Below are 55,970 nucleotides of genomic sequence, written 5' to 3'. Positions count from 1 at the left end.
TGAAGGAGGCCGACGGCGACCTGTCCGCGGCGGAGGTGGCGACCCAGCTGGGCACATCGCGCGTCAGCGCGCGCCGGTACCTGGAGTACCTCCACGACGAAGGCGTGCTGGAGGTCCGGCTCAAGTACGGAGTCGGCCGTCCCGAGCGGCGGTATGTGCTCAAGGCCTAGCCGCCCCGGCTGAACCGGTGGTTAGCGGAGCAGGGTGTTTACCAGCCGTGCGGCAACCTTGGCGGTCCGGCCATCGATGTCGAACCCGGGGTTCAGTTCAGCCACGTCCAGATGCAGGAGCTTTCCGCTTTCGGCCACCTGCCGGCACACTGCGTTGATCACGGGAAGGGGCACTCCATACGCCGCGGGCGCGCTCACACCGGGAGCCACCGACGCCGGCAGCACGTCCAGGTCAATGGTCAGGTACAGCACGTCCACGCTGTCAAGGAACTGCGTCACGAAGGCTTCTACACGACCGGAAGTGCAGTCCTCATCCAGCACATACTGCACGCCCAGCCGCTCTGCGGTCTCGAAGAGTGCCCGGGTATTGTTCGGTTCGGAGATCCCGACGACGGCGTACCGGAGTTCGCGCCCGGCGGCGGCTTCCGACCGGGCCATCTGGAGGAACGGCGTGCCGGAGCTGGGCCGGGGTTCGTCGCGGAGATCAAAGTGGGCGTCCAGGTTCAGGACGCCCAGCCGCTGGCCGCCACGCACGGCTTCGGAGCCGGCAACCCCCAGATAGCTTGCGTAGGCGGTCTCGTGCCCGCCGCCCAGCACCACGGTGAGCCGGCCGGCGTCGAGCATGGCGGCAATGGCCTGTCCGGCACGGGCCTGTCCGGCCTCCATGTCGCCGTCCGAAACCACAACGTCCCCGGCATCGGACACTGAACGGTCCAGGTGGAAGGCCAGCGGGCCCAGGGCGGCGCGGATCGCTGCCGGGGCCAGGGCTGCGCCCGTCCTGCCTTTGTTGCGGTGCACACCTTCGTCGCTGGCGAACCCGAGGATGACGGCGGGGCGCTGCGCCTGACCGGGCAGGGGACCCACGGGCCCGGCGGAGGACAAGGAAGTGGAGGATGGATCGCCCGGCGCGTAGCGCGAAACAACCTGCCACCAGCGCCGGTGTTCGCCGCCATCGCCGTCGAACCGACCTGTCCAGGGCTTCGGGGGGACATCGACGGTGAGTTCTGGGAGGGCCATGTTTCAAGCTCACCGCATGCCGGCCGGCAAAGCGAGCAGGACCGCCGTCGTCATGTCTGTAATTCCGGAATCCGAAACGCAAGGGAGCACAAATGGCCCCGAATCCTGTGCCGGGCGGTTGCTGGGACTATTGTGGAGCATCCTTACCGGTTGATTCCGGGAAGGGCGATCCCTCCCCAGGACTACGACAGAGGCCGGAGAGCCGCACCATGTTTGAAGCCCCCAGCATCCTCTTCGCAGCGGCAGGAGCTGCGGTTTTTGTTGCCGCCATCCTGCCCAAGCTCCTGCGCAACGCGCCCTTTTCGATGCCCATGGTTTTCCTGGGCGCAGGGATGGCTGTGTTCTCGCTCATTCCGACACTGCCGGATCCGGATCCACTCGTGCACGGCGACTTCACCACGCACCTGGCCGAGGTCTGCGTCATCATTTCCCTCATGGGCGCCGGGCTGGCCCTGGACCGGCCGTTGGGCCGCAGGAGCTGGGCCACCACCTGGCGGCTCCTGGGCATAGCCATGCCGTTGTGCATCATTGCCGTGACGCTGATGGGGCTGTGGTTCCTGGGGCTGGGACTGGGCGCGGCGCTGCTGGTGGCTGCCAGCCTGGCGCCCACGGATCCGGTGCTGGCCTCCGAAGTGCAGGTGGGCGAACCGGCCGATGAACCGGATGAAACGGACAAGGAGGACGAGGTCCGCTTCGGGCTCACGTCGGAAGCCGGGCTGAACGACGGGCTTGCCTTCCCGTTTGTGTACCTGGCCATAGCCATCAGCATTGTGGGCGCATCGCCGTCTGCGTGGTTCCCGGAATGGTTCGGTGTGGACGTGGTCTGGCGGCTGGGAATCGGTGCCCTCGTCGGCTTCGCCACGGGCAAGCTGCTGGCCCGGCTGTTTTTCTCCGCCGGGAAGGAAAGCCTGCGGCTCGCCAACCATTCCGAAGGGTTCGTGGCTTTGGCGGCGACGTTCCTGGCCTACGGCCTCACCGAGATGATCGAGGGCTACGGTTTTATCGCGGTGTTTGTTTGCGCGGTGACCATCCGCTCCGCGGAGCATACCCACGGCTACCACCGTGTGCTGCACTCCTACGTGGAGCAGTTGGAACGGCTGATGACCGTGGTGATCCTCGTCCTGCTGGGCGGCGCCATTGCACGCGGGCTCCTGGCGGAAATCGGCTGGATGGAGCTCCTGGTTGCGCTGGCATTCCTGCTCCTGGTACGGCCCGCAGCCGGCTGGCTTGGACTGCTGGGCGGAAAGACGGGCCCGTACGAACGCGTTGCCCTGTCCTTCTTCGGGATCCGCGGCATTGGCTCCCTGTACTACCTTTCGTATGCGCTGGGAAAGGGCCAGTTTTCGGACCAGGCTGAGTGGCTCTGGTCCTTCGTGGGCCTGGTGGTGGCGCTGTCCATCGTGATCCATGGGGCCACCACTTCGCCGCTGATGAACCGGCTGGACCGCCTCCGGAAGCGGAAGGCCCTCGCGGAATCCGGCGACGAGGGCAAAGCCCCCACAACTCCGGTGTAGGTTACATTCCCAAGGCGGCTTCGATCGGACCAACCGCGAAGAACAGCAGGAACGCACCGGCCACGGCCCACATCAGCGGGTGGATGTCCTTCACCCGTCCCTGGACTGCGCGGATCAGGACGTAGCTGATGAAGCCGGCACCCAGGCCATTGGCGATCGAGTACGTGAAGGGCATCAGGGCGAAGGTCAGGAAAGCCGGAATCGCGATGCCCCAGTCCTGCCAGTCGATCTTTCCCACCTGGGACACCATCATGAAGCCAACAACCACCAGGGCGGGAGCCACGGCTTCGAAAGGCACCAGGTTGATCAGCGGCGTGAAGAACATCGCCACCAGGAACAACAGGCCCGTCACGATGGAAGCAATGCCGGTCCGGGCGCCCTCGCCAATGCCGGCGCCGGCCTCGACGTAGATCTGGTTGGAGGACACGGATGCGCCGCCGCCCACAATGGCGCCCAGGGCGTCCACCTGGAGGACACGGTCGACGTCGGGAATGTTGCCGTGCTCGTCCACGGTGCCTGCCTCGTTGGCCAGGCCAACCATGGTGCCCATCGCGTCGAAGAAGATGCTGAGCAGGATAACAAACGCCAGCAGGGTGGCAGCCACGAAGCCCAGGTGCTCAAACGCACCGAACGGGTTGGCCTTGCCGATCAGGGAAAGGTCCGGAGCCGCCCACTCCGAGAAGGTGGGGGCCACCAGGGACCAGCCCTGCGCGTTGAACGGCTTGTCCGGTGCGACGCTGGGGCCAATGCGGAGTGTCATTTCCAGGATCACCGAGATGGCTGTGGAGGTGATGATGCCGATCAGGATGGCGCCCTTCACCTTCCGCACCACCAAGGCGATGGTGAGGACGAGGCCGAAGACAAACACTGCCGTTGGCCAGCCCAGGAGCTTGCCGTCGAACCCCAGCCCCACGGGGACGGTGGTTCCGGCGGCGTCGGGGATGCGGCGGACAAAGCCGGCATTCACCAGCCCAATCAGCGCGATGAACAGGCCGATCCCCACCACGATGGCTGTTTTGAGGCCGTCCGGAACGGCCCTGAACACGGCGGTCCGGAAGCCGGTAAGGACCAGGATCAGCATGGTGACGCCGGAAATCACCACCAGGCCCATCATGTCCGGCCAGGTCAGGCCCGGGTTGGTGGCCACGGTGACAGCCACGAACGCATTGACGCCCAGTCCGGTGGCCAGGGCGAAGGGGTGCTTGGCCCAGGCGCCCATGAGGATGGTGAGGATACCTGCCACAAAAGCGGTCACCGCGGCCACAGCGGCGAACCCCAGGGAGTTGCCGCTGGAGTCGGGCCCGGAGAGGATCAGCGGGTTAAGGACCACGATGTAGCTCATCGCGAAGAAGGTGGCGAACCCGCCGCGGATCTCGCGGGAGAGGTTGGACCCCCGCTCAGTGATCTTGAAGTACCGGTCCAGTGCAGCGCCTTGCTTAAGCATTAGTCCTCCGGGGGAGTCTGTGGGGATAGTTGAATCCTATGGGGCGTCCGGGCAGCGGCCCCACGAAATCGCCTAGTCTGTAAGGAAGCCAACACAAGGGAGCAGTCCACGCATGCGTTCCATCCGCCGCCAGTTGCTGAGCGCTGTGCTCGGTTCATTCGTTTTCGCCGCCGCGTTGCTGGTCCTGGCCGGTCCCGCCTCAGCGCACGACGCCGCCGAATCCAGCAGCCCGGCCCAGGGTGCCACCGTGGCCACGCCGCCGGAAACAGTCTCCGTCACCTTCAACAACAACCCGCTGGGCATCGGCTCGCAGTTCTCCGTGAAGGACGAAACAGGTGCCGAATGGGCCGACGGCGCCGTTGAGATCGTGGACAACGTGGCGTCCCAGAAACTCAAGGCGGGTGCTCCGGCAGGCGCTTACACAGTGAGTTGGCGCGTGGTCAGTTCGGATTCCCACCCCATCGAGGGGACATTCGGGTTCACCGCCACCGCGGCGGCTGCCGGTGCGGCACCGACTGCAGTTTCGACGTCGGCCACTGCTGTGCCCGGCATGGGCACAGCCGAGCCGGGAGCCACCGCAACCCCGTTGCCGGTCCCGGACGCTTCCCAGCCGTTCCCGTGGAGCCTGGTGATATTCGTGGCCGTGGCCGTGGGACTATTGGTGGCCATCGGCATCCTCGCCAAGCGGCGCCTTGGCGCTGCCGGCGACGAAGAAGAGAGCGCGTAGGCCGGCAGGACTGCCGTCCTAGGCGGGGAGGACGGCCAGGCTGCCCGCGAGGACGGTGGGCGCGTTCTCCGGATGCACTTTCGACGAGATGGCCTGGCCCACTGTCTTGGCCTGCCGCAGTACTTCCTTCGGCGACGGCGTGATCAGGTCGCCCACTCCCACCAGGTAGATTCCAATTGCCCGCATCGCCGCCACCACGTTGCGCCCGACGGCAATGCCGAAATCGCTGAGCATGCGGCGCAGTTGGCTGTGGGCGCAGCGCGTGAGGACGATGTGGTCGGCCAGCAGGATGCCAGTGGGTGTGTGCACCTCCCACTGGTGCGAAGCGTTCACGTCGGTGGTGGCCGCCTTCGCCGCGGAGCCGGACGCCGGGCGGACCATGCTCAACTGGACGGCGCGCGTGGTGCTGCGGACGTCCATCTGGTGGCTGGCCGCGTAGTTACGCAGATGGCGGAGGATTTCGTTCCGTTCCTTGAGGGAAACGGAGTCGGCTGCATCGCAGCGCTGCAGTGAAGCGGTGTTGGCCGGTTGGCCGGCGCCCAGGATGTCGAGTCCGTCCACCACGATCGATTGCACGCCCCGGCGACGCAGTTCGGCGGCCACAGCCAGGCCGGAGAGGCCCGTGCCGATAATCACCGTGGTGGTCTGTTCGGTCCCGCCATTTACAGGCATGCTTGACACTACAGTTTTCCTCCTTCGAAGGTGTGGGCAAACGCAGGCATCTTCGCCATGCTCTCGCTCCGTTACCCCCAAAGTCCGGTCGCAATAGCCGGGCCGGGACGTTCTAACGCAGAGCATCACGGACCAGCAGTGCCTCGTAGACTACAGAACAAACGGGTCCGTGGATAGCCCAATCACAAACATTCTTCCCGGCCTGAATGCGCGGCCTGAATGCGCTTTCCGCCGGCAGCGAAACTGGGTGTGGATAACTTCGCGATACAGCGCTGCGCATGCTTGCTAAGAGCCTGGGGACCGAGAATAGTGAGAAGTGGAGGCGGGCTTTCCGGATCGGGTGCGTGGCTGTCCGGCAGGTGCACGGAGAATGGCCTGCTTCTGGCAGAATAGCCGCAATATCAGGCAGTATCGCGAGGAGGCGGCCCCATGGGCGCACATGAGATGCATCCGGACCCGGCAAGGGATGACGGCGACAGTTCCACCGCTCCCCGCGGAATCGTGGTGGGCGTCGACGGATCGGATCACGGCCAGTGTGCCCTTGTCTGGGCGGCCCGTGAGGCTGAGCGCCGCCGCCGGCCCCTGCACATCGTCACCGCATACTCCGTCCCGATTTTTGCTGCTTCAGGACTGGACGGCGGCTACGCCACCGTGGATGATTCCGTGATCCGCGAGGGGGCCGAAGCGATCGTTAAGCAGGCACTGGACAAGGTGTCCGGCTACAACATCGACGTTGATGCCTCCGTTGAAAACGGCGACGCCTCCGGCGTATTGCTGGAGATGTCCGAGTCCGCCGAGCTGCTGGTTTTCGGTACCCGGGGCCGGGGCGGTTTTGTGGGCCGCCTTCTCGGGTCCGTGAGCAGTGCGCTTCCGGCCCATGCCAAATGCCCCACCGTTACAGTTCCCCTGATCTGTTCCGACAGGCTGGGGGAAACCACCGACGACAAGCGGATCCAGGCCGAACAGGCCAAGTCCGGACACCAGCCCATCGAGAACGTTGTGGTGGTGGGCGTTGACGGTTCCGAGCAGGCACGGGTCGCCGTCCTGGAGGCTGCGTCCCAGGCCGAACGGCTCGGGGCAACCCTGCGTGTGGTCTGCGCGGTTCCCCAATACAGTGGTTCCCTGGCCTGGGTCCCTGCGCCCATGGACCGCAAGGCACTTTTTGCCGACATCCGGGTCCAGCTGGACGCCGGCATGGCCTGGCTCAAGAGCCACTACCCGCATCTGCCCATGGAATCAGAGCTGAAGGACGGCTCACCCGTGGACGTGCTGGTGGAAGCCAGCCGGCACGTGGAACTGATAGTAGTGGGAACACGCGGACGCGGCGGCTTCACCGGCATGCTCCTGGGATCCACGTCCGACGGCGTCCTGCACCACGCGAAGGGACCTGTCCTCGTTGTCCCGGACCGGCCGGACCCGCGGCTCGCGGACCGGGCCAGCTTCGGACCCATCCTCGGCGCAGCCTGACGCTTCCACCCGCACCGTTTTCAAGTCACCGTCTCTGGTCACGTCTTAAGTCACAGCTCCAAGTTTCAGTCGCAGGCCCGATCAGGAGGCATGGCAAATGCCCGACACCGTTGGCCCGGTCCTGGGACTGGAGCACGTCCGCGCCGGGATGCTGCCATTGGTGGGCGGCAAAGCCGCTAACCTTGGCGAACTGCTGTCCGCCGGCCTGCCCGTACCGGAGGGCTTCTGCCTCACCACCGAGGCCTACCGCCGTGCAACTGCCAGCAGCATGCAGGACGGGCAGACGGAGCGGCACCAGGACGGGGAGAAGCCGGGGAAGCACTCCCTTGCGGGGCTCCATCGGGCACTGAACGCCTTGGCCCAGGACGACCAAGTACTGCACGACCAGGGCCTGAACAGTACTGCTCGCAGGGACCTCCCTGCCCTCGCCGCACTGGCGGGACGTGCGCGGGACCTGGTCCGCGGCACGACGGTCCCCCCTGACATAGCCGCCGCCGTCAGGCAGGCGTACGCGGCCTTGGGCGACGACGTACCCGTCGCAGTCAGGTCCTCGGCCACGGCCGAGGACCTTCCTTCCGCCAGCTTCGCAGGCCAGCAGGACACGTACCTCAACGTTGTGGGGGCGGCCGCCGTCGAGGAAGCCGTGCGGAACTGCTGGGCCTCGCTCTGGACCGACCGTGCTGTCAGCTACCGCGCGGAACTCGGGATCGACGCTTCCACAGTGTCGCTCGCCGTTGTGGTCCAGCGGATGGTGGATGCCGTCACGGCCGGAGTGATGTTCACGGCCAACCCGCTCACCGGCCGGCGGCAGGAGGCCGTCATAGATGCCAGTCCGGGCCTCGGCGAGGCCGTGGTCTCCGGATCCGTCAATCCTGACCAGTTTGTGGTGGACCCCCAAACGGGGCAGGTCTCCGGGCGGCGGCTCGGTGACAAACGGCTGGTGGTGCGGCCGCTGCCCGGGGGCGGGACCGAAACCGTGGAGATGCCCGACGCCGGAACGGACGCCTGCCTGACGGACCGCCAGGCAGCTGACCTTGCCCGGCTGGGCCTGCGGGTGGAGCGGCATTTTGGCTCGCCGCAGGACGTGGAATGGGCCATTGATTCCGATGGCAGGCCGTGGCTGACACAGTCACGGCCCATCACCACCCTGTATCCGCTGCCGGAGCGGGCAGCTGCCCGGGCCGGAACCCGGGTCTACCTGTGCTTCAGCCTGGCCCAGGGCCTCACCCGCCCCATCACACCGATGGGGCTGGCCGCCTTCAGGCTGATCGCCTCCTCCGTGGCGCGGGCTGCCCGCTTTGACGTGCCGGAGCCCCGCGACGGTCCATCACCGTATGTCGAAGCCGGGCAACGCATTTACTTCGACCTGACGGCGGTGGCCCGCAGCACCACCGGCCGGCGGATCATTCCCCGAGTGTTTGACGTGATGGAAGCGCGCTCAGCCGCGCTGCTGAGGCGGGTTTTCGAGGATCCAAGATTTGCGGTGACCAACAGGACCCCGATCGGCGTGCTGCGGCACGTGGTTCCGGCGGCGGTGCGTGCCAAGGCACCTGAAACGCTCCTCCGTGCCCTGTTCAGGCCCGAAGCCGCGCTCCGCCGGGTGAACCGGTTTGCCCGGGAGTTCGGTCCTTCCCTGGAGCTGGAGCTGGGGCCAGGCGCCACGCCGCTGCAGCGCCTCGACCACGCCGAATTCCTCCTGGGCAACCGCCTGTTCCCGATCGTGCCTGCTGTCCTTCCCCTCCCCGCCCTGGGATTCGCCATGCTGGCACTGACGGGGAAGCTGCTGGGCGGCCATCGCTGGGATGATCTTCAGAAGGTGCTGCGGGGGCTGCCAAACAACGTCACCACCGAGATGGACCTGGAGCTGTGGCGGCTCGCCACGGTGATCAGGGACGACGGCGGATCATCCGCTGCGGTCAGGAACCAGGCCCCTGCCGGGCTGGCTAATGAGTTCAACGCCGGCCAGTTGCCCGCTGTGCTCCAGGCCGGCCTGGCCCGCTTCATGGAAAGGTACGGCCAACGGGCCGTGGCTGAAATCGACGTCGGCATGCCGCGCTGGTCCGATGACCCCACGCACATCCTTGGGGTGCTGGCCAACTACCTCCGGCAGGAGGATTCCCGGCTGGCACCGGACGTGCAGTTCAGCACCGCCGCGGAGCAGGCGGAAGAAACAGTGGAGCGCCTCGTGGCCGAAGCGCGGAGCCGTGGCCGGCTGCGCGGCGCAGTGGTGCGGGCAGCACTCCGGCGGGCCAGGCTCTTCGCCGGGCTGCGTGAACTGCCCAAGTACCAGGTCGTGGTGGGCCTGGCCGAGGTACGCCGCCAGCTGCAGCAGGTAGGAACGGCACTTGCCACGGCCGGCGTCATCGCGGAGCCGGATGACATTTTCTTCCTGGATTTCAGCGAGGCACGGCATGGCCTCAACGGAAAGCGGGACGGACCGCCGGACAGCTCCGGGGCGGCCGATACCGCAGCGGACCTGCGCAGCGTTGTGGCCGGGCGGAGGGAAGCCTACGCCCGGGAGCTCGAACGCCGCCACGTGCCCCGGCTGCTCCTCTCTGACGGCACTGAACCGGAGGCCCTGCAGTGCGGCAGGGCAGGGACGGCACCCTTGCTGCCGGGGACGCTTAGCGGCAGCCCGGCGTCGGCCGGAATTGTCAGCGCGGAGGCGAGGGTCATCCTGGATCCGGTGGGCGCCCACCTGGAGCCGGGGGAGATCCTCGTGGCGCCGTCCACGGACCCCGGCTGGACACCCCTGTTCCTCACGGCCGGCGGCCTGGTGATGGAAATGGGTGGCCCCAACTCGCACGGCGCCGTGGTGGCACGGGAGTACGGGATCCCCGCCGTGGTGGGCGTCCCGGACGCCACGGTCCTGTTGTCCAGCGGGCAAAGAATCACAGTGGACGGTGCTGCCGGAACTGTGGTGCCCGGGTAGCTGCACCACAAAGACGGGTAGTGTACGAGGCCCGCGCCAGGCGTAACCTGAACCTATGGGCTCCAAGGATGGAGTGTGGTTGGAATGAGTCGCGCATGGGTGCGGTGGGTGCCCGCCGCCGCAGTACCAGCCGTGATCGCCGCCGGTGTGCTGGCGGGATCCATCCCGGCACGCGCAGGCGACCCCCTGCCGGAGAAAACCCCGGCGCAGGTGCTTGCCCTGCTCAGCGAACACGGGACTAAAACGCTTTCCGGCACAGTGGAGCAGACCTCCGAGCTTGGTTTGCCGGAACTGCCCAACACCGGGCCGTCCTCCGGACCTGCGTCTGCCGGGGGACTAGCCTCAATCGCCGAACTACTGACCGGCCAGCACACCGCAAGGGTGTTTATGGATGGTCCGAAGAAGGTCAGGATCCAGGTCGTGGATCGCCTCGCGGAGCGCGACCTTATCCGCAGGGACAGCGAGATTTGGTTCTACAGCTCAAGGGACAACTCGGCCGCGCACCTGACGCTTCCTGCGTTCGCGCGTGATTTGCCGCTGCCAGCGCCGCTGCCGGAGCCGCAGTTTGCTCCCGCGCAGCCGGACCGGGAACCATCCGCGCCGAAGCCAGCCAGCCCGCCGGAAGCCGGGCCACCCGATGCCCGCATGGCGCCTGATATGCCAAAGCCGGAATATTTACTCCCGGCGCCTGTCATGCCAAGACCGGAATATTCCACCCCGTCACCCATTGACCTGGCCACAAAGCTGCTGGCCGCCATGGACAGCTCAACCCAGGTCACGGTGGGACCGGACGTCGAAGTAGCCGGCCGGGCGGCCTACAACCTTCTGCTCGAGCCGCGGACGCAGGGGACCCTGGTAGGACGTGTCGCCGTCGCCGTCGACGGCGAAACGGGACTGCCTCTCCGCGTGTCGGTGACGGCACGTGACCAGGCGGAGCCTGCCTTCCAGACAGGATTCACCAGCCTGTCCCTGTCCAGGCCGGACGATTCACTGTTCACCTTCGTCCCACCGCCCGGCGCCACCGTCAAGGAACTGCAGCTGCCGTTGCCCGGTGCCCGGCCCTGGCCGATCACGTCGGGCTTCCCGGGATCGCCAGGCATGGTCATCACGCCTGACGCATTCGTGGAGGCCGGACGCTCGCACACCGTGCCCGCCATGCCGAGGCCCACTGTCACTGGCGCCGGCTGGGAAACCGTGATCGGGTTCCCTGCACCACCAGCCGGACAGGCATCCATGCTGAGGGAAGCACTGCTGAAGGATCCCTTCCTCGCCCAGGCCGCCGTCGTCGTTCCCGGCGGACGGCTGCTGTCCACCACTTTGGTTAATGTGTTGATCACCGACGACGGACGGATCTTCGTCGGGATGGTTCCGCCGGAGCGGCTGCAGGCCGCAGCGGGCGCCGTGGCCAAATGACCGCCGCTGTGGGCAGAACCGCAACGGGGACAGGGGCAACGGGGACAGGGCCCGGACAAGGTACGGCCGGGCTGACCATTGAAACACAGGGCCTGACCAAGCGGTTCGGCCACCAGGTCGCCGTCGACGGCGTTGATCTGGCGGTGCCCCACGGCTCAGTGTTCGGATTCCTGGGACCGAACGGGTCCGGGAAGACCACCACCATCCGCATGATGCTTGGCCTCGCCGCGGCCTCGGCCGGCACCGTCAGCGTCCTGGGGCTGGAAATGCCGAACCGGCTGCAGGAGGTCCTGCCCCGGGTGGGCGCACTCGTGGAAGGGCCTGCCTTTTATCCTTTCCTGTCCGGCGCCGCGAACCTGCACCGGCTGGACGCCGCAAGCCGCCATGCGCGCCCGGCCACGCGCCGGACCCGGGTGGGTGAAGCGCTGGAGCGGGTGGGGCTCTCGCATGCGGCCGGCAAGCGGGTCCATGCCTATTCGCTGGGCATGAAGCAGCGCCTGGGAATAGCGAACGCCCTGCTGTCCCCGCGGGAGCTCCTGGTCCTTGACGAGCCCACCAACGGACTGGACCCGCAGGGGACCCGTGAAGTGCGGAACCTGGTCCGCTCCCTGGCCGCCGACGGCGCCACGGTGTTCGTTTCCAGCCACCTGCTGGCGGAGGTGGAACAGATCTGCACGCACGCCGCCATCATGAGCACCGGCCGGCTCGTTGCCCAGGGGCCGCTCTCGGAACTTCGGCAGGCCGGCGAGGCCCGGATCCGCCTGTTAACGCCCGACGCCGGCACCGCCTTGGGTGTCCTGGCGCGGCTGGGGATGACTCCCGTGGCCGGCAGTCCGGGGTCCGACGGTCAGGTGGTCACCGCCACAGCGGCTGAAGGCAGGTCACTGGCCGGGCCCGCTGCTGCAGGGGATGGCGCCGTGGCGCCGGAGGAGATTGTTGCCTGCCTGGTGGACGCCGGGGTGAGGGTCCGTGGCTTCTCGGTTGAACGCGGAAGCCTGGAGGACCGCTTCGTTGCGCTGACGGGGGAGGGGTTCGACGTTGCCCAGTAGCGTGCCGGGAGAGCTGTCCAACAGGCTACGGCGGGGAAGGTCTGACGGCGGCCAGTCCTCCGACGGCGAATCAGGCGCCGTCTCCGGGAGCGCCTCGACGAGGGATCGGGCGGCATCAAGCGTGCCTCTGCTGGGTTCCGAACTGAACGTCCTGTTCAGGCGCCGCCGTACTTGGGCCATGCTCCTGGCGCTGGCTGCCATACCGGTGCTGATCGCCGTCGCAGTCCGGCTCTCGTCCAGCGTTCCGGCGGGCCGAGGTCCAGCTTTCCTGGACCGGATCGCCCAGAACGGGCTCTTTGTTGCGGTGACTGCGATGTTGGTCTCCGTCCCGTTGTTTCTTCCGCTGACCGTGGGGGTGGTTGCCGGCGACACCATAGCGGGGGAGGCCAGCCTGGGCACCCTGCGGTACCTGCTGGTGGCACCGGCAGGGCGGGTCCGCCTGCTGCTGGTGAAGTACGCCGGTGCCCTGGCCTTTTGCCTGGCAGCGCCTGTCACGGTCGCCCTGGCGGGGGCGGCCATTGGTGCGTCTCTGTTTCCCATAGGGCCGGTCACGCTATTGTCCGGGGATGTGGTCGAGCCGCCGGAGGCTGCCGTCCGCCTGGTGCTGATCGCGGCGTACCTGGCGGTGTCGCTGGCCGGGTTGTCGGCAATCGGACTTTTCCTGTCCACCCTTACCGTCGTCCCGGTGGGCGCCATGGCCGCAACGGTAGTCCTGTCAGTCGTCTCCCAGGTCCTGGACCAGCTGCCGCAGCTGGAGTGGCTGCACCCGTGGCTGTTCAGCCACTACTGGCTTGGATTTGGGGACCTCCTTCGCCAGCCGGTGCTGTGGGACTCCTTCGCCAGCAATGCGCTGCTGCAGGCTGGCTACGTGGCCGTGTTCGGTGCGCTGGCCTACGGCAGGTTCGTCACCAAGGACGTCCTGTCCTGACCCAGCCCAAGTAAGTAGCAGTAAGTGTCGTTTTGAGGGCTCGTAACAACACTTACTGCTACCCAGTTGAACCTACGCGTGCTGCTCAGACTCGTGTTCGGAGTGGCTGGCCGGTTCAAGCTGGAAAGTGCAGTGGTCGGTATCGAAATGGGAACCAAGGCACGTGGTCAGCTTGTCCAGCAGCTGGTCCGCGCCGCGGGCGTTGAGCACCCCGTCCTCCACCACCACATGGGCGGAAAACACTGGCACTCCTGAGGTGATGGTCCAGATGTGGATGTCGTGGACATCGGACACGCCGTCAACTGACAGAATGTGCTCGCGGATCATCTGCACCTCAACCCCTTTTGGCGTTGCTTCGAGCAGGACATCCACCACGTCCCGCAGCAGGCTCCAGGCCCGGGGCAGGATCATCAGGGCGATCACTACTGAGGCGATGGTATCGGCGGCCTGGTAGCCCGTGAGCAGGATGACCACCGCTGCCGCGATGACGGCGAATGACCCTAACAGGTCACCGAGCACCTCTAAGTAGGCGCCGCGGACATTCAGGCTTTCCCTATGTGCGCCGTGCAGGATCAGCAGGGACACCAGGTTGGCCACGAGGCCCAGGATGGCAGCGAAAAGCATGATGCCGGTCTGGACTTCGTGGGTGGTGCCGATGCGCCGGATGGCCTCCGAGAAGATGACCACCGAAATCACAATCAGGATCAGCGCGTTTGCCAGGGCCGCCAGGACTTCGGCGCGCTGGTAGCCATAAGTCCGCTGGTCGCTGGCTGGCCGTCCGGCAATCCACGCGGCCAGCAGTGCGATGGTCACGCCCGCGGCGTCGGAGAGCATGTGGCCCGCGTCCGCCAGCAGTGCCAGCGATCCGGACAGCGCAGCGCCCACCACCTGGACCACCACAACCGACAACGTGATGGCCAGGACTGCAATCAGCCGTTTGCGGTGCCGGCCGGTTGCCGTCATCCCGTGTGAATGGTGGTGGTCGTGTCCCATGCCTACAAGGCTAGTCCCCGGGCAGGCCTGCAACCGGCAGCGCTAATCCCACCCCAGCTCATGCAGGCGCTCGTCGTCGATGCCGAAGTGGTGGGCAACCTCGTGGATGACCGTCACCGCTACCTCCTGGACCACTTCGTCACGGGACTCACAAATGTCCAGGATGGGTTGGCGGAAGATGGTGATGCGGTCAGGCAGGGACCCCGCGTCCCACCAGGAGTCCCGTTCCGTCAAGGGGACCCCCTCATAGAGCCCCAGCAGGACGGTGTCAGGATCCTCGCCGGGCCCGGGAACGTAGTCGTCGTCGATGAACACCGCAACGTTGTCCATCGCCTCGGCGATCTTGGCCGGGATCCGGTTCAGGGCGTCGCTGACCGCGGATTCGAACTCGTCGTCGGACATTGAGAAGGGAGGGCTCTCCTGCGGGCCGTCCGGGATGATGGGAAGTCCGGGCGGAAGGTGTGCGGGCATACCCCGACTCTAGCGGGAAAACCCCGTCACGCAGCGTTCCGGGGAGCGCGGGACCGGCGCCTCGTGAGGCCCACTCCCACCAGGCAGACCACGCCTCCCACGAGCCCCCAGACGGTGGGGATCTCGCCCAGCAGCAGCCACGAGATCAGGATGGTGGTGCCTGGCACCAGGTACGTGGTGGCGGCCAGTTTGCCCGCATCGATCAGCGACAGCGCATACGCCCACGTGGTGAAGGCGATGGCAGTGGGGAAAACGCCCAGGTAGATCAGCCCCAGTGTTGCCGGCAGCGGTGCGGATTGCAGCTCTGAAACGAGCTGCTCGGTGAACGGCAGGCAGCAGAGCGCCCCCACGAGGATTCCGAACCATGTGGCCTGGCCGGCCGGAAGTTTCCGGAGCACCGGCTTCTGGACGATGACGCTGACTGCGGCGAGCACCGCGGCCAGGAGGCAGAGAAGCACACCGGAAACATCCGCCGTCGGGCCATCCCCCGAACCCGGCCCCGAGCCAAACGCGATCAGCGCCACGCCGCCGAACGCCACCAGGCTGCCGATAATCAGCCACCGAGGGAAGCCTTCCTTGAGGAAGACGCCGGCCAAGATTGCAATGAGGATGGGGGAGACGTTGATCAGCATGGCGCTGGTGCCGGCGTCCAGCACGTGCTCGGCGGCGTTCAGGGCAACGTTGTAGCCGCCGAACCACATCAGGCCGTACGCGAGGATCGGCCACCACTCACGTCCCCGCGGCAGCATCCTGCTTTTCAGCAGCTGCGGCAACACCACGGCGCCAAGCACGACGGCGGCGACAGCCAGCCTGCCCAGCGTCAGGGAGCCAGGGGAAAAGGTGGGGCCAATAGCCCGGATGCCGACGAACGCCGACGCCCAGAGCACCACGGTGATGGCCACGGCTGCGACGCCGAGCGCCTTGACGCGGCCGGACGATGCGGGAGGCGCCGCTGATGTCGCAGAGTCGGTGGGGGAGGTGGTTGCCATGCTGCCAATCTAGCCCGGCCCGGTGACCCTGAGCTGGCGGAAATCGGCCACGTCTAGTCGAGTTCCTGCCAAAAAGTGTGCGTGGACGGCGAGGGGAGTGCGCGGGCTCGGTTAGGATGCGTTCCATGGTCTCAGCCACAACGTCAACGCCGGACGCCGCCAAGCGAATACGCGTCGTCATCTGGATCCTGCTGGCCGTCGTCGTGGTCGGCGGTGCGGCCTGGTATGCGGTGCTGACGTCGAACAGGCCGTCGCAGGACACACCCGTGGCGGCCGGCAGTGAACAGCTTGTCCGTGCAGACAGCCACCGGCTCACCACTCCGGCGGTGGAAAAGGCGCAGCTCGTGGAGTTCCTGGACTTCGAGTGCGAGGCCTGCCGTTCCATCCATCCCTTCGTGGAGGAACTGAGGCAGGAGTTCGGCGACAGGATCACGTTCGTCAACCGGTACTTCCCGCTGTCATCGCACCCGAACTCAGGGCATGCCGCCTTGGCCGTGGAAGCCGCGGCGCAGCAAGGAAAATTTGAAGAGATGTCCGCCAGGATGTTCGAAACCCAGGACCAGTGGCACGGGAGAGCCGAATCACAGGCGCCCCTGTTCAGGACCTTCGCCGGGGAGCTCGGGCTGGACCTGGCTGCGTTCGACGCCGCCGTTGCTGACGACAAGACCAAAGAACGCATCCGGGCCGACATCACGGACGGAACGGCCCTTGGCGTGACCGGCACCCCGACGTTTTTCCTCAACGGTGAACGGCTCACCCTCAGCACCAAACAGGAGTTCCGGCAAAAGCTCGCCGACGCCGTGAAATAGCTCCGGTCAGGGCCTGCTGGACCATTCCAGGAGCCGGTCCAGCGGCCAGGTGGTGATGATGCGCTCGGCTGGCACATTGTTGCTGGCAGCCCGTGCAGCGCCATACTGCAGGAAGTCCAGCTGGCCCGGGGCGTGCGCGTCGCTGTCGATGGAGAACAGGCAGCCGGCGTCGAGGGCGAGCTGGATCAGGTCATCCGGCGGGTCCTGCCGTTCGGGGCGCGAGTTGATCTCCACCGCCACGTTGTTTTCCGCGCAGGCGGCGAAGACCTTCTTGGCGTCAAACTCCGATTGCGGACGTGTCCCGCGCGTTCCTTCAACCAGGCGGCCCGTGCAGTGGCCAAGCACGTTGGTGTGCGGATCCCGGATGCCCGCGAGCATGCGCCGTGTCATGGTGCTCCGGTCCGATCGCAGCTTTGAATGGACGCTGGCCACCACAATGTCCAGCCGGTCCAGCATTTCAGGCGCCTGGTCCAGCTCGCCGTTCTCCAGGATGTCCACCTCTATCCCGGCCAGGAGCGTAAAGCCGTTTGCGCTGGTGCCGGCGTTGAGTCCGGCCACGACGTCCAGCTGTTCGGCAAGACGTTCGGCGGTTAGTCCGTTGGCGATCTTGAGGCTGGGGGAGTGGTCGGTGAGCGCGAGGTACTCGCGACCCAGCAGGTTCGCGGCTTCGGCCATCAGCGCGATGGGGGAGCCGCCGTCGGACCAGTCGCTGTGGCTGTGGAGGTCACCGCGCAGGGTGGAGAGGAGTTCGTTGCCGCCCTCAGCCAACGATCCAGTGCTGCGTTGGCGAAGGTCCGCCAGATAGTCCGGCACCGCGCCGTCCACCGCCTGGCGGATCACCTGGTACGTCCGGTCACCGATCCCTTTCATGCGCTTGAGCCTGCCATCCTGTGCCCGCGCCTCAAGTTCGGCCGGGTCCAGGCCGGCGATGATGTCCGCCGCTTTCCGGAAGGCCTGGACCTTGAACGTGGCGGCGCGTTCACGCTCCAGCCAGAAGGCAATTTCATTCAGCGCGGCGACGGCATCCATCTGTACATCTTCGCCGCTTCCGGGCACTTTGTTCAGGGGCCTGGGGCCCGATTTTGGATTATCCCGGCAGAGGCCCTATAGTTTTAGAGTCCAGTTCGGAGGAACTGCGAAGGACAAAGACTGAAAGCCTCGGCTCGAAGCCTTTTCTTTTTGCTCCGAACGGGTTCTGGCCCCCATCGTCTAGCGGCCTAGGACACCGCCCTTTCACGGCGGCGGCACGGGTTCGAATCCCGTTGGGGGTACGCAAGGAACTGGTCAAACAGGCTGAGAAAGTCTGGTAGGCTGGAAGCCTTGAAAAAACGCGGTAGCGATACTGCGGAAGCAAGAAAAGCAAGGCCCTGTAGCGCAGTTGGTTAGCGCGCCGCCCTGTCACGGCGGAGGTCGCGGGTTCAAGTCCCGTCAGGGTCGCTCTGATTGCCAGAAGAAATTCCGGCGGTCATGGTGACATGTCACCTAGGCTCTGTAGCTCAGTTGGTAGAGCGTTCGACTGAAAATCGAAAGGTCACCGGATCGACGCCGGTCGGAGCCACCACTGGGAAGCATCAGTTCTTCGGAACTGGTGCTTTTCTCATTTAAGCGGCCTACAGTTGTCGACATGCACGGCGGAAAACGTCTCGATCCTGCATCAATGCCCCCAAAGCCAGCCTCTGCCCGGACCAGGGGCCATACCCTTCCGTAGACTTGCAGGCTGCACAGCAGACATCGAACAGACGAATGTACACGAGACGGACCTGCTGGAGCAGTCTGAGCGCTACAAAGTGCATAAGGAGAAATTAGCAATGTCCGCCACACGAGGCACCAGGACCATCAGTCAATCGCAGGAGGCAGCGCCGCCGACGACCGGAGACAGGCGGGGCCAGCCTCCAAGCGACCAGAAACTGGCCAAATGGGTCTTCTGGCCAGCAGCCATGACCATCATCGTATTTGTCCTCTTCGCCACGTTTTTTCCCGCGGCAGCCACGGATGTTTTCACCGGCATCCAAGGCAACGTCATCAGATGGTTCGGCTGGTACTACGTCGCCGCCGTAGCACTCTTTGTGGTTTTTGCCCTGTGGATCGGACTCAGCCGCTACGGCGACATCAAGCTGGGCAAGGACGAGGACGAACCCGAGTTTTCCGTAATGTCCTGGTTCGCCCTGCTGTTCGCGGCGGGCATGGGAATTGGCCTGGTCTTCTTTGGCGTGGCGGAACCCCTTAACCATCTTGCGGCGCCGCCACCGGGCGTTGAAGGTTCGCCGTTGGAGCTCGCCCAGCATGCCATGACGCAGACCTACCTTCATTGGGGACTTCATGCCTGGGCCATCTATGTGGTGGTGGGCGTATCCATCGCTTACGCGGTGCACCGCAGGAGCCGGCCAATTTCCATCCGCTGGACGCTGGAGCCGCTCCTGGGCCGCAAGCGCGTCGCCGGCGGCTGGGGCAACGTCATCGACATCGTGGCGCTGGTAGGCACGCTCTTCGGTGTCGCCACGTCGCTGGGTCTCGGAGTCCTGCAGATCTCTGCGGGACTGGAGCAGGCGAACATCCTTCAGGCCACAACCATGACGCAGATCGCCTTGATCCTTTGCATCATCACCTTGACCATCGTCTCCGTGGTGTCGGGTGTGGGCAGGGGCATGAAGTGGCTATCCAACACCAACCTGGTCCTCGCCGCGCTGCTGATGCTTGTGGTGCTCTTCACTGGCCCGACCCTGTTCCTGCTGCGCGAGTTCGTGCAGTCGATCGGCCACTACCTGCAGAATGTCCTCGGCCTTACCTTCAACACGTTGGCCTTCTCCGGCGCAGAGGGTGAGGCCTGGCAGGCGGCCTGGACCACTTTCTACTGGGGATGGTGGATCTCGTGGGCACCGTTCGTGGGGATCTTCATCGCCCGTATTTCCAAGGGCCGCACGGTCCGGCAGTTCGTTGCCGGCGTCCTCCTGGTGCCTACCACCGTCGGCTTCTTGTGGTTCTCCGTCCTGGGCGGCGCAGCGATGCACCGCGAGCTGTTCGGAGTCGGAGGGCTGATTGGCGAGGACGGCAGCGTGGATACCGAGGGCGCGCTGTTTGGCCTGCTGGGCAGCCTTCCCGGCGGACCTGTCCTGACTGTGGGCGCCGTTCTCCTGATCGCCATATTCTTCATCACGTCGGCGGACTCCGGGTCGCTGGTGATGGGCATGATTTCCACCGGCGGCGATGTGGAGCCCAAGAACTGGCTGCGCATCTTCTGGGCACTTTCGGCCGCAGCTGTTGCCATCGCACTGCTCCTGGCCAACGGCCTGCAGGCCATACAGACGGCGGCGATCCTGACAGCCGTGCCCTTCAGCGTGGTGATCATCCTGATGTGCATCTCTACGGCCAAGGCCTTCCACCGGGAGCACACCATCTTGATGCGCGCACAACGCAGGCTGGCCCGCGAGCAGTTGACTGCCCATGTCGCAGAGCAAATGCAGGACTCCATGCATGATTCGGTCCAGGAGCACTATCAGGAGCATGTTGCTGAGCAGATCCATGATTCGGTCCAGGAGCACTACCAGGAGCACGTGGCGGACCAGGTCAGTGAGGCCGTGGAGACGCAGCTGAGCGAGCGGTTGGCAGCGGGGGACCACGCGGAAGTCCGGACTGGTCCTGCGGAGCGGAACGGTCCCCACGACGGGACTCGCTGGCCTGATAAGTAGGCGGTCTGCTCCTCTGGCAGTACGCCCGGTAGCGGGCGGCGTCGCGTAAAGCACCGGTTCTTTCGGACCGGTGCTTTGTGCTGTCCGCCCTGTTCGGTTCCTCCCCCTCCGCTATTGACAGCCGGGAACTAACGCGCGTAATCTAAATCACACGCTCAAACTAACGCGCGTTACCAAGGTACCCATGCTGGCCACTACCGGCCGGCCCAAGTACGGATTCCGGAGCATTCAATGGCGAACACCCCACCTGTGGCAGCAACACGCGGCGTCACCATGGCTGACGTCGCCAAGCACGCCGGAGTGTCCCGCACTGCGGTCTCCTTCGTCCTCAGCAAGAGGGAGAACGCCAGCATCTCCGCGGAAACCCGCACTCGGATCCTCGAAGCCGTCCAGGCACTCGGCTACAGGCCCAACGCCGGGGCGCGCGCCCTGGCATCGCAGCGCAGCGACTGGTACGGCATCGTCACGGAGATCGTCACGGCACCGTTCGCCGTAGACATCATCAAGGGCGCGCAGGACCAAGCCTGGCTGTCCCGACGGTTCCTGCTCATTGCCCCCTCCGACCAGGCCGATGCAGTAGGACCAAACGAGGGCATGGAAGATGCAGCCTTTGAAAAGCTGCTTGAGCAAAGAGTGGAAGGACTTCTCTACGCGGCCACCTTCCACCGGGCCGTGCACGTTCCCAAAAGCGCCAACGAGGTGCCCACCGTCCTGATCAACTGCTTTGACGCGGACGGGAAGCTGCCCTCGATCGTCCCGGACGAGCGCGCCGGCGGCCGCGTCGCCGTCGAACGGCTGCTCCAGGCCGGCCACACCAGGATCGGTGTCATCAACCTGGATCCGGACATTCCAGCCGCCGTCGGACGACTGGAGGGCTGCCGCGAAGCACTCGCCGGAGCGGGGCTGGAACTGGATCCTGATCTTGTCGTCTCGGGATACGCGACGGCGGACGGCGGCTACGAGGCCGCCTGCAGGATTCTTGATAAATACCCGGCTGGGGCAGGCAGGCCATCTGCCCTGTTCTGCCTCAACGACCGGATGGCTATGGGCGCTTACGACGCCATCAAGGAGCGCGGGCTCGCCATCCCCCAAGACATCGCCGTGATCGGCTTCGACAACCAGGAACTCATTGCGGCCTACCTCAGGCCGAAACTGACCACGGTTGCGTTGCCCTTCGAGGAGATGGGTGCGCTGGGTGTCCAGACACTCGCAAGCCTTACAGCAGGACAGCCGATCACCGCCCATCAGCAGATGGTCGACTGTCCGCTGCTAGAACGCTTTTCAGTCTGACGGCAAATCAACTACTGAAAAGCAACCCCCAACCACCTTCACCTTCAGCGATGAAGAGAGGAAAGAGATATCCATCATGACACAATCGCGATTCCTCAGGTCTGCCCGCATCACGGCGGCCGGCCTGGCCGTGGGTGCCCTACTGCTTACCGGCTGCTCGGCCAACCAGGGTAGCCAGTCCAACGCCGGCGGCTCAGCAGAAAGCGCCCTCCTGACCATTCCCCGCGAGGACATGGGCACGTTTGTCCGCAACTTCAACCCGTTCGCGCCCACTGTAGCCCCCATGACGCAGCAGGCGATCTACGAATCCCTGCTCATCTACAACCCTGCCGAGGGCGACACCACCCCCTGGCTCGCTACTGAATGGACAGCGGCCGAGGACGGAAAATCCATCACCTTCACGCTCCGCGACGGCGTGAAGTGGTCCGACGGCCAGCCCCTGGTCCCCGCCGACGTGGTCACCACATTCGCCCTGCAGAAAAAGATCAAAGGCGGCTACGACTACCTGGAAACAGTGACCGCCGAGGGCGCCGACAAGGTCACGTTCAGTTTCAAAACCCCGTGGTCACCGGCCCTCTACGACCTCGGCCAGCTGAGTATCCTCCCGGACCACGTGTGGTCAAAGCTCGCCGACCCCGAGAAGGAAGCCAACGAAACGCCTGTTGGCACCGGACCCTACACCGAGGTGGACACCTTCCAGGCGCAGTCCTTCGTGCTGAAGAAGAACCCCAACTACTGGCAGCCGGAGAAACAGAAGATCGCCGGCATCAAAATGCTCGCCTTCGCAGGAAACGACGGCGCCAACCTCGCCGCGGCCAACGGCGACGTGGACTGGGCCCCGCAGTACATGCCCAACATCGAAAAGACGTTTATCTCCAAAGATCCCGAGCACCGCAAATACTGGTTCCCGCCCACGGGCGCCATGATCAACTGGCAGCTCAACACCACCAAGGCCCCGTTCAACGACACCGACGTCCGTAAGGCGCTCAGCATGGCCGTGGACCGGGACCAGGTGACCAAGATCGGCATGAGCGGCTACACCAAGCCTGCAGACTGCACCGGCCTGTCCGGCAACTATGAGACCTGGAAGAACAAAGAAGTCCAGGACAACTGTGACTGGACCAAGCTCGACTTGGACGCCGCAAACAAGATCCTGGACGACGCAGGCTACGCCAAGGGCGCCGACGGCAAGCGCACGCTGAAGGACGGCAAGCCCTTCGAGTTCAAGATCTCCGTTGGCGCTGCATCCTCCGACTGGCTTTCCGTGGCCAACGTGATCTCCCAGAACCTCGCGGAAATCGGCGTCACTGCCAAGGTTGACTCCCCGGACTGGGCCGCCGTGGTGGCTGGCTACGAGACGGGCGACTTCGACTCCGGCATCGTGTGGAGCGCCAACGACCCCAGCCCGTACAAGTACTTCGCCGGCCTGATGGGATCGGCCACGGTCAAGCCGGTGGGGGAGAAGGCCTTCGAGAACTACCACCGCTTCGCTGCCCCGGACGCCGACGCCCTCCTGACCGAATTCGCGGCTGCCGCCGATGAGGACACCCAGCACGACGTCGTGGACAAGCTCCAGGAAGAGTACAGCTCCCTGGCCCCGGTCATCCCGCTGTTCGCCGGACCGGAATGGGGAGCCTTCACCGACACCCGGTTCACGGGCTGGCCCACTGCGGACAACCCGTACGCCACGCTCTCCGTCCGGACTCCCACCACGGTGCTGGTCCTGACGACGCTGGAACCCCGCAAGTAATCCCCACCGCCACACCCTGACCTCGCTTCGTTTTGGCCAGGGAACCCTGACGGCGTGGGCCCAGCCACCAAGCGGGCCCGGCGGCTGCCGCCTCCACGGCAGCAGCCGGGCCCGCCACCCAAACTTTCCGCAATTCCCGAATGGAGGGAAACCGTGCGCTTTATCCTGCGCCGCCTGGGTTTCTACCTGATTGCCTTCTGGGTGTCCATCACCCTGAATTTCCTGCTCCCTCGCTTTATGCCCGGTGACCCCGTATCCCGCATGTTCGCCCGCACCCAGGACCGGATGCAGCCTGAGCAGATCGAGCAGCTGCGCAAACTGCTCGGCGTGGACGACCGGCCCCTATGGGAGCAGTACGTCGGCTACGTCCACAACATGATCACCGGCCAGATGGGGGTCTCCATCTCCCGCTTCCCCGCCCCGGTCACGGAGGTGATCGGCTCGCAGGTGGGCTGGACGCTCCTGCTGGGCGGAACCGCCCTGGTGATTGCCGCCGTCGTAGGCAACCTGCTGGGAATCCTGGCCGCCTGGCGCCGCGGCGGAGCCGTTGACTCGGCCCTTCCGCCGCTCCTGATCTTCATCGGATCCTTTCCCTACTTCTGGCTCGCCATGGGCGCCCTCTACCTGTTCGGCGTCACCTTGGGCTGGTTCCCCATCCGGCACGCCTTCAGCGACACCATCGAGCCGAGCTACAGCTGGGCGTTCGTGTCCGACGTCGGCATGCACCTGGTGCTGCCCGCCCTCACCATCGTGTTGGTTTCGATCGGCGGCTGGATGCTGGGCATGCGCAACACCATGATCGCCACCAACGCCGAGGATTACATCACCATGGCCCAGGCGAAAGGCCTGCGCCCGGGCCGCATTATGTTCCGCTACGCCGCCCGCAACGCCATGCTGCCGTCCGTCACGGCATTTGGTATGAGCCTTGGCTTTGTGGTGGGCGGCGCGCTCCTGACGGAAGTGGTGTTTGCCTACCCCGGCGTCGGCTACCAGCTGCTGGCCGCCGTGCAGGGACTGGACTACCCGCTGATGCAGGGGCTGTTCCTGACCATCACGGCCGCGGTGCTGCTGGCCAATTTCCTGGTGGACATCCTCTACGTCCGCCTCGACCCGCGCGTGCGCAGCAACTAGGACTGATCATGACCACTTCCATCGCAAACACAGCTTCCAGCCTCCCCGGCGAGACCCGTGCCGTGGATCCGCTCACCGGCAAAACTCCCGACGGCGGCGCCGGGCTTCCTTCCGGAGGCTCTGTCCGCCGGTCCAACCAGGGCCTGGTGCACGGTCTGCTGACCAACAAGAAGGCGATGACCGGCGCCGCCATTCTCCTGGTGTTCATCGCACTGGCGCTCCTGGCACCTGTCCTGTACCCCGACAACCCCTCCAAGATCACCGGAATGGCATCCCAGGAACCGGACGCCGAATTCTGGCTTGGGACCACGGCGAAAGGTCAGGACGTCCTGGCCCTCACCATCCACGGTGCCCGCAGTTCCCTGTTCGTGGGCCTCACAGTGGGCTTCGCCTCCACCTTCATCGGCATCCTGGTGGGCCTTGCCTCCGCGTACTTCGGCAAGTTCATCGACGAGGCACTGTCCCTCACCACCAACGTCTTCCTGTTGCTTCCCGGCCTGCCGCTGCTGGTGATCCTGGCCGCCTTCCTCCCGCCAGGCCTGGGTACCGTGATCCTGGTCCTGGTGGTCACAGGCTGGGCTGGCTCCGCCCGCGTGCTGCGCTCGCAGGCTCTGTCCATTCGCTCCAAGGACTTCGTGGCGGCGGCCGTTGTCACCGGCGAGCGGCCGCTGCGGATCATGTTCGGCGAGATCCTGCCCAACATGGCCTCCATCGTGATGGGCACCCTCCTGGCCTGCATCATCTACGGCATTGGCGCGCAGGCCGGCCTTGAGTTCCTGGGCCTCGGCGATGTCAGCACCGTCTCCTGGGGCAACAACCTGTACTGGGCCGGCAACGAAGGGGCCCTGCTCACCGGCAGCTGGTGGGTGTTCGTGCCCTCGGGCCTGTGCATCGCCCTCGTGGCCTTCTCCCTGGCCCTGATCAACTATGCGGTGGATGAGGTCACGAATCCGCGACTACGGAAGATCAGGAAAACCGCGAAAACCAACCAAATCCCTACCGGAAAGAGAGCAGCGGCATGACCGTCTCCCAGACCTCCCCAGGCTCGCATCAGCCCGTGCTGGAGATCCAGGATCTCACCGTGAAGTACCGCGGCGACACCCGGTCCACCACGGCTGTTGACCGCGTCTCCTTCAGCATCGGCACCGGCGAGATCTTTGGCCTGGCCGGCGAGTCCGGCTGCGGCAAATCCACCATCGCGAACGCCATCATGCGGCTGCTGCGCGACCCCGCGGAGATCGCCGGCGGCAGCATCCGGTTCGGCGGCAAGGATGTCCTGGCGCTGGGCAAGGAGGAGCTCCGGCGCTTCCGCTGGCAGGACGTGGCCATGGTCTTCCAGTCGGCCATGAACTCGCTCAACCCTGTGATGACCATCGGCGACCAGATCGTGGATATCTACACCACGCACGCCGGCTACTCCCGCAAGGAATCCCTCAGGAGGGCTGCGGAACTGCTGGAACTGGTCCGGATCGACCCAGCCCGGCTGAAGTCCTACCCCCACCAGCTCTCCGGCGGCATGCGGCAGCGTGCGGTCATCGCCATGGCAGTGGCCCTCAAGCCGTCCCTGCTGATCCTCGATGAACCCACCACCGCCCTCGATGTGGTGGTGCAGCAGGAGATCATGGCCCAGATCAAGGAGCTCCAGCACCAGCTGGGCTTCTCCGTCCTGTTCATCACGCACGACATGTCACTCATGGTGGAACTCTCGCACCGGATGGCGGTGATGTACGGCGGCCGGATCGTGGAAACTGCAAAGGCCAAGGACATCCACGCCGCCCCGCGCCACCCCTACACGCAGGCGTTGATGGGAGCGTTTCCACCCCTGACCGGGCCGCGCGTGCCCCTCACAGGCCTGGCTGACGGCGTGAAGTTCAGCAACATTGCCGACCTCCAGGAAGAAACGCCAGGACACTTTGTGGCGCCGCTGCCCGCGGATCAGTCCGCCGTCCTCGAAGGAGCACGTTCATGACCGTCCACAGCAAAGCATCGGAATCGGAAGTCCCCGCCCTTGAGGTTAGTGGCCTGGTCAAGGACTTCCACAGCGGCGGCCTGTTTTCCCGTACCACTGTCCGCGCCCTCGGTGGGGTGGACCTCAGCATCGGCAGGGGCGAAATCGTGGCCCTCGTCGGCGAATCCGGTTCCGGTAAGAGCACCCTTGCCCGGTGCATCGCACGGCTCGAAAAGCCAACCGCGGGCAAGATCCTGCTGGACGGCGTGAACGTCCTTAAGCGTGACCGGTTCCAGGCCTCCAAGGATTACCGGGCGCAGCTGCAAATGGTCTTCCAGGATCCTTTTGGCTCACTTAATCCGGTCCACCGGATCGGCCATTTCCTGACGCGGTCCCTCGCGTTGCACGGCAAAGCCGGAAACCCCGCTGAACTTCGCGGCCGTCTGGACGGACTCATGACCACGGTGGGCCTCACTCCGGACATGCTCAATTCCTACCCGCATGAGCTCTCCGGCGGCCAGCGCCAGAGGGTTGCCATCGCGCGGGCCCTCGCTGTCGAACCCGAGGTGATCCTCGCCGACGAGCCCACCTCCATGCTGGATGTCTCGGTGCGGATTGGCATCCTGAACCTGCTGCGCGGGCTCCGTGACCGGCAGGGCATCTCCATGCTGTACATCACTCACGACCTCGCCTCCGCGCGCTATCTCGCCGACCGCATCGCCGTGATGTTTGCCGGCGAACTGGTGGAGGAAGGCGAATCACTGGACCTGCTGGCGAATCCTGCCCACCCCTACACCCGGTTGCTCGTGTCGGCCGTGCCCGACCCTGCCCGCACCGGATCCTACGATCCGTCCGCCCGGGCCGCGCTGCGGGCGGCGGTGATGGAACCGGCGTCGTGCGCTTACGACGGCGACCCGCAGCAGCCCTGCTCGGCCACAGCACCCGTGCGGCACCAGGTGGGCGATCCGGCCAACCGGCATTGGGTCCGCTGCCACCTGTACCGGCCGGCGTCCGCAGCGGCGGGCAACGCGCTGGCTACCGACGCATTGGAAGACGCGCACCAGGACGAATCCCGCAAGGCAGCGGTGGCTTCCGCATGACAGGCCTCACACACCCACTGGCCACCGTGCCGCAGGACGAACTCGTGGACCGTGCCGAGGCGGACCCGCTCCGGCCGCGTTTCCACTTTGTCTCGCCGGCGGGCTGGCTGAACGATCCCAACGGCGTCAGCCAGTGGAACGGCACCTATCACCTGTTCTACCAGTACAACCCGGAGGGCGCCTTCCACCACCGCATCCTTTGGGGCCACGCCACCAGCACGGACCTGGTCAACTGGAGGGACCGGCCTGTGGCGCTGGAACCCTCCGAAGGCCCGGACTCTCCGGACGCCGACGGCTGCTGGTCCGGCGTGCTGGTGAACGACGGCGGCACGCCCACCCTGGTGTACTCAGGCCGGCACGGCGGACGTGAACTTCCCTGTGTGGCCGTGGGCTCACCTGACCTGCTTACTTGGACCAAGGCTCCGGAAAACCCGGTGATCTCCACCCCGCCGGCAGGAGTGGAAGTCACTGCCTAACGGGACCACTGCGTGTGGCGCGAAGGCTCCGGCTGGCGCCAGCTGGTGGGCTCGGGCATTCGGGGCCGTGGGGGCACAGCGTTCCTCTACGGGTCGGACGACCTCCGGAATTGGGAATACATCGGGCCGCTGTTCATCGGCGACGCGTCCGCCGGCGATCCCGCGGCGACGGACTGGGAGGGCACCATGTGGGAATGCGTGGACCTCTTCCGCGCCGGTCCCGGGGTGCTGGGGGAGACGGCAGGGCCGCGGGGCGACGGCGGTGCGGCGCCGCTGGGCGAGGGGAGTGCTGGACCTGACGTCCTGGTCTTTTCCGCCTGGGACGACGGCGACACCCGGCACCCGCTGTACTGGACCGGACGGTACTCGGGCGACTCGTACACCCCGTGGCAGCTGCGCCGGCTGGACTACGGAGGCCGTTACTTCTACGCGCCACAGTCCTTCGCCGACGATGCTGGCCGCCGCGTGATGTTCGGGTGGCTGCAGGAGGGCCGGACGGATGAGGCCATGGTGGAGGCCGGCTGGTCCGGCGTCATGAGCCTGCCCCGCGTGGCCACCCTGGACGCCGAGGGGGAACTGGCGTTTGCGCCCGCGCCGGAGATAGAGAGGCTTCGCCGGGACCACGTCCAGATCGGTCCCCGCATGGTTGGGGGCAGCGAGGTCCTGGCAGGGGTTGCGGGGAACCAGCTGGACCTGGAACTGGACCTTGAAGTGGAGCCGGGGAGCGTTTTCAGGCTCGGGATACTCGGTTCGGCGCCTGGTTCAGGCGGCAGGGCGGCCGAGGAGACGGTTATCGAAATCCGGCGCCATGACGTCGGTGACCCAGTCCTGCGCCTGGACCGCTTCCGCAGCAGCCTGGACCCATCCGTGGACACGGAGGAGAAATCCGGCCCTGTGGTCATGTCCGGCGGAAGGCTGCACCTGCGTGTCCTGGTGGACCGCTCCGCCGTGGAGATCTTTGCCAACGGCAAGGCCTTGACCGCCAGGGTGTATCCGACTCTCGGCGGGACCTCCGTGCGCCTGTCCGCCGAGGGTGCCGTGCGGCTCCTGCAGCTTGATGCCTGGCGGATGGAAGGAATCTTCGGCGGCCCCCGCCCGCTCTTTCCCTGACCCCACCCATCGATTGCTCCGTACCGGCCCTTATCGAGCCCCAAAAGGGCGGGAACGGAGCAATCGATGCAGGTGAACCCAGGATAGCCAGAGCGTGACATTTCCCACGATGACGCGTTTCGGCTGAAACATTTGACTGGGCAAAACCGTTATGGCACGCGCGCGCCTTGGATGATGTAAGCGCTTGCATCAAATGTCTGACAGGCGGGTTTGGGGGCGCGCAACACGGTTTGAAACCTCTCCCGGGGCTGCCTAGCGTGGACAGCGGGCTAGGCAATAACCATTTGTCCTAGCCGCTTTACGGGGCACTACCCAGGCCCCGTTCCCTCGACACAACGGCGTCCTCGATGACGCCTGCGGTGTCGTCGGATTCGCCGGTGTGTTCGAGGCAGTAGGGCAAACGCCCGTCTTCCACGAATAGTTCAACTCCGCGAGAAGAGCAAAAATGCACAAGCACCCCCAAGCCCCCCGGATGCTGCGGTGGCGCCCCGCCGCCGCAGCATTGGCGGCAGCAGTGGCGGCCTCGGCCTTCCTGGCCATTCCCTCAGCACAGGCCAACGAGCCGGCGGATCCGCCGGCGGCCGAGCAGATGCCGGCCCCGACCCCGGGCTTCCCCGTGCCCACCAAGCACAGCCAGCAGGCCCATGACCCGGCGTCGGACTTCACCTCCAAGTGGACCCGCGCGGATGCCAAGCAGATCATGGCGCAGAGCGACTCGACCGTGGCTCCTGGCGAGAACTCCATGAGCCCGGATGTCACCATGCCGGAGATCCCCGAGGATTTCCCCACGATGAATGACGACGTGTGGGTCTGGGACACCTGGTCCCTCACTGACGAGCACTCGAACCAGATCAGCTACAAGGGCTGGGACGTCGTCTTCTCGCTCGTGGCCGACCGCCACGCCGGGTACGGCTTCGACCAGCGCCACTGGAACGCCCGGATCGGCTACTTCTTCCGCAAGACCAACGCCGACCCGGCCAAGGACAAGTGGAACTACGGCGGCCACGTCTTCGCCGACGGCGCCTCGATCGGCAACACCGAGTGGTCCGGCTCCACCCGCCTGATGCAGGGCAACCACGTCAACGTGTTCTACACGGCCACCACGTTCTACGATGTCGCCGAGCGGAACGCCGGCCGCGGCGGGATCGCCCCGGACGCGTCCATCGCCAAGGCGCTGGGCAAGATCCACGCAGACGAGAACGGAGTCACCTTCGACGGGTTCCAGCACACCAACCTGCTGGAGCCGGATGGCGAGATGTACCAGACAAAGGAACAGAACCCCGGCTTCGCCTTCCGTGATCCGTACACGTTCGCGGATCCGGCACACCCCGGCAAGACCTTCATGGTCTTCGAGGGCAACACCGGCGGCACCCGTGGCGAATACCGCTGCGAGGAGGAGGACCTCGGCTACCAGCCGGGAGACCCCAACGCTGAGAGCCTGAACGAGGTTAACAGCTCCGGCGCCTACTACCAGACCGCCAACGTTGGCCTGGCCGTGGCAGACAACAAGGACCTGACCAAGTGGTCCTTCCTGCCGCCGATCCTCTCCGCGAACTGCGTCAACGACCAGACTGAGCGTCCGCAGATCTTCATCCAGAACGAAAATGGCAAGAACAAGTACTACCTGTTCACCATCAGCCACCAGTTCACCTACGCGGCAGGCATGCGCGGCCCGGACGGTGTGTACGGCTTCGTTGGCGACGGCGTCCGTTCCGACTACCAGCCGATGAACAACAGCGGCCTGGCCCTGGGTTCCCCGACAGACCTGAACCTCCCGTCCGAGTCGCCGGAGGCGCCCACGCCGAACCAGAACGGCCGGCAGTTCCAGGCGTACTCGCACTACGTGCAGCCCGGCGGGCTGGTGCAGTCCTTCATCGACAACGTCAACGGCGTCCGCGGCGGATCCCTGTCGCCCACGGTGAAGATCAACTTCAAGAACGGTATTTCCCAGGTGGACCGCAGCTTCGGCAAGAACGGCCTCGGCCCGTTCGGCTACCTGCCCACCAACATCCGCGTCGGCGGAGAGGGCCACTACAAGTGACCCGCACACAGGGAAGCTGAACTGCAGCTCCCGCAGGTAGGGGCGGGGACGTCCGGCTTGGCCGGCGTTCCCGCCTCCTGCCGTTAAGGCACAGGCAGGGGATAGGGTTGGGTTCAACAGAAGGGGGAGTGCCTGATGGAATACCAGAACCCACAACCCGATGCGGGCGTCCAGAAACATAGCGCCGGAAACCTGGTGCCCGGCCAGGGCCGCACCGTCATCTCTGAAACTGCAGTTGCCAAGGTTGCCGGCATCGCCGCCCGCTCAGTCCCGGGGGTCTATTCCCTTGGTTCCGGGCCGTCCCGCGCCCTCGGTGCCATCCGGGACGCCGTCGGCAGTTCCGACCACGCAACCGGAGTGCACGCCGAGGTTGGCGAGACGCAGGTCGCGGTGGACATCAGCCTGGTGGCCACCTACGGTGCCCCGCTGCACTCCCTCGCTGACCAGGTCCGGTCTTCCGTTTACAGAGCCGTTGAAGAGCTGGTTGGCCTGCAAGTCATTGAAGTGAACGTCGAAATCACGGATGTCTATGTGGCCCCGCCTGTTAAACCGTCAGGCCCGGCCACTACAGAAAGGGAGGCCCTCCTGTGAACCTGACCGTTGTGGGAATCGGAATAGGCGCCTTCGTGGCGTTTATGTCCTTCCAGTTCGGGCTGTGGGGCTTCCTGGTGTCGCTGCTGTTTATGGGAATCGGAGCCCTGCTGGGCCGCGCTGCGGAAGGGAAACTGGACCTGCGCGGTGTCCTGGACGCCATCATCGGCCGGCGCTCCTCGTCATGAGTTCGCCTGCACCGGCGCTTCAGGGCCAGGTCCTTGCCGGCCACAACCGCATCAGTACCCAGGCCCTTACCAGCCTGGCGAAGGCTGCGGCAGCGGAGGCCCTGGGCGTGCCTGCCCAGGACGTCCGCGCGGACTGGTCCGACGACGACGGCCTGCTGGCCCTGTCCCTCGTTGCGCCCATCAACATTCCGCCGCTCAAGGCAGTCGTGGCCGACGCCGCCAGGATCGCGTCGTTCGGGGGGTCCATCTGGGACCGGACCGTAGCCGCCAAAGCCCGGATCCTGGCTACCGTCACGGCACTCAGCGGTGCCCGGCTCAGCCGCGTGGACATCCGGATCAGCGGGGTCAGGATCAGTGAAGGAGGACGGGTGAAATGAGTCAACCGGACAAACAAAAGGTCCTTTACCGCGAGACCCACTCGTCCCGTGCGGTGGCGGCTAGCCTGGCCGCAGGCCTCGTGGTGGTGCTCTGTGCCTACGGGCTCCTGGAATCAGCCGTCCACGCCATCGGCCAGCCGGCCTGGCTCATCGAACCCCAGACCGCGGCGGAACGCCTCGTGGCGCTGCCTTCCGGAATGCCCCCGTTGCTGCTGGGCGCCTTGGGCGCGGTGCTGGCGATGATCGGACTGTTTTTCGTTCTCAACGCAGTCCTTCCCGGCCGTCGCGCGCGGCATGTGCTCAATGGCCACGAGGCTGGCTGGAGCAGTCCCGCGGTGGTGGTGGACGACGAGGTCATCGCGTCGGCGCTGGCGCGCCGCGCCCGGGTCGCTGCAAACGTCACACCGGAACAGGTCATGGTGGTGATATCCCGGCGCCAGATTGTCGTGAACGTCCGTCCCACGTCCGGCGTGCCGGTTGATGAGGCCGCAATCCTCGAAGCTGTGGAAGGCGAACTCGGCGAGATGTCGCTGGTTCCGGTTCCCGAGGTCCGGGTCAACCTGGCAACGTCGGGGGTGATCGGCGCGTGACCGGTACGCCTGTCCTGCTCAACCGGATCCTGGTGGGGATCCTTGGCGTCAAGCTGCTCGCCATAGGCGTTTTCCTGGTCCTGCTGTCCACCGTTCCGGCCGTCGCCACGTGGTGGCATTCCTGGTCGGAAGGTGCCTGGCAGGGGATTAACCAGGCCTTTAACAGCACCCGGTTTCCCGGCAGGCCGGAGAGCTGGCTCTGGATCGTGCTGGTCCTCGTGACCCTGCTGCTGATCGGGCTGATGGTTGCCTGGGTGGCCCAGCAGGGCAAGGGCCGCACCAACCTGCTGGTTTCAGATGACGACGCCGGCGACGTCGCCGGCGAAGTCCGGATCGGGGGAGGGGTGGCCGAACAGGCCCTCAAGCACGCCCTCGCGGAGCGGCCGGACCTGGCGGGTGCCACCGTCGCCACGTACGCGGTTAATGGCCGCCCGGCGCTGAAGGTCCGGCTCCTCCCGCGCCAAGGCGTCGCCCCGCATCTGCTGGCGGCCGAAGTGGCAACCCTGGTGGACGCCCTGGACACGGTGGTTGGCAAACGCACACCCGTGTTGATCCACATTGGCGCCGGTGCGCGGACGCGGTTCAGCCGGGCCGAACGCGTCCGCTGACATTCAGCGGGTCAGGTAGACACTGCAGTTCGGCGGGATTTCGGCCACACCTTCCGCCGGCGGTGCGCTTGTCAGCGACACCGTGAAGCCGGCGGGTACCGGGACTGCGGCTGTCCCCAGGTTGCACAGGACCAGTACGTCCCCGTTGTGGAACGCCAGGAGGCCATCCTCCGGATGATGGGTGTCCGCCCACTGGAAGGATCCGGATCCAAGCCTGTGGGCGGAGCGGAATGCAAGTGCCGAACGGTAGAGCTCCAGCGTGGAACCCTCGACGCCGTCCTGTCGGTCTGCAGCCAGGTCCTGGAAAGATTCCGGTTGGGGCAGCCACGGTGCCGTGGGCACGCGGGCGCCAGGGCCGGCGTCGGGAGTTGGCTTCGCGCTGCCCGCGGTGAACGTCCCGGCGAAACCGTATCCCGGCTCATCTGCTTTCCACGGGAGCGGCACCCGGCAGCCGTCGCGGCCGATCTCTGCGCCCTTGGTGCGGAAGAACGTTGGATCCTGCCGGGCTTCGTCCGGGAGCGTGGTGTGCTCCGGAAGTCCCAGTTCCTCGCCCTGGTATATGTAGACGGACCCTGGCAGCGCGAACGAGACCAAAGTGGCGGCACGTGCCCGCTGCAGCCCCAGAACAGCGTCGGGCTGTTCATCCCGGGATCCGAGGCCCTTGGGGAACGTGGTGGGATCCTTCAGCCCAAAGCGCGTGGTGTGGCGCACGGTGTCATGGTTGCTGAGCACCCACGTGGACGGCGCCTCCACGGATGCGGCAGCCAGGAGCGAAGCTTCGATGGCTGCCGCCATGCGCTCCCCGTCCCAACCGGCCAGGAGGAAATCGAAGTTGAAGGCCTGCTGCATTTCGTCCTTGCGGACATACCGGGCCAGACGTTCCGCCGGTTCCACCCACGCCTCGGCCACCATCATCCGGTCACCGTCGTAGGCGGCCAGCAGGCGGTTCCAGTCGCGGTAAATGTCATGCACGCCGTCCTGGTCAAAGAAGGGCGACGGCGGATACAGCGGCGAAACCGCGCGGTGCGGCTCCTGCGCCTCGGTGTGCGCCCCCGGGGCATCCCCCGGCGGGGTGTGCTGCCGGTCCGGCGCCTGTTCCACCGTGCCCTCCACCATGGCGGCCACACCGTCCCAGTCCGGCAGGCCGGCTTCCTTGACCATGCCGTGGGCAACATCCACACGGAAGCCGTCCACGCCGCGGTCCAGCCAGAAGCGCATCACGGAACGCATTTCCTCCTGGACCTCGGGGTTGTCCCAGTTCAGGTCAGGCTGTTTGGTATCGAAAAGGTGGAGGTACCATTCGCCGGGAGTGCCGTCCGCTTCCGTGACCCTGCTCCAGGCGGGGCCGCCGAAGATCGAGCGCCAGTTGTTCGGGGCGAGGTTTCCGTCGCCGGAGCCGGGGACCTCGTCCTTGCCCGTCCGGAACATGTAACGGTCCCGCGCGGGGGATCCGGGAGGGGAGGCCAGTGCCTCCTGGAACCACGCATGTTCGTCCGACGTGTGGTTCGGAACGAGGTCAACAATGACTTTCAGGCCGAGGCCGTGAGCATTCTGTAACATTGCGTCGAAGTCCGCCAGGGTCCCGAAAAGCGGGTCCACCTGGCGGTAGTCTGCCACGTCGTATCCGCCGTCGGCCTGTGGTGATTTGTAGAAGGGCGAAAGCCACAGGGCATCCACTCCCAGCTGCCGCAGGTAGGGCAGGCGGGCCGTAACACCGCGGAGATCACCCATTCCGTCCCCGTTGGCGTCAGCGAAGGAGCGGGGATAGACCTGGTAGACGGCGGCGCTGGCCCACCAGGAGCTTAGCGCAGAAGCGGGGGTGGGAACGGGTGAGTGGTGCATTTGGTTCCTGTCAGGTAACTTTTTGATGTAAACGCTTGCATTTCTTCCGGCAACGTTACTAGTGTGACTGTCACCACATCAACCGCACTCACTACTTTCTTGTCACTCAGCGAGGAGCCTCAAGCGATGAAATCCCGTAAGTTCTTACTCCCGGCAGCAACTGCCGGCATTTTGGCCCTGACGCTTTCCGCCTGTGCCGGCGGTGGCGGCGGGGGCACCACAGGCGGCGGCGATGCCGAAGCCAACCTCGAGGGCCGCGGCCCCATCACGTACGTGCAGGGCAAGGACAACAGCAACGTGGTCCGCCCCCTCCTGGATAAATGGAATGCTGCACACCCCGACGAGCAGGTGACGTTCAAGGAGCAGACGGACCAGGCCGACCAGCAGCACGATGACCTGGTCCAGAACTTCCAGGCCAAGAACGAAAACTATGACGTCGCCAGCGTTGACGTCATCTGGACTGCCGAATTCGCAGCCCGCGGCTGGCTGCAGCCTCTCGAAGGCGAAATGGCCATCGATACGGACGGCATGCTTGAGCCCACCATCGAAGCCGGAACCTACCAGGGCAAGCTCTACACCGCTCCTGTTTCCTCCGACGGCGGCATCCTGTACTACCGCAAAGACCTGGTCGCCACGCCGCCTAAGACGTGGAACGAAATGATGGAGATGTGCTCCATCGCCAAGGCCAACAACATCGGCTGCTACTCAGGTCAGTTCAAGCAGTATGAGGGCCTGACGGTCAATGTCTCCGAAGCCATCAACTCGGCCGGCGGTTCAGTCCTGGATGAGCAGGGCAACCCAAGCCTCACCACACCCGATGCCGAGCAAGGCCTTCAGAACCTTGTTGACGCCTTCGCGAACGGGAACATTCCTGCAGAAGCCATCACTTACCAGGAAGAGGAAAGCCGCCGCGCCTTCCAGTCCGGCAACCTGCTCTTCCTCCGCAACTGGCCCTACGTTTACAACCTCGCCACGACTGAAGGTTCCTCCGTGGTCAAGGACGTGCTGGGCATGACTGCCCTGCCGGGCGAGGATGGCCCCGGAGCATCCACCCTCGGCGGACACAATGCCGCCATCAGCGTCTACTCCAAGAACAAGGCCACGGCACGGGACTTCGTCAAATTCCTGATCGAAGAGGAACAGCAGAAGTTCTTTGCCACCCAGGGCTCCCTCGCCCCGGTCCTCGGCTCACTGTATGAGGACCAGGAACTGGTGGCGAAGCTGCCTTACCTGCCTGTCCTGAAGACCTCCATCGAGAACGCAGTGCCCCGCCCGGTCACCCCGTTCTACCCGGCCGTCACAAAGGCAATCCAGGAGAACTCCTACTCGGCGCTGAAGGGTGAGAAGTCCGCGGAGCAGGCTCTGGCTGATATGCAGGCGTCCATCGAGTCCGCTGGCGCGGGATCGTAAGTTCGTTATGGCAACCGAATTAGGCCCGACGTCGGTAAAACCGCCGGCGTCGGGCGGGACCCCGATCCACCACGGACCCAAGGGCGTTGGGGAAGACAACAAGATCCTGAGCCAGGGAAAGTGGGCTTCCTGGCTGCTTGCCCCCACCATCATTGCGCTGGGCATAGTAATCGTTTACCCGATCATCAGCGCCATCGTGATGTCCCTCCAGAAGGACGCCGGCCTGGATCCCGCCACCGGGCTGTTCACGGCCGGAGGCCCGGCCGGCATCCAAAACTATGTGAACTGGATTGGCCAGCAGTGTGCAGCCCCAGGCGGCGGAACGGTCGCCTGTCCTCCGGGAACCCTCGGCGGCCAATTCTGGTCGGCAACAGCCACGACGTTCTTCTTCACGATTGTCACGGTGACATTTGAGACCGTCCTTGGCTTCTGGATGGCCATGATCATGGCCCGTACCTTCAAGGGCCGGAGCATGGTCCGTGCAGCTGTCCTCGTGCCGTGGGCCATCCCCACCGCCGTGACGGCCCAGCTGTGGCTCTTCATCTTCGCGTTCGAAGGCATCGCCAATAAACTGTTCAACGCCTCCATCCTCTGGACAGGCAGCGAGTGGCCGGCCAAATGGGCTGTGATCATCGCAGACACGTGGAAGACAACGCCCTTCATGGCCCTGCTGATCCTGGCAGGCCTGCAAATGATCCCTGCGGATGTCTATGAGGCGGCCAAGGTTGACGGGGCCACCGCCTGGCAGCGGTTCCGGATGATCACCTTGCCGCTCGTGAAGCCGGCTCTGATGGTGGCGATTCTGTTCCGGACGCTGGATGCACTGCGGATGTTCGACCTCCCCTACATCCTGACGCAGGGTGCGAACAACACCACCACGCTGTCCATCCTGGTGATTAATCAGATCAGGCAAGGCTTCAACTCGGCCGCTGCCTTGTCCACGATTACGTTCATCATCATCTTTCTGGTCGCTTTCATCTTCGTCCGCTTCCTCGGCGCGAACGTTGTGGAACAAAGCGGCGCAACCGGTAAGGGGAAGAAATGACCTCGGCTACAGCCACGGAGTTGCGGGCCCGGCAGGACAAGGGACGCAAGACCGCCCAGAACCGGGAGAAGTGGGCGCAGGGGCGAACGTACATCAGTGCAGCCGTCATTTTGATCTGGTGCCTGGCCCCGGCGTACTGGATGGTGGTGACCGCGTTCAGGGAAGTGGGCTTCACTTACGACACGTCGATCCTTCCCACCCACGTCACGATGGACAACTTCGCGACGGCGTTCGACACGTCCTTCGGCAACCGCTTTGGGCAGGCACTGCTCAACAGCGTCATCATCGGCACGGTGGTCACGGTGATTTCATTGGTGATCGGCGTCTTCGCTGCCTATGCACTTGCCCGGCTGAATTTCCGGTTCAAGTTCCTGGTGCTCGGCTTCATCCTGGGCGCTTCGATGTTCCCGGGCGTCGCCCTGATCACCCCGCTGTTCCAGCTGTTCACCAACATTGGCTGGATGGGTACATACCAGGCGCTGATCATCCCAAACATCTCGTTTGTGCTTCCCCTGACCGTTTACACGCTGACCTCCTTCTTCCGCGAAATGCCGTGGGAATTGGAGGAATCAGCCAGGGTGGATGGCTGTACGCAGGGTCAGGCGTTCCGGAAGGTAATCATGCCGCTCGCCGCGCCCGCCATTTTCACCACGGCAATCCTGGCCTTCATCTCCTCGTGGAATGAATTCCTGATCGCCAGCCAGCTGTCCAACGAAGCGACGCAGCCTGTGACAGTGGCCATCGCCAGCTTCGCAGGTGCCCAGCCGAACCAGATCCCCTACACGGCCATTATGGCCGCGGGAACCATCGTCACCATTCCCTTGGTGATCCTGGTGCTTGTACTCCAGCGTAAGATCATCGCCGGCCTGACGGCAGGTGCTGTCAAGTGACGCGGTCTTCAGGGCAGGGCGGGCAGAACGAGGGTCTCGTCCGCCCTGAGCGCCGCCGTGCCCGGTCCGGCGAGGATTTTGACATCATCATCGGTTTCCTGGGTTTCTGGGCCGTGGTCCTGGTCGTGGTCACGGTCTGGCTGGAAGTAACCGGACAGCCCGCGCTGTGGTGGGCACTTGGCCTCCTGGCCACGCTCCTGGCAATCTACGGAATGGTGCGCCTGCGCCGGCAGCTTCCGGACCGGAGATAATGTGCCCCCTTGATTCCGCCTCCACGGACGCAGGTAACACTGCGAAGTGGGGCGGCGGTCAAAATACTATGGCGTGGGGGTATTGCACTGGAGCAGGGCGTACGCCTGCAGGGAGTACATGAGGGAACAACCGTGGCACGCACATCTGAAAGGTCCCAACGCGGCGGCCACAGCGGCGTCAGCATTGAGGATGTGGCAGCCGCCGCGGGGGTGTCCACAGCCACCGTCTCGCGGGCCGTGCGGGGACTGCCACGGGTGTCGCCGGCCACCCGGGAAAAGATCCTTGAGGTGGCTGGCGAACTCGGCTACGTTGCGTCATCTTCTGCGTCCGGGCTGGCCACCGGACGCACTAAGACCATCGGGGTGCTGGCTCCCTTCGTGAGCAGGTGGTTCTTTTCCAAGGCCATCGAGGGCGCCGACCGTGAACTCCACGCCCGCAGCTACAACCTCTCGTTGTTCAACCTGGGCGGCCACGGCAGCAACCGGGAGCGGCTCTTCAGCAAGACCATGGTCTACAAGCAGATCGATGCGCTGCTGGTGCTGTGCATGGCTCTTACCCATGAGGAGCTGGACCATTTGCAAAAAATTGACATCCCGTTGGTGGTGGTGGGCGGCCATGTCGAGGAATGCGCGTACATCGGCATCGATGACTACGCCGCCGCCTCCACCGCGGTCCGGCACCTGATCGAGCTGGGGCACCGCGACATTGCCCTCATCCACGGCGACGACGAAACCGACCTGAACTTCGACGTTCCCCGGGTCCGTATCCTGGCCTTCAAGGACGTGATGCAGGGCGCAGGCCTGCCCACCAACCCCGATTGGGATGAATGGGGCGATTTTACGGTCCGCAGCGGGCAGGAGGCTTTCCGCCGGCTGTGGGCATCGCCCGGCGACAAACCCACCGCCATCTTCTGTGCCTCCGACGAAATGGCTATGGGAGTTGTCTTTGAGGCAATGCGCCTGGGGGTCCGCGTCCCTGAGGAACTCTCCGTGGTGGGAATCGACAACCATGATTTCGCTGAGCCGATGGGCCTGACCACCGTCGGCCAGCGTCCGGATGAGCAGGCCGAGCTCGCCACCAAAATGCTGCTGGACGAGCTCGACGGCGTTACGGGGGCGGTGCGCTCCGCGGTCGCACCCCACGAGCTCATCATCCGGAGAACGACGGCGCGGCCCCGCGCCTAGCGCCCCGATCCTGGAAACCACTGATATCCCGGGAAACCGCCGATGAAGGCCCGAACCTAGGACGCCCGGGCCAGTTGCCTGATGGGGATCCAGCGGGAGGCCAGCCGGCGGTACGCCGCGGCGGCACCGGTCATGTCACCCTCGGCCAGGCACTCGATGCCCAGCCTGATGTCCATCGGAGACTCGTCCGGGTATACCTTGTCCGCCACCGCCCCGTAATCCAGCTCCACCATGGAATTGACGTGGAAAAGCTCCAGCCATTCCGTGAGCTGGGCGAGATCGTCCAGCATGTCCAGGTCCGGGGCGGCCAGGGCCAGGTTGGCCACGGCGTACCGTGCACGCTCCATGGCCTCGGTGATGGGGGCCCAGACACGGACCGTGAGGATCCGCCCGCCGGATTCCACCACGTCCTTGCGGTCGCTTTCCATAAACAGCGAGAACCAGCTGAACGGAATGCCCCATGTTGAAGCGCGGGTATGGACCCGGATGGATCCGTCGCGGGCCTTGACGAGATCGATGCGTTCCTGGTGTTTGTCCCGCTGTTCCTCCGGAATCAGCAGCTCAGCCAGGGGACCGTGGATGCCTTCCATCAGGGCGTTGGCTGCCAGCCCGGCCCGCAGTACCAGTTGGCTGGGGCAGTACAGCAGCACTGGTTCCGCGCCGGCACCTGTGTTGGCGTCAGCGCCGCCGTCGGACGTTCCCGCTGCCGGGGCATCTGCCGGCAATGCCGGTCCCGGCACGCCGGGAGCGGTGGTCACCCGGACCAGGTCGGTGCGCCCGGTGGGAAACGGATCGCCGCCCGCACGGGTGATCCGACCAAGAGAGGCGAGCAGCTCGGCGTTTTCCACTGCTGCCCGGGAGGCGGTGCGGGAGCCTGCGGCCCGGATGGCCTCGCGCTGCTCCTCGGGGAAGGCCTCAAGCGGTTCGTAGACGCGCAGGGTGGAGGAAAACGGCAGGCCGGCCTGGCCACGGTAGAGGTTTCCGGTCATCGTTCCCCCCTTTCGGCGGTCCAGGGTTGCAGCATCAGTCTGCCAGATCCACCAGCACCGGTGCGTGGTCCGAGGCACCTTTGCCTTTGCGTTCCTCGCGGTCGATCGATGCGCCGGTAACCCTCGCGGCGAGGGCCGGGGAGGCCAGGACGAAGTCGATCCGCATGCCCTCCTTCTTGGGGAACCGCAATTGGGTGTAGTCCCAGTAGGTGTAGACACCAGGACCGGGGGTGTACGGACGCACCACGTCGGTGAAGCCGGCGTCTTCAAAGGCGTGGAAGGCCGCGCGTTCCGGCGGGCTGACGTGGGTGTAGCGGTTGGCGACGAAAAGGTCGATGTCCCAGACGTCCTCGTCCCGCGGCGCGATGTTCCAGTCACCCATCAGGGCCACCTGGGCCTGGGGGTCCGCGGTGACCAGGCCCTGCGCGTGCGTCTTCAGGCTTTCCAGCCATTTGAGCTTGTAGGGCATGTGCTCGTCGTCAAGGGACCGGCCGTTGGGGATGTACAGGCTCCAGACCCGCACGCCGCCGCACGTTGCCGCCATGGCACGGGCCTCCTGGACGGGGTCCTTGCCGGCCTTGCCGAACGCAGGCTGGTCCAGGAACGTCCGCTCCACGTCCTCCAGGCCCACCCTCGATACGATGGCGACGCCGTTCCACTGGTTCACGCCGAAGTGGGCCACCTCGTAGCCCATACGCTCGAAGAGTTCCCAGGGGAAGTTGTCGTCCTTGCACTTCGTTTCCTGGATGGCCAGGACATCGCAGTCACTGCGCTGCAGCCACGCCTCCACACGGTCGGCGCGGGCACGGAGCGAGTTCACATTCCAGGTAGCAATCTTCACAGTCCCTAACTTACCTTGGTGGCCCGGCGGCGGAGAAAGCCCCAAGTCAGGCACCCGGCCACGACCCCATACAGGCCCGTATTCGGCGCTGCGTCCGGCTTCCGGCGCGCTCTGGAATTTAGTAGGAAGTCCGAGTATATTCGCTTGCAGAGATGACCTGGATCACAATGCGAAGGAGCATTCAGCCATGGTGCATGAACTGTCCCATTACATATCCGGCCGGAGAGTCGGCGGGACGTCCGGCCGCTACAGTGACGTTTTTGATCCCTGCAGGGGCAAAGTCCAGTCCCGGGTCCCGCTGGCCAGCCGGGAGGAAGTGCAGAACGCGGTGGCCGCCGCCGAGAAGGCCCAGCCGGAGTGGGGCGCCATGAACCCGCAGCGCCGCGGCCGAATCCTGCTGAAGTTCGTGGACCTGGTGAACCAGAACATGGACGAGCTCGCTGCCCTGCTCTCCTCCGAACACGGCAAGACTCTCGCTGACTCGAAGGGCGACATCCAGCGCGGCATCGAAGTGGTGGAATTCGCGGCCGGCGCCCCGCACCTGATGAAAGGGGAATTTTCCGACGACGCCGGAGCGGGCATCGACGTCCACTCACTTCGCCAGCCGCTTGGCGTGGTTGCGGGCATCACGCCCTTCAACTTCCCGGCCATGATCCTGCTGTGGAAGTCAGGTCCGGCCCTGGCCGCAGGCAACGCCTTTATCCTCAAGCCCTCCGAGCGGGACCCCTCGGTGCCCCTGCGGCTGGCCGAGCTCTACTCTGAAGCGGGCGTCCCGGACGGCGTCTTCACCGTGGTGAACGGGGACAAGGAAGCAGTTGACGCGCTGCTGGAGGACCCGCGCGTCAAGGCCATCGGCTTCGTGGGCTCCACACCCATCGCCCAGTACATCTACGCCACCGCGGCCGCCCATGGGAAACGCGCCCAGTGCTTCGGCGGGGCCAAGAACCACATGGTGATCATGCCGGACGCAGACCTGGACATGGCCGCCGACGCCCTGATCGGGGCCGGCTACGGCTCGGCCGGCGAGCGCTGCATGGCCATCTCCGTGGCCGTCCCGGTCGGTGAGGAAACCGCCAACCGGCTGGTAGGCAAACTCCAGGACCGCATCAAGGGGCTCAAGGTGGGCCACAGCCTGAACAAGGACTCGGATTTCGGCCCTGTCGTGGCGGCCAGCGCCAAGGACCGGATCGAGGGCTACATCCGGTCCGGCGAGGAGGAAGGCGCCACCCTGCTGGCTGACGGGCGCGGCCTCACGGTTGAGGGCTACAGCGACGGATTCTGGATTGGCCCCACGCTCTTTGACCACGTCACCAAGGACATGAAGATCTACCGGGAAGAAATCTTCGGGCCGGTCCTCAGCGTGCTCCGCGCCGCCGACTATGACGAAGCGCTCCGCCTGTGCAGCGAGCACGAATTCGGCAACGGCGTGGCCATCTTCACCCGCGACGGCGATGCCGCCCGGGATTTCGCCAGCCGCGTGGAAGTGGGAATGGTGGGCATCAACGTTCCCATCCCGGTCCCCATCGCGTATTACACGTTCGGGGGCTGGAAGGCGTCCGGCTTCGGGGACCTGAACCAGCACGGTGCCGATGCCTTCCGTTTCTACACGAAGACCAAGACCGTCACCACGCGCTGGCCTTCCGGGATCCGTCAGGGCGCCAGCTTCGTGATGCCGGAAGGAAGCTGATGGCAGGTTTTCCTGGAACGGAGCCCGGATCCGGGAACGAGGTCCTGTTTGAACGCCGCGGACACCTGGGCGTCGTCACGCTGAACCGGCCGAAGGCGGTCAATGCACTCACCCTGGGCATGGTCACGGCAATGTTGGACCAGCTCACCGCCTGGGCCGACGACGACGCCGTGGCCACCGTGCTGGTGCGTGGCGCCGGGGACCGCGGGTTGTGCGCCGGCGGGGACATCGTGGCCATCTACCGGGACATGGTCGAGGAGGCAGGCCGGACCCCGGCCTTCTGGAGCGCCGAGTACCGGCTTAATTCGCTCATTGCCGGCTACCCGAAACCCTATGTGGCCTTCATGGACGGGCTGGTACTGGGCGGCGGAGTGGGGATATCCGCCCACGGCTCGGTCCGCGTGGTCACCGAGCGGACGCGGACCGGCATGCCGGAAACCACCATCGGCTTTGTGCCGGACGTCGGCGGGACCTGGTTGCTGGCGAAGTCGCCGGGGGAGACCGGCACTCACTCCGCACTGACCGGCGCCCACCTGAGCGGCGCGGATGCCCTCTTCCTGGGGCTTGCGGACCACTTCGTCCCGTCCGGCAGTCTCCCCGCGCTGGCGGAAGCGCTGGAAAGCTCGACGACGGACGCCGCCGTCGGCCGCTTCACCCAGGAACCGCCGGCCTCGGCACTGGAGGGGCAGAGGGACTGGATCGATGCCGCCTACGCAAGTGACGACGCGGAAGAGATTGTCCGCCGCCTGCGCGGCGCGGGCAGTGACGCCGCCGCAGCGGCGGACACCATCGGAGCGAAGTCGCCCACCGCCGTGAAGGTGACTTTGGAATCCCTCCGCAGGGCCAGGGGCCTCACCCTGGATGAAGCCCTGGAACAGGAATTCAGGGTGGGGCTCCGGTGCCTGGCCGGCCCGGACTTCCGCGAGGGGATCCGGGCGCAGGTGGTGGACAAGGACCGCAACCCGCGGTGGAAGCCGGCAACCCTGTCGGAAGTGCATGCGGCGGACGTGGAGCGGTTCTTTGCGCCGTTGCGCGGCCTTGAGCTTAACCTTCAGCCAAAGGAGACGGACCATGTCTGAGAATCCCACCATCGCCTTCCTCGGCCTGGGCCATATGGGCGGCCCGATGGCCGTGAACCTGGTCAATGCCGGCTACTCCGTGGCTGGCTACGACGTGGTGCCGGCGGCCTTGGAAGCCGCGCAGGCCCACGGCGTACCCGTCGCAGGGAGCCCGGCTGAGGCCGTGGCGGGAGCCGGCGTGGTGCTGACCATGTTCCCCAGCGGCCAGCACGTGCTGGACGCCTACCGCGGGGTGAACGGGACACCGGGATTGCTCACGGACGCCGCTCCCGGAACCATGTTCCTGGACTGCTCCACCATCAACGTGGACGAGGCGCGGGAGGCTGCCACACTGGCCATCGCAGCGGGCCACCGTTCAGTGGACGCGCCTGTTTCCGGCGGTGTGGTGGGCGCCGAGGCAGGCACCCTTACGTTTATGGTGGGCGGCGAAGCGGATGACTTCGAGGCGGTTCGGCCGCTGCTCGAGGTGATGGGCAAGCGCGTGGTGCACTGCGGCGGACACGGCGGCGGCCAGGCCGCAAAAATCTGCAACAACCTCATCCTGGGGGTCTCCATGATCGCCGTGAGCGAGGCCTTTGTGCTGGGGGAGAAGCTTGGACTGACGCACCAGGCGCTGTTCGACGTCGCCTCCGCGGCTTCCGGACAGTGCTGGGCGCTGACCACCAACTGCCCCGTTCCGGGTCCGGTCCCCAGCAGCCCCGCCAACCGCGACTACCAGCCAGGCTTCGCCGGAGCGCTGATGGCGAAGGACCTCAAGCTGGCGCTGAACGCCCTGCAGAGCACGGGCGTGGCGGCCCGGCTGGGCCCGCTCGCTTCGGAAATTTACGATACGTTTGCCGCTGAAGGCGGAGCAGGCCGGGATTTCTCCGGAATCATCACGGACATCCGCGACAAGTCGGACAGCGACAGGAGTCAGGCATGACGGAGTACACGAACATCCTGGTGGAACAGCGCGGCCGGGTAGGCCTGGTCACGCTCAACAGGCCGGAGGCCCTCAACGCCCTGGACAAGGCCACCATGGAGCAGCTCGTGGCAGCAGTCACGGCCATGGACTCGGACCCGGCCGTGGGAGCGGTGGTGGTTACCGGTTCCGGGAAGGCGTTCGCCGCGGGGGCGGACATCAAGGAGATGGCTGCCCAGGGGTACATGGACATGTTCGCCGCCGACTGGTTCCGCGGCTGGGAGGACTTCACCCGGCTGCGCATTCCAACGATCGCAGCGGTGTCCGGGTTCGCGCTGGGTGGCGGCTGCGAACTGGCAATGATGTGCGATCTCATCATTGCCGGTGACAACGCCAAGTTCGGCCAGCCGGAGATCAACCTCGGTGTGCTGCCTGGCATGGGCGGCTCGCAGCGCCTCACCCGCGCCGTGGGCAAGGCGAAGGCCATGGACATGATCCTGACCGGACGTTTCATCGGCGCCGAGGAGGCGGAACGCTGCGGACTCGTCTCCCGCGTGGTGCCTGCCGAGACCGTGGTGGAGGAGGCCCTGAAGGCTGCCGAGGTCATCGCGTCCAAGTCCAAGCCCGTGGCCATGCTGGCGAAAGAGGCCGTGAACGCCGCCTTCGAAACAGGGCTGGCCCAGGGTGTCCTGTTCGAACGCCGCATCTTTCACTCGCTCTTCGCCAGCGAGGACCAGAAGGAAGGCATGGCCGCCTTCACGGAGAAGCGCCAGCCCGACTTCACCCACCGCTGATCCACCGATTGCTCCCCACCGATTGCTCCGTAAACGCCGTTATGGGTGCCCAAAAGGGCGTTTACGGAGCAACCGACAGGGACTCACGGTAAGAGGCAACATCCGCAGCCAGCTCCTCGGCCATCAGGTGGTTGTTGATCACGACGGCGGTCCACGCACCTGCTGCCGCCGATGCCAGAACCTGCGCACGCATGTCCGTCACGTTGCCCGCTGCCCACACGCCCGGGACAGCGGTTGCGCCGTCGGCATCGGTCTCAAGGTAATCCCCGACGCCCATCGGATGCGGGACAGACGACAGGGCGAGACCGGCGAAGGCGTCCAGCCTTGCCTGGACCTGGGGTCCAACAACCACGGCGTCAACGGCTATTTCCGGACCGCCTGCCAGAGCCACCCCGCGCAGCCTGTCCTGCTCGATCCGGAGTGATTCGACGGCGCCCCCCACCACCTTGATGCCCCGGGCGGCCAGCTGCTCCAGTTCATCGTCGGCGGGCTGGACCAGCTCGTTGAGGAAAAGCGTGATGTTGCTGCTCCACTGCCGGAACAGCAGTGCCTGGTGCACCGACCAGGGGCCTTTGCCCAGGATGCCGATGGCCTGGTCCTGCACCTCCCAGCCGTGGCAGAACGGGCAATGCAGCACGTCCTTGCCCCAGCGCTCGCGGAGCCCCGCAATTTCGGGCAGTTCGTCCACCAGGCCGGTGGTGATCAGGAGGCGGCGCCCGCGGATCACACCGCCGTCCCTCAGCGTCACGGCGAAACCGTCTGCGACGTTGCCCGCAGCGGCGACGGCCTCACCCCGGACTGTCAGGGCGCCGTAGTGCTCGGCTTCGGCACGTCCGATCCTCAGAAGTTCGGCCGGGCTGGCGCCGTCGCGGGACAGGAACCCGTGGACGCCCTGGGCCGGGGCGTTGCGGGGTTGGCCGCTGTCGATCACAGCCACTGAGCGGCGCGACCGCCCCAGCATCTGGGCGGCACTCAGGCCCGCAGCCCCGCCACCGATAATCAGGACGTCGTACGCGTTGTCATGTTCTGTGCTCACGCCTCCATGGTCTGTGGCTGCTGCCATTAGTGGCAACGAACCTTGCCGGAATGGCAAACTGGGCCCATGGATGACCAGTTGAATGACGTCCTTGCGGCTGTGGGTCCCCGGCTCAGGGCCCTCCGCCTCAGCAGCAACACCACGCTGGCGGGGCTCTCCGAGGCCACCGGGATTTCGGTCAGTACGCTGTCCAGGCTGGAATCCGGCCAGCGCCGCCCCAACCTGGAGCTGCTGCTGCCGCTGGCCAGGGCACACCGCGTCCCGCTGGACGAACTGGTCGGGGCTCCGGCAACTGGCGATCCGCGGCTGCACCTGCGCCCGATCGTCCGCCGTGGCATGACCATCATTCCGCTGACGAGGCGGCCGGGCGGGATCCAGGCCTACAAGCACATTCTCCCGGCCGGCAAGCCGGAGGCGCCCAATCCGCAGGTCCATGAGGGGTACGAATGGTTGTACGTGCTCAACGGCAGGCTCAGGATGGTCCTGGGTGACCAGGACGTGGTGATGGAGCCCGGGGAAGCAGCCGAGTTCGATACCCGTGTTCCCCACTGGTTTGGCCGGGCCGAGACCGGCGCTGTGGAGTTTCTCAGCCTCTTTGGCACCCAGGGGGAACGCATGCATGTAAGAGCCAGACCAAGTTCCTCCTAGACTCGTAAGAGCCGGGAGACCGGACTGGACACATGGCCGCGTAGTGGAACGGGGGAATGGTGATGTGGCGAACAGCCGTCGCTGCTGCCGGTTCGACAGACAACCTGGGCGGCCTGGTGGGTTTCGCGGCGCGTGGCATCGAAAACCTCGGCGAATGGGGCGTGGGCCTCTTCACGCTCGCCGAAACCGTCCTTCCGCCCATTCCCAGCGAGGTGATCCTCCCGCTGGCCGGTTACCTTGCTAAGCAGGGAACCCTGAACCTGGTCCTCGTCTTCGTCACGAGCACGCTGGGCTCCTGCCTGGGTGCCCTCCTGCTGTATTGGATGGGAGCCAGGCTGGGGCTCGAACGATCCATCCGGGGCCTGTCGAAGCTTCCGCTGGTGGACCGGGCGGATATCGAGAATGCCGCGGACTGGTTCCGCCGTCACGGCCGGTCATCGATTTTCTTTGGCCGGCTGCTCCCCGGTGTGCGGAGTTTCATCTCACTGCCGGCCGGTGCGTCCAACATGCATTTGGCCACCTTCAGCCTCTACACTCTCGCGGGAAGCGGGCTGTGGAACGGTGCCCTCATTGGCCTGGGCTATGCACTCGGCTCGCAGTACCAGGTGATCGAACAGTATTCGCGTTTCCTCAACTACGCCGTCTACGCCACGCTGGCCCTGACGGTGGTGTGGCTCGTGATCAGGAGTGTCCGGCGCAGCAAAGCCGCCAAGGGCTAGGCGCTCTCAGTCCGTGAAATCCCCGGCATTCCGGCGGAAGCTGCCAAGGATCCGGATGAGCTGGCCCACGTCGTCCGGAGCGAACCCCGACTGGCCAAACACCTCGGTGTTGAGCACCGCCGTCGCGTTCTTTGCCACGGTGCGGCCTTGAGCCGTGAGTTCGATCAGGGTGGTGCGGCCGTCAGTCGGATGCGGCGAGCGGGCCACGAGCCCGGCGCTTTCCAGGCGGTCGACGGCGTTGGTCACCGAGGTGGGATGTACCTGGAGCAGGGCGCTCGCCTTGTTCATGGGCAACGCACCGCTACGGGCGAAGCTCAGCAGGGCAAGCAGTTCGTAGCGGGCGAACGTCAGGCCGAACGGTTTCAGGGCGCCTTCGATCCGGGCCAGCAGGATCTGCTGGGTCCGCATGATGGCCGTGATTGCCGCCATGGGCGCGGCGACGTCCGCCCACCCGTGCTCTTCCCAGTTGCGCTGGGCGTCTGCGATGGGATCGCGCGGCAGCGGGGCGCTCATGCTTCGGTGACTGTCATGGCGGCGCCCTTTCATCAAGTGATGCGCATCACTGATATCCAACCCTGTGCAATATACTAGGACATCCAAGGGTTTGGAAGAAGCGAAAGGGACTATGCCCGTGCCGCCACGACGACGTGATGAAGGCGCTTTGCCTACTGCCCCGGTTGCGGCACCAGCAGCCATGCTGCCGTTCCCGGATGCGGACCTGATGTACATCGTGGACCTGCTTCCTGAGCATGAAAGGGAACGCTACCTCGAGGTCCGGGAGTTCCTGCAGTCCTCCGTCCGGCCGGCTTCCATCGATTACTGGAACCGCGAGGAATTCCCGTTCGGCCTGCTGGCGGAAATGGGCAAGCACGGCCTGGGCGGGCTGCAGACGGATGGCAGCTCCAAACTGTTCAAGGGCCTCATGTACGTCGAAGTGGCCAGGGCCGATGTGTCCCTTTCGGCGCTGGTGGGCATCCACAACGAGCTGATTGTGGGCATGATCGACGAACTTGGCTCCCAGGAACAGCAGGACCGCTGGCTTCCCGGCCTGAAGTCCTTCTCCCAGCTGGGAGCCTTTGCCCTGACCGAACCGGACCACGGCTCGGATATCGCGGGCGGCCTGGCAACATCTGCCCGCCTGGAGGACGGCGAATGGGTGATCAGCGGCGCCAAACGCTGGATCGGCGCGGGAACCATTGCCGACTTCGCGCTGGTCTGGGCGCGCGACGACGCGGACAGGCAAATCAAAGGCTTCATTGTGGAGACAGACCGGCCCGGCTACTCGGCCACCAAGATCTCCAACAAGATCGGCCTGCGGATCATGCAGAACGCAAACATCGTCCTGGACAATGTGCGCATTCCGGAATCCAATATGCTGCCCGGCGCCACCGACTTCTCCAAAGCCAACGATCTCCTGCGGGATTCACGGGCCTGGGTGGGGTGGCAAGGTGCCGGCATCCAACTGGCGACCCTCGACGTCGCCCGTTCCTACTCGGTGCACCGGAAACAGTTCGGCAAGGAACTGGCCCGGTTCCAGCTGATCCAGCAGCAGCTGGCCGAAATCGTTGGCAACGCTTCGGCATCGCTGGCACTGATGGCCCAGCTGGCGAGGATCCAGGAGGACGGAAAGCTGGGAATGGTGCAGGCAGCCATGGCCAAGTCAACGTGCACCAGGCTGGCCCGGGCGTCGGTGGCGATGGGCCGCTCCATCCTGGGCGGCAACGGGATCAGCACGGATTTCGAGATGGGGAAAATCTTTGGTGACGCTGAAATCCTCTATACGTATGAGGGCAGCTACGAGATCAATTCGCTGATTGTGGGCCGCGGCGTTACCGGAATGTCAGCCTTCGTTTAGCGGCACGTGCGAAAACTCCCCCGTTAGTGCAGGAAAGCACCAAGGGGGGAGTTCCCTTCAGACGTTACAGCGGGCGGATGTTCTCTGCCTGCGGGCCCTTGGGGCCCTGGGTCACATCGAATTCGACTTTCTGGTTCTCATCCAGGGAGCGGTAGCCGCTGCTGGCAATTGCCGAGTAGTGCGCGAAAACGTCAGCGGATCCGTCATCCGGAGCGATAAAGCCAAAGCCTTTTTCGGCGTTGAACCATTTAACTGTGCCTGTTGCCATTGCTATTGCTACTTCCTTTGTAACCCTTTTCTGGTCCTGCTCCAACGGCAGGCAGATACGGAGATTATCCTCCGCTGTTTCAAACCTAGGGGGCGAAGGGTGGGCGTGCAATAGCTGCCGTCATCGAGTATTCCGGATGAATGTGCGGGAATTGGAACTTATGGCCTCAGCAGCACCTTGATGGCACGGCGTTCATCCATCGCTTTGTACGCTTCTGCCGCGTCTTCCAGCGGCATCTCGATGTCGAACACCCGGCCTGGGTTGATGCGTCCGGCGAGCACGTCCTCGAGCAGTTCCGGGATGTAAATTCGCGCGGGCGCCATGCCGCCGGCCACCGTAATATTCCTGTCGAACAGGTACCGCAGCGGGATCCCGGCACCGCCGGTGGGCACTCCTACGAAGCCAAGGGCGCCGCCGGGGCGGACCGAGTGCAGCGCCTGTTCCACGGATTCCTTGGTCCCGACACACTCAAGCACCGAGTCGGCGAGCACACCGCCCAGCAGTTCGCGGACCTTTGCCACGCCGTCGTCCCCGCGTGCTTCCACGATGTCCGTGGCGCCGAACTCGCGGGCGATGGCCTGCCGGTCGCTGTGCCGGGACATGGCGATGATTCGCTCCGCGCCCAGCCGCCTGGCGGCCAGCACACCGCAGAGCCCCACAGCGCCGTCACCTACCACCACAACGGTCCGGCCCGGGGAGACCTGGGCGCTGAGGGCTGCGTGGTGGCCCGTGGCCATCACGTCGGAAAGGGTGAGCAGGTTCTTGCGGAGGGCGTCGTCAGGTTCACCGGTGACCGGCACTTTGACCAGGGTGGACTCGGCGAGCGGCACGCGCACCGCCTCGCCTTGGCCGCCGTCGATCTTCATCCCGGAGTCATCCCGGCCGCCCCAGCCAGCCAGCCGGGCGCACGCAACGGTGACCCCGTTGCGGCATTGCGGGCATTCGCCGCAACTGAGGACAAACGGCGCGATGACGAAGTCGCCTGCCTTCAGCTCCTTGACGTCGGACCCGATGCTTTCGACGACGCCGATGAATTCATGGCCGATGGCCGTCGGGCGGTGGATGGGCTTGACGCCCCGGTAGGGCCACAGATCCGAGCCGCAGACGCACGACGCCGTCACCTTCACCACCACGTCCGTGGGGAGCCGGACGGATGGATACTCGCGGTCTTCGACCCTGATATCACCGGGGCCGTGGATGATGGTGGCGCGCATAACAGCTCCTCGAGGGCAAGGACCAAAGGGGATACCGAGTCTATCCTCCGGGTCTCTAGCGCATGCCTTCCCGGCGGATGGCTGTGGCGATGGCTGCGGCGCGGGTCTCCACCCCGAGCTTGGCGTAGATATGCGCGAGATGGGTCTTGACGGTGGCCTCCGAGATGAAGAGCCGCTGGCCCAGCTCCCGGTTGCTGAGACCCTCAGTCAGGAGGCTCAGCAGCTCCGCCTCCCGGGGCGTCAGGACCTCGTTGGGATTGCGCAGCTGCTGGAAGAGCCGCGATGCCACCGGAGCGCTCATCACGCTCTTACCTTGAACCGCACCGCGTATGGCGGCGAAGATTTCGTCCGGGGCGGCGTCCTTGAGGAGGTAGCCCATGGCGCCGGCGTCCACGGCGCGGACAATGTCCGCATCGGAATCGTAAGTGGTGAACACCAGGATGGCCTGCCGGTTGTTGCGTTGCCGCAGCTGCCTGATGGCCTCGATCCCGTCCATTCCGGCGCCCATGGCCAGATCCATCACCACCACCGCAGGGGAGTGCCCATCCACCTGCTCCAGGGCCTCCTCGCCGGAGGCGGCTTCTGCCACCACGTCAAAGTCGGGCTGCGTGCCCAGCAGCGCCCTGAGGCCGCTCCGGACCACCAGGTGGTCGTCCACCAGGAGCACGGTGATGGCGGTCATGCGTTGTCCCCGGTGATGCGTTGCCCGGGCACGGGGGCCGGTACTTGCGCTGCCACAATGGTCCCTTCGCCGGGGGAACTTTCGACTGAGAATACCCCGCCCAGCTGTTCAACCCGCTGGCGCATCGCCCGGATCCCGTAGCCGCCGGCGTCCGACGGCGGTGCTGCCGCCGACGGATCAAAGCCCGTCCCGTCGTCGTAAATGTCCAGGGTGACCGAGCCGGGAAGGAAACCCAGGGTCAGGGTTGCGGTGGCCGCGTTGGCGTGCTGCTGGATGTTTGCGGCCGCGCTCTGGACCACCCGCAGCAGGGCGTGCCGGACCTCCGCCGGGATGTCCCTCGGCTCACCGGTGACCACGAGCCGGGCATGCGGGAGGTACTGGGCGGCTGCCTGGTGCAGGGCCTCGGGCAGTGGGGAGGCGTCAAGTCCCGGGGAAGCGAGCTCATGGACCAGGCCGCGGGTCTCGGAAAGGTTCCTGCGCAGCAGTTGCGTGGCGTCGTTGAGCTCCCGGCGTGATTCCTGCCCGGGCCATGACCGCTCCGCGGCCTCCAGGAGCAGCAGGCTGCTGGCCAGGCCCTGCGTCACGGTGTCGTGGATCTCCCGCGATACGCGCTCGCGTTCTGCGATGGTGCCGGCCCGGCGCTCGCTGGCCGCGAGCTCTCCCTGCACCAGCGATACTTCGGCATGAAGGCGCCGCTGCTCCGCGGCGTCGTGCTCGATCCGGTCGTAGATCAGCATCAGCATCACGCCGACGGCGAGCGGCCCCAGCAGCATCGCAAAGTCCGTGCCGTCGCTGAGCCGGAACAGTCCGACGGCGGTGGCGGCAGCCGTCGCCCCTGCCGCAACATAAGCCACCGGGCCTGCGAAGGCTGTCCGGCACAGGAAGAAGATCGCAAAGGAACACCAGGCAAAGCTGGGCGCGGCGATCACCAGTGCTGCCCAGGCGGCCACGAGCACAAGCATCCATACGGCCCACCGGCGTCCCTGCCCGGCCAGAACTGCGACCACGGCGTACAGGGCGCACACGGTTCCCGCGAGTCCAAGGACGAAAAGGTTGTCCTGCAGGCTGTGCCGCATGGCATATCGGACGGCAGAGGCCACCAACAGCACCGCAAAACCGAGGTGGACGGCGGCATCGATCCGGCCGAGACGGCCAGCGGCCGGGCCGGATCCGGCGTGCAGGGCAGCGCCCGCAGGCGGTGTTTCGGGGGGAATGGCTGGGGAGGGCATCTGGTCCGGTTCAGGTCAGGGGAGGTCTATCCCATGTTATTGCCCGCGCCGTTGCTGGTCTCTCAGCCTTTTGGCTGATGCTGCCGGCCGTTCGGGGGACGGGGACGCAGCCGAAGGCCGGATGTGTGTTCCGGCGTGGCTGGACAGGATGGATAGAGCCCAGCCCATTCCAGGGGATTCGATCAACGTGGGTCCAACACCTCAAGGAGAACACCGTGAAGAAGTCCAACAAGATTGCCGCCGCTGCTGCCGCCGGAGCTTTGCTGCTGACCGGAGGCCTGACCGCCGCAGCCAATGCCGGGGCCAGCCAGGCAGCCGTCCCTGCCGCGGTGCCCGCCGGCGATATCCCGCAGGCACCGGAAATCGTCGTTGCCCAGAACCGCATCACCGTTGGGGCTTCGTCCGACGCCGTCAGCGCAGCCCTCGCCAAATGCCAGGCGGACAAGCTGCCGTTCGTCACCGTGGCGCTGGTGGACAGGTTCGGAACCGTCCAGTCGGTCCTGCGTGGTGACAACGCCGCCGAGCACACCATCGAGGCAGCCAAGCAAAAGGCCTACACGGCGGCCGCCTTCGGTGCACCCACCAGTGAGCTGGCCAAGCGCATCAACGGCAACGGGCCAAGCATCGCCGACCTCCCCGGCACCCTGTTCCTGGCCGGCGGTGTCCCGCTCAAGGTCAACGGTGTCTCCGTGGCGGGCATCGGTGTGGGCGGCGCCCCCGACGGCAACCTGGACGAAGCCTGCGCCACCGCCGGCGCCGAGGCCATCGCCGGCGCAGCTTCAGGCCCGGCCAAGTAGGCTCGGTTTATGAGGCGGTTCAGGACCCGGCGGTTCAGGACCCGGCGGTTTGGGAACCCGCGCCGGGCACGCAGCGCGGCAACGGTGCTCATGCTGGCGGGCAGCGTGGCAGTGTGCCTGGCCGCCTGTCAGGGGGGTTCCGGCGGGCCGCAACCCCAGGAGCCGCCGTCGTCTGTCCTGGACAGTCCGGGAGCCTCTGTTCCGGCCCGTTCCACGCCGGCGGCAGGACCCGCAACGGTTCCCACCTCGGCGGCAGCCTCCGACCCGCCCGCCCTGTCCGCCGAGGCCCAGGCCCGGCTTGACCAGGAACTGATCGCTGCCGCGAAGGCCAACAAGGTGGAGCTGGTGCGTGCGCTCATCAGCCGCGGCGGCAACGTGAACGCCAAGGACGCCATCCAGGATTCCGCGTTCCTCTACGCCGGAGCCGAGGGATTCTACGACGTGCTCGAGCTGACCCTGGCGGCCGGTGCGGACGTTGCCAGCACCAACCGCTACGGCGGGACGGCACTGATTCCGGCCAGCGAACACGGCCATGTGGAGACGGTCCGCATCCTCCTCGCCGCCGGGGTGCCGGTGAACCACGTGAACAACCTGGGCTGGACCGCCATGCAGGAAGCCATCCTGCTCAACAACGGCGGGCCAAGGCAACAGGAGGTGGTCAGGCTGCTGCTGGAAGCGGGCGGTGACCCCAACATCCGGGATCCCCAAGGGCGGACCGCCCTGGAGAACGCCGACCGGCTGGGCTTTAGGGAGATCGCCAACCTGATCCGGGCGCGCTGACCGCCCGCCTTACCCACCCCACCTCTGGAGTTTTTGTCCAGATAATGGCACGTTCCCGCGCCCAAGGACCCATTATCTGGACAAAAACTCCGTGGGCTCAGACAGCTTCGAGCACGCTGACGTAGTTGGCGATGCCCACGCCGCCCATGTTCTGCACCGCGGCCCGGCGGGGGCCGGCAAGCTGCATGCCGCCCGCCGTTCCGGTGAGCTGCATCGCGGCGATGACGTGCTGGGACACGCCGGTGGCGCCCACGGGGTGGCCCTTGGCCTTGAGGCCGCCGGAGACGTTAACGGGCAGCCTGCCGTCCTTGAACACCCAGCCTTCTTCCAGGGCGCGGGCGCCCTGG

54 protein-coding genes, 3 tRNA genes and 1 pseudogene (2 of these 58 cut by a window edge) are annotated in these 55,970 nt (G+C 65.7%); 41 read left to right on the top strand and 17 right to left on the bottom strand.

All coding sequences use genetic code 11. The features are described 5' to 3' along the window. Window positions 1-170, top strand: the end of a protein-coding gene (locus AU175_RS08365; protein WP_066287406.1) for a response regulator. The gene continues 496 nt to the left of window position 1, outside the view; the window shows 170 of its 666 coding nt (coding positions 497-666); its start codon lies beyond the left edge, outside the window; it ends in the stop codon at window positions 168-170. A gap of 21 nt (window positions 171-191) precedes the next feature. Here AU175_RS08365 and hutG read toward each other — a convergent pair whose 3' ends face one another. After that, complete coding sequence (gene hutG, locus AU175_RS08360; protein WP_066287404.1) at window positions 192-1,187, bottom strand: formimidoylglutamase; 996 nt, start codon at window positions 1,185-1,187, stop codon at window positions 192-194. 209 nt (window positions 1,188-1,396) lie between these two features. Between hutG and AU175_RS08355 the strand changes: the two genes are divergently transcribed. Further along, complete coding sequence (locus AU175_RS08355; RefSeq protein ID WP_066287402.1) at window positions 1,397-2,701, top strand: cation:proton antiporter; 1,305 nt, start codon at window positions 1,397-1,399, stop codon at window positions 2,699-2,701. A 1-nt stretch (window position 2,702) separates the two neighbouring features. Here AU175_RS08355 and AU175_RS08350 read toward each other — a convergent pair whose 3' ends face one another. Continuing rightward, window positions 2,703-4,145 carry an NCS2 family permease gene (locus AU175_RS08350; RefSeq protein WP_066287401.1) on the bottom strand — a complete coding sequence of 481 codons (1,443 nt, stop codon included), beginning with the start codon at window positions 4,143-4,145 and terminating at the stop codon, window positions 2,703-2,705. Between the two features lie 112 nt (window positions 4,146-4,257). Here AU175_RS08350 and AU175_RS08345 point away from each other — a divergent pair, with 112 nt between their 5' ends. Beyond that, window positions 4,258-4,872: a copper resistance CopC family protein gene (locus AU175_RS08345; RefSeq protein ID WP_066287400.1), complete on the top strand. Its 615-nt coding sequence runs from the start codon at window positions 4,258-4,260 to the stop codon at window positions 4,870-4,872. Window positions 4,873-4,890: 18 nt separating this feature from the next. Here AU175_RS08345 and AU175_RS08340 read toward each other — a convergent pair whose 3' ends face one another. Further along, window positions 4,891-5,544 (bottom strand): NAD(P)-binding protein, encoded by a 654-nt coding sequence (locus tag AU175_RS08340; RefSeq protein ID WP_066290799.1) that lies wholly within the window; start codon window positions 5,542-5,544, stop codon window positions 4,891-4,893. Window positions 5,545-5,973: 429 nt separating this feature from the next. Between AU175_RS08340 and AU175_RS08335 the strand changes: the two genes are divergently transcribed. The 5 genes from AU175_RS08335 (at window position 5,974) to AU175_RS08315 (ending at window position 13,333) form a co-directional block, all read left to right on the top strand. Next, a complete protein-coding gene (locus tag AU175_RS08335) occupies window positions 5,974-7,011 on the top strand; it encodes a universal stress protein (RefSeq protein ID WP_066287398.1) in 1,038 nt (345 codons plus the stop codon). 97 nt (window positions 7,012-7,108) lie between these two features. After that, on the top strand, window positions 7,109-9,943 hold the full coding sequence (locus tag AU175_RS08330) for a PEP/pyruvate-binding domain-containing protein (RefSeq protein ID WP_066287396.1): 2,835 nt from the start codon (window positions 7,109-7,111) through the stop codon (window positions 9,941-9,943). 84 nt (window positions 9,944-10,027) lie between these two features. Further along, window positions 10,028-11,356: a LolA family protein gene (locus tag AU175_RS08325; protein ID WP_066287393.1), complete on the top strand. Its 1,329-nt coding sequence runs from the start codon at window positions 10,028-10,030 to the stop codon at window positions 11,354-11,356. Further along, on the top strand, window positions 11,353-12,405 hold the full coding sequence (locus AU175_RS08320; RefSeq protein ID WP_066287390.1) for an ATP-binding cassette domain-containing protein: 1,053 nt from the start codon (window positions 11,353-11,355) through the stop codon (window positions 12,403-12,405). Before AU175_RS08325 ends, AU175_RS08320 begins: the two co-directional genes overlap by 4 nt. Before the next feature lie 121 nt (window positions 12,406-12,526). Beyond that, on the top strand, window positions 12,527-13,333 hold the full coding sequence (locus AU175_RS08315) for an ABC transporter permease (RefSeq protein ID WP_066287389.1): 807 nt from the start codon (window positions 12,527-12,529) through the stop codon (window positions 13,331-13,333). 72 nt (window positions 13,334-13,405) lie between these two features. Here AU175_RS08315 and AU175_RS08310 read toward each other — a convergent pair whose 3' ends face one another. Genes AU175_RS08310 through AU175_RS08300 form a run of 3 tightly spaced genes read right to left on the bottom strand, consistent with a single transcriptional unit; the run spans window position 13,406 to window position 15,786 of the window. Beyond that, window positions 13,406-14,326 (bottom strand): cation diffusion facilitator family transporter, encoded by a 921-nt coding sequence (locus tag AU175_RS08310; protein ID WP_066287388.1) that lies wholly within the window; start codon window positions 14,324-14,326, stop codon window positions 13,406-13,408. 42 nt (window positions 14,327-14,368) lie between these two features. After that, window positions 14,369-14,797: a metallopeptidase family protein gene (locus tag AU175_RS08305; protein WP_066287387.1), complete on the bottom strand. Its 429-nt coding sequence runs from the start codon at window positions 14,795-14,797 to the stop codon at window positions 14,369-14,371. Between the two features lie 26 nt (window positions 14,798-14,823). Continuing rightward, window positions 14,824-15,786, bottom strand: a complete 963-nt coding sequence (locus AU175_RS08300; protein WP_066287386.1) for a DMT family transporter — start codon at window positions 15,784-15,786, stop codon at window positions 14,824-14,826. A gap of 125 nt (window positions 15,787-15,911) precedes the next feature. On the opposite strand from AU175_RS08300, the gene AU175_RS08295 reads away from it, so the two are divergent. Further along, window positions 15,912-16,595 (top strand): DsbA family protein, encoded by a 684-nt coding sequence (locus AU175_RS08295; protein WP_066287383.1) that lies wholly within the window; start codon window positions 15,912-15,914, stop codon window positions 16,593-16,595. A 6-nt stretch (window positions 16,596-16,601) separates the two neighbouring features. On the opposite strand, the gene AU175_RS08290 is transcribed toward AU175_RS08295, so the two are convergent. Continuing rightward, window positions 16,602-17,624, bottom strand: coding sequence for a PHP domain-containing protein (locus AU175_RS08290; protein ID WP_066287381.1), 1,023 nt, complete (start codon window positions 17,622-17,624; stop codon window positions 16,602-16,604). Between the two features lie 169 nt (window positions 17,625-17,793). Here AU175_RS08290 and AU175_RS08285 point away from each other — a divergent pair. From AU175_RS08285 to AU175_RS08205, 18 genes and pseudogenes are all read left to right on the top strand, one after another. Beyond that, window positions 17,794-17,866 (top strand) — tRNA-Glu (locus tag AU175_RS08285). 92 nt (window positions 17,867-17,958) lie between these two features. Next, a tRNA-Asp gene (locus tag AU175_RS08280) sits at window positions 17,959-18,032 on the top strand. 48 nt (window positions 18,033-18,080) lie between these two features. Then, window positions 18,081-18,156: transfer RNA gene (locus tag AU175_RS08275), tRNA-Phe, on the top strand. Window positions 18,157-18,532: 376 nt separating this feature from the next. Further along, complete coding sequence (locus AU175_RS08270; RefSeq protein ID WP_231938605.1) at window positions 18,533-20,281, top strand: BCCT family transporter; 1,749 nt, start codon at window positions 18,533-18,535, stop codon at window positions 20,279-20,281. Window positions 20,282-20,512: 231 nt separating this feature from the next. Next, window positions 20,513-21,571 (top strand): LacI family DNA-binding transcriptional regulator, encoded by a 1,059-nt coding sequence (locus AU175_RS08265; RefSeq protein WP_066287380.1) that lies wholly within the window; start codon window positions 20,513-20,515, stop codon window positions 21,569-21,571. Between the two features lie 76 nt (window positions 21,572-21,647). Next, window positions 21,648-23,321, top strand: a complete 1,674-nt coding sequence (locus tag AU175_RS08260; protein ID WP_066287379.1) for an ABC transporter substrate-binding protein — start codon at window positions 21,648-21,650, stop codon at window positions 23,319-23,321. Window positions 23,322-23,474: 153 nt separating this feature from the next. Beyond that, on the top strand, window positions 23,475-24,452 hold the full coding sequence (locus AU175_RS08255) for an ABC transporter permease (protein ID WP_066287377.1): 978 nt from the start codon (window positions 23,475-23,477) through the stop codon (window positions 24,450-24,452). Between the two features lie 8 nt (window positions 24,453-24,460). After that, window positions 24,461-25,474: an ABC transporter permease gene (locus AU175_RS08250; protein WP_231938493.1), complete on the top strand. Its 1,014-nt coding sequence runs from the start codon at window positions 24,461-24,463 to the stop codon at window positions 25,472-25,474. Then, a complete protein-coding gene (locus tag AU175_RS08245) occupies window positions 25,471-26,421 on the top strand; it encodes an ABC transporter ATP-binding protein (RefSeq protein ID WP_066287375.1) in 951 nt (316 codons plus the stop codon). Before AU175_RS08250 ends, AU175_RS08245 begins: the two co-directional genes overlap by 4 nt. Further along, entirely contained in the window at window positions 26,418-27,500 is a 1,083-nt protein-coding gene (locus AU175_RS08240; protein WP_066287373.1) for an ATP-binding cassette domain-containing protein, read from the top strand. Before AU175_RS08245 ends, AU175_RS08240 begins: the two co-directional genes overlap by 4 nt. Further along, window positions 27,497-28,552, top strand: a pseudogene (locus tag AU175_RS22340) (glycoside hydrolase family 32 protein); the annotation flags it as partial. The gene AU175_RS08240 and the pseudogene AU175_RS22340, both read left to right, overlap by 4 nt. Continuing rightward, window positions 28,526-29,086 carry a GH32 C-terminal domain-containing protein gene (locus AU175_RS22335; protein ID WP_269449490.1) on the top strand — a complete coding sequence of 187 codons (561 nt, stop codon included), beginning with the start codon at window positions 28,526-28,528 and terminating at the stop codon, window positions 29,084-29,086. The pseudogene AU175_RS22340 and the gene AU175_RS22335, both read left to right, overlap by 27 nt. A 445-nt stretch (window positions 29,087-29,531) precedes the next feature. After that, window positions 29,532-31,127 (top strand): glycoside hydrolase family 68 protein, encoded by a 1,596-nt coding sequence (locus tag AU175_RS08230; protein WP_066287371.1) that lies wholly within the window; start codon window positions 29,532-29,534, stop codon window positions 31,125-31,127. A 135-nt stretch (window positions 31,128-31,262) separates the two neighbouring features. Then, complete coding sequence (locus AU175_RS08225) at window positions 31,263-31,718, top strand: Asp23/Gls24 family envelope stress response protein (RefSeq protein WP_066287369.1); 456 nt, start codon at window positions 31,263-31,265, stop codon at window positions 31,716-31,718. Then, window positions 31,715-31,906, top strand: coding sequence for a hypothetical protein (locus AU175_RS08220; protein WP_066287366.1), 192 nt, complete (start codon window positions 31,715-31,717; stop codon window positions 31,904-31,906). The genes AU175_RS08225 and AU175_RS08220 overlap by 4 nt, the downstream gene beginning before the upstream one ends. Next, a complete protein-coding gene (locus AU175_RS08215; protein WP_066287365.1) occupies window positions 31,903-32,283 on the top strand; it encodes a hypothetical protein in 381 nt (126 codons plus the stop codon). Before AU175_RS08220 ends, AU175_RS08215 begins: the two co-directional genes overlap by 4 nt. Further along, on the top strand, window positions 32,280-32,873 hold the full coding sequence (locus AU175_RS08210) for a DUF6286 domain-containing protein (RefSeq protein ID WP_066287363.1): 594 nt from the start codon (window positions 32,280-32,282) through the stop codon (window positions 32,871-32,873). Before AU175_RS08215 ends, AU175_RS08210 begins: the two co-directional genes overlap by 4 nt. Further along, window positions 32,870-33,481 (top strand): hypothetical protein, encoded by a 612-nt coding sequence (locus AU175_RS08205; RefSeq protein ID WP_066287361.1) that lies wholly within the window; start codon window positions 32,870-32,872, stop codon window positions 33,479-33,481. Before AU175_RS08210 ends, AU175_RS08205 begins: the two co-directional genes overlap by 4 nt. 3 nt (window positions 33,482-33,484) lie before the next feature. Here AU175_RS08205 and AU175_RS08200 read toward each other — a convergent pair whose 3' ends face one another. Further along, a complete protein-coding gene (locus tag AU175_RS08200) occupies window positions 33,485-35,323 on the bottom strand; it encodes a glycoside hydrolase family 13 protein (protein ID WP_066287359.1) in 1,839 nt (612 codons plus the stop codon). A 126-nt stretch (window positions 35,324-35,449) separates the two neighbouring features. Between AU175_RS08200 and AU175_RS08195 the strand changes: the two genes are divergently transcribed. The 5 genes from AU175_RS08195 (at window position 35,450) to AU175_RS08175 (ending at window position 40,104) form a co-directional block, all read left to right on the top strand. Continuing rightward, the gene (locus tag AU175_RS08195) at window positions 35,450-36,733 is read left to right on the top strand and encodes an ABC transporter substrate-binding protein (protein WP_066287357.1); all 1,284 of its coding nucleotides are present in this window, start codon (window positions 35,450-35,452) and stop codon (window positions 36,731-36,733) included. 7 nt (window positions 36,734-36,740) lie between these two features. Continuing rightward, on the top strand, window positions 36,741-37,778 hold the full coding sequence (locus tag AU175_RS08190; RefSeq protein WP_066287353.1) for a carbohydrate ABC transporter permease: 1,038 nt from the start codon (window positions 36,741-36,743) through the stop codon (window positions 37,776-37,778). Beyond that, a complete protein-coding gene (locus AU175_RS08185) occupies window positions 37,775-38,668 on the top strand; it encodes a carbohydrate ABC transporter permease (protein ID WP_066287351.1) in 894 nt (297 codons plus the stop codon). Before AU175_RS08190 ends, AU175_RS08185 begins: the two co-directional genes overlap by 4 nt. Further along, on the top strand, window positions 38,665-38,919 hold the full coding sequence (locus tag AU175_RS08180) for a hypothetical protein (RefSeq protein ID WP_066287349.1): 255 nt from the start codon (window positions 38,665-38,667) through the stop codon (window positions 38,917-38,919). The genes AU175_RS08185 and AU175_RS08180 overlap by 4 nt, the downstream gene beginning before the upstream one ends. Window positions 38,920-39,051: 132 nt before the next feature. Then, window positions 39,052-40,104, top strand: coding sequence for a LacI family DNA-binding transcriptional regulator (locus tag AU175_RS08175; RefSeq protein ID WP_066287347.1), 1,053 nt, complete (start codon window positions 39,052-39,054; stop codon window positions 40,102-40,104). Window positions 40,105-40,160: 56 nt separating this feature from the next. Here AU175_RS08175 and AU175_RS08170 read toward each other — a convergent pair whose 3' ends face one another. Both AU175_RS08170 and AU175_RS08165 read right to left on the bottom strand, forming a co-directional pair. Continuing rightward, window positions 40,161-41,093, bottom strand: coding sequence for a hypothetical protein (locus AU175_RS08170; RefSeq protein WP_066287345.1), 933 nt, complete (start codon window positions 41,091-41,093; stop codon window positions 40,161-40,163). Window positions 41,094-41,127: 34 nt separating this feature from the next. After that, window positions 41,128-41,934, bottom strand: a complete 807-nt coding sequence (locus AU175_RS08165; protein ID WP_066287344.1) for an exodeoxyribonuclease III — start codon at window positions 41,932-41,934, stop codon at window positions 41,128-41,130. A 187-nt stretch (window positions 41,935-42,121) separates the two neighbouring features. On the opposite strand from AU175_RS08165, the gene AU175_RS08160 reads away from it, so the two are divergent. Genes AU175_RS08160 through AU175_RS08145 form a run of 4 tightly spaced genes read left to right on the top strand, consistent with a single transcriptional unit; the run spans window position 42,122 to window position 46,395 of the window. Further along, window positions 42,122-43,621, top strand: a complete 1,500-nt coding sequence (locus tag AU175_RS08160; protein ID WP_066287343.1) for a CoA-acylating methylmalonate-semialdehyde dehydrogenase — start codon at window positions 42,122-42,124, stop codon at window positions 43,619-43,621. Beyond that, the gene (locus AU175_RS08155; RefSeq protein WP_066287340.1) at window positions 43,621-44,700 is read left to right on the top strand and encodes an enoyl-CoA hydratase/isomerase family protein; all 1,080 of its coding nucleotides are present in this window, start codon (window positions 43,621-43,623) and stop codon (window positions 44,698-44,700) included. Before AU175_RS08160 ends, AU175_RS08155 begins: the two co-directional genes overlap by 1 nt. Beyond that, window positions 44,693-45,622, top strand: a complete 930-nt coding sequence (gene mmsB / locus AU175_RS08150; protein ID WP_066287337.1) for a 3-hydroxyisobutyrate dehydrogenase — start codon at window positions 44,693-44,695, stop codon at window positions 45,620-45,622. The genes AU175_RS08155 and mmsB overlap by 8 nt, the downstream gene beginning before the upstream one ends. Then, entirely contained in the window at window positions 45,619-46,395 is a 777-nt protein-coding gene (locus tag AU175_RS08145) for an enoyl-CoA hydratase (protein WP_066287327.1), read from the top strand. The genes mmsB and AU175_RS08145 overlap by 4 nt, the downstream gene beginning before the upstream one ends. A 61-nt stretch (window positions 46,396-46,456) precedes the next feature. Here AU175_RS08145 and AU175_RS08140 read toward each other — a convergent pair whose 3' ends face one another. Further along, the gene (locus AU175_RS08140) at window positions 46,457-47,458 is read right to left on the bottom strand and encodes an NAD(P)/FAD-dependent oxidoreductase (protein WP_066287325.1); all 1,002 of its coding nucleotides are present in this window, start codon (window positions 47,456-47,458) and stop codon (window positions 46,457-46,459) included. 39 nt (window positions 47,459-47,497) lie between these two features. Between AU175_RS08140 and AU175_RS08135 the strand changes: the two genes are divergently transcribed. Together AU175_RS08135 and AU175_RS08130 are read left to right on the top strand one after the other, a co-directional pair. Further along, the gene (locus AU175_RS08135; protein ID WP_066287324.1) at window positions 47,498-48,079 is read left to right on the top strand and encodes a helix-turn-helix domain-containing protein; all 582 of its coding nucleotides are present in this window, start codon (window positions 47,498-47,500) and stop codon (window positions 48,077-48,079) included. A 62-nt stretch (window positions 48,080-48,141) separates the two neighbouring features. Next, window positions 48,142-48,798, top strand: coding sequence for a DedA family protein (locus AU175_RS08130; protein WP_066290793.1), 657 nt, complete (start codon window positions 48,142-48,144; stop codon window positions 48,796-48,798). Between the two features lie 6 nt (window positions 48,799-48,804). Here the strand turns inward: AU175_RS08130 and AU175_RS08125 are convergent, their stop codons facing one another. Continuing rightward, entirely contained in the window at window positions 48,805-49,311 is a 507-nt protein-coding gene (locus AU175_RS08125) for a MarR family winged helix-turn-helix transcriptional regulator (protein ID WP_066287323.1), read from the bottom strand. Window positions 49,312-49,492: 181 nt separating this feature from the next. On the opposite strand from AU175_RS08125, the gene AU175_RS08120 reads away from it, so the two are divergent. After that, complete coding sequence (locus AU175_RS08120) at window positions 49,493-50,653, top strand: acyl-CoA dehydrogenase family protein (protein WP_231938603.1); 1,161 nt, start codon at window positions 49,493-49,495, stop codon at window positions 50,651-50,653. A gap of 64 nt (window positions 50,654-50,717) precedes the next feature. Here AU175_RS08120 and AU175_RS08115 read toward each other — a convergent pair whose 3' ends face one another. The 4 genes from AU175_RS08115 to AU175_RS08100 form a co-directional block, all read right to left on the bottom strand. After that, entirely contained in the window at window positions 50,718-50,921 is a 204-nt protein-coding gene (locus AU175_RS08115) for a cold-shock protein (RefSeq protein WP_013599688.1), read from the bottom strand. Window positions 50,922-51,079: 158 nt separating this feature from the next. Then, a complete protein-coding gene (locus tag AU175_RS08110; protein ID WP_066287318.1) occupies window positions 51,080-52,135 on the bottom strand; it encodes a zinc-dependent alcohol dehydrogenase family protein in 1,056 nt (351 codons plus the stop codon). 55 nt (window positions 52,136-52,190) lie between these two features. Beyond that, window positions 52,191-52,817, bottom strand: coding sequence for a response regulator (locus AU175_RS08105; protein ID WP_066287316.1), 627 nt, complete (start codon window positions 52,815-52,817; stop codon window positions 52,191-52,193). Next, window positions 52,814-54,046, bottom strand: coding sequence for a sensor histidine kinase (locus AU175_RS08100; protein ID WP_066287314.1), 1,233 nt, complete (start codon window positions 54,044-54,046; stop codon window positions 52,814-52,816). Before AU175_RS08100 ends, AU175_RS08105 begins: the two co-directional genes overlap by 4 nt. A gap of 215 nt (window positions 54,047-54,261) precedes the next feature. Between AU175_RS08100 and AU175_RS08095 the strand changes: the two genes are divergently transcribed. After that, on the top strand, window positions 54,262-54,843 hold the full coding sequence (locus AU175_RS08095) for a GlcG/HbpS family heme-binding protein (RefSeq protein WP_066287313.1): 582 nt from the start codon (window positions 54,262-54,264) through the stop codon (window positions 54,841-54,843). Window positions 54,844-54,852: 9 nt separating this feature from the next. After that, window positions 54,853-55,623, top strand: coding sequence for an ankyrin repeat domain-containing protein (locus tag AU175_RS08090; protein ID WP_231938491.1), 771 nt, complete (start codon window positions 54,853-54,855; stop codon window positions 55,621-55,623). 97 nt (window positions 55,624-55,720) lie between these two features. On the opposite strand, the gene AU175_RS08085 is transcribed toward AU175_RS08090, so the two are convergent. Beyond that, window positions 55,721-55,970 carry the end of an acetyl-CoA acetyltransferase gene (locus AU175_RS08085; protein WP_066287310.1) on the bottom strand. The gene runs 947 nt beyond the window's last position, so 250 of the gene's 1,197 nt are visible here — the last part of the coding sequence; its start codon lies off the right edge, out of view; its stop codon occupies window positions 55,721-55,723.

Source organism: Arthrobacter sp. B6 (assembly GCF_001663775.1).
Lineage (GTDB): Bacteria > Actinomycetota > Actinomycetes > Actinomycetales > Micrococcaceae > Arthrobacter.
This window is presented reverse-complemented; position numbering and strand designations above follow the sequence as displayed.

Excerpts from the sequence above, each read along its gene's own strand:
- AU175_RS08225 (WP_066287369.1), top strand. The coding sequence starts at position 31,263 with ATGGAATACCAGAACCCACAACCCGATGCGGGCGTCCAGAAACATAGC.
- AU175_RS08330 (WP_066287396.1), top strand. The coding sequence starts at position 7,109 with ATGCCCGACACCGTTGGCCCGGTCCTGGGACTGGAGCACGTCCGCGCC.
- AU175_RS08250 (WP_231938493.1), top strand. The coding sequence starts at position 24,461 with ATGACCACTTCCATCGCAAACACAGCTTCCAGCCTCCCCGGCGAGACC.
- AU175_RS08325 (WP_066287393.1), top strand. The coding sequence starts at position 10,028 with ATGAGTCGCGCATGGGTGCGGTGGGTGCCCGCCGCCGCAGTACCAGCC.
- AU175_RS08260 (WP_066287379.1), top strand. The coding sequence starts at position 21,648 with ATGACACAATCGCGATTCCTCAGGTCTGCCCGCATCACGGCGGCCGGC.
- AU175_RS08215 (WP_066287365.1), top strand. The coding sequence starts at position 31,903 with ATGAGTTCGCCTGCACCGGCGCTTCAGGGCCAGGTCCTTGCCGGCCAC.
- AU175_RS08320 (WP_066287390.1), top strand. The coding sequence starts at position 11,353 with ATGACCGCCGCTGTGGGCAGAACCGCAACGGGGACAGGGGCAACGGGG.
- AU175_RS08345 (WP_066287400.1), top strand. The coding sequence starts at position 4,258 with ATGCGTTCCATCCGCCGCCAGTTGCTGAGCGCTGTGCTCGGTTCATTC.
- AU175_RS08230 (WP_066287371.1), top strand. The coding sequence starts at position 29,532 with ATGCACAAGCACCCCCAAGCCCCCCGGATGCTGCGGTGGCGCCCCGCC.
- AU175_RS08310 (WP_066287388.1), bottom strand. The coding sequence starts at position 14,326 with ATGGGACACGACCACCACCATTCACACGGGATGACGGCAACCGGCCGG.
- AU175_RS08125 (WP_066287323.1), bottom strand. The coding sequence starts at position 49,311 with ATGAGCGCCCCGCTGCCGCGCGATCCCATCGCAGACGCCCAGCGCAAC.
- AU175_RS08350 (WP_066287401.1), bottom strand. The coding sequence starts at position 4,145 with ATGCTTAAGCAAGGCGCTGCACTGGACCGGTACTTCAAGATCACTGAG.
- AU175_RS08115 (WP_013599688.1), bottom strand. The coding sequence starts at position 50,921 with ATGGCAACAGGCACAGTTAAATGGTTCAACGCCGAAAAAGGCTTTGGC.
- AU175_RS08110 (WP_066287318.1), bottom strand. The coding sequence starts at position 52,135 with ATGCGCGCCACCATCATCCACGGCCCCGGTGATATCAGGGTCGAAGAC.
- AU175_RS08105 (WP_066287316.1), bottom strand. The coding sequence starts at position 52,817 with ATGACCGCCATCACCGTGCTCCTGGTGGACGACCACCTGGTGGTCCGG.
- AU175_RS08355 (WP_066287402.1), top strand. The coding sequence starts at position 1,397 with ATGTTTGAAGCCCCCAGCATCCTCTTCGCAGCGGCAGGAGCTGCGGTT.
- AU175_RS08190 (WP_066287353.1), top strand. The coding sequence starts at position 36,741 with ATGGCAACCGAATTAGGCCCGACGTCGGTAAAACCGCCGGCGTCGGGC.
- AU175_RS08265 (WP_066287380.1), top strand. The coding sequence starts at position 20,513 with ATGGCGAACACCCCACCTGTGGCAGCAACACGCGGCGTCACCATGGCT.
- AU175_RS08170 (WP_066287345.1), bottom strand. The coding sequence starts at position 41,093 with ATGACCGGAAACCTCTACCGTGGCCAGGCCGGCCTGCCGTTTTCCTCC.
- AU175_RS08135 (WP_066287324.1), top strand. The coding sequence starts at position 47,498 with ATGGATGACCAGTTGAATGACGTCCTTGCGGCTGTGGGTCCCCGGCTC.
- AU175_RS08090 (WP_231938491.1), top strand. The coding sequence starts at position 54,853 with ATGAGGCGGTTCAGGACCCGGCGGTTCAGGACCCGGCGGTTTGGGAAC.
- AU175_RS08120 (WP_231938603.1), top strand. The coding sequence starts at position 49,493 with ATGCTGCCGTTCCCGGATGCGGACCTGATGTACATCGTGGACCTGCTT.
- AU175_RS08245 (WP_066287375.1), top strand. The coding sequence starts at position 25,471 with ATGACCGTCTCCCAGACCTCCCCAGGCTCGCATCAGCCCGTGCTGGAG.
- AU175_RS08195 (WP_066287357.1), top strand. The coding sequence starts at position 35,450 with ATGAAATCCCGTAAGTTCTTACTCCCGGCAGCAACTGCCGGCATTTTG.
- AU175_RS08210 (WP_066287363.1), top strand. The coding sequence starts at position 32,280 with ATGAGTCAACCGGACAAACAAAAGGTCCTTTACCGCGAGACCCACTCG.
- AU175_RS08290 (WP_066287381.1), bottom strand. The coding sequence starts at position 17,624 with ATGGATGCCGTCGCCGCGCTGAATGAAATTGCCTTCTGGCTGGAGCGT.
- AU175_RS08305 (WP_066287387.1), bottom strand. The coding sequence starts at position 14,797 with ATGCCCGCACACCTTCCGCCCGGACTTCCCATCATCCCGGACGGCCCG.
- AU175_RS08295 (WP_066287383.1), top strand. The coding sequence starts at position 15,912 with ATGGTCTCAGCCACAACGTCAACGCCGGACGCCGCCAAGCGAATACGC.
- AU175_RS08340 (WP_066290799.1), bottom strand. The coding sequence starts at position 5,544 with ATGCCTGTAAATGGCGGGACCGAACAGACCACCACGGTGATTATCGGC.
- AU175_RS08155 (WP_066287340.1), top strand. The coding sequence starts at position 43,621 with ATGGCAGGTTTTCCTGGAACGGAGCCCGGATCCGGGAACGAGGTCCTG.
- AU175_RS08185 (WP_066287351.1), top strand. The coding sequence starts at position 37,775 with ATGACCTCGGCTACAGCCACGGAGTTGCGGGCCCGGCAGGACAAGGGA.
- AU175_RS08335 (WP_066287398.1), top strand. The coding sequence starts at position 5,974 with ATGGGCGCACATGAGATGCATCCGGACCCGGCAAGGGATGACGGCGAC.
- AU175_RS08145 (WP_066287327.1), top strand. The coding sequence starts at position 45,619 with ATGACGGAGTACACGAACATCCTGGTGGAACAGCGCGGCCGGGTAGGC.
- AU175_RS08300 (WP_066287386.1), bottom strand. The coding sequence starts at position 15,786 with ATGGCAACCACCTCCCCCACCGACTCTGCGACATCAGCGGCGCCTCCC.
- AU175_RS08240 (WP_066287373.1), top strand. The coding sequence starts at position 26,418 with ATGACCGTCCACAGCAAAGCATCGGAATCGGAAGTCCCCGCCCTTGAG.
- AU175_RS08200 (WP_066287359.1), bottom strand. The coding sequence starts at position 35,323 with ATGCACCACTCACCCGTTCCCACCCCCGCTTCTGCGCTAAGCTCCTGG.
- AU175_RS08130 (WP_066290793.1), top strand. The coding sequence starts at position 48,142 with ATGTGGCGAACAGCCGTCGCTGCTGCCGGTTCGACAGACAACCTGGGC.
- AU175_RS08100 (WP_066287314.1), bottom strand. The coding sequence starts at position 54,046 with ATGCCCTCCCCAGCCATTCCCCCCGAAACACCGCCTGCGGGCGCTGCC.
- AU175_RS08160 (WP_066287343.1), top strand. The coding sequence starts at position 42,122 with ATGGTGCATGAACTGTCCCATTACATATCCGGCCGGAGAGTCGGCGGG.
- AU175_RS08140 (WP_066287325.1), bottom strand. The coding sequence starts at position 47,458 with ATGGCAGCAGCCACAGACCATGGAGGCGTGAGCACAGAACATGACAAC.
- hutG (WP_066287404.1), bottom strand. The coding sequence starts at position 1,187 with ATGGCCCTCCCAGAACTCACCGTCGATGTCCCCCCGAAGCCCTGGACA.
- AU175_RS08270 (WP_231938605.1), top strand. The coding sequence starts at position 18,533 with ATGACCATCATCGTATTTGTCCTCTTCGCCACGTTTTTTCCCGCGGCA.
- mmsB (WP_066287337.1), top strand. The coding sequence starts at position 44,693 with ATGTCTGAGAATCCCACCATCGCCTTCCTCGGCCTGGGCCATATGGGC.